This window comes from Streptomyces sp. NPDC020299 (genome assembly GCF_044387825.1).
In the GTDB taxonomy this organism is placed as follows: Bacteria; Actinomycetota; Actinomycetes; order Streptomycetales; family Streptomycetaceae; genus Streptomyces.
The window spans coordinates 155896-210851 of record NZ_JBIRWL010000012.1 but is presented as its reverse complement, the minus strand read 5'-3'; the positions used below and the strand labels follow the sequence as shown (position 1 = coordinate 210851).

Annotated in this window: 57 protein-coding genes and 3 tRNA genes (1 of these 60 running past the window's edge); 36 read left to right on the top strand and 24 right to left on the bottom strand. The window is 70.5% G+C overall.

The features are described from left to right. The 3 genes from ACH45E_RS29185 to ACH45E_RS29175 all read left to right on the top strand — a co-directional run. Positions 1-283 carry the end of an ATP-binding protein gene (locus ACH45E_RS29185; RefSeq protein WP_361452963.1) on the top strand. 1193 nt of this gene lie to the left of the window's left edge, so the window shows 283 of its 1476 coding nt (coding positions 1194-1476); the start codon falls outside the window, past its left edge; the stop codon is at positions 281-283. A gap of 496 nt (positions 284-779) precedes the next feature. Next, positions 780-1016 carry an excisionase family DNA-binding protein gene (locus ACH45E_RS29180; protein ID WP_361453038.1) on the top strand — a complete coding sequence of 79 codons (237 nt, stop codon included), beginning with the start codon at positions 780-782 and terminating at the stop codon, positions 1014-1016. An 83-nt stretch (positions 1017-1099) separates the two neighbouring features. Beyond that, positions 1100-2380: a site-specific integrase gene (locus ACH45E_RS29175; protein ID WP_361452966.1), complete on the top strand. Its 1281-nt coding sequence runs from the start codon at positions 1100-1102 to the stop codon at positions 2378-2380. A gap of 960 nt (positions 2381-3340) precedes the next feature. Here the strand turns inward: ACH45E_RS29175 and ACH45E_RS29170 are convergent. Next, a tRNA-Cys gene (locus tag ACH45E_RS29170) sits at positions 3341-3412 on the bottom strand. Between the two features lie 20 nt (positions 3413-3432). Further along, a tRNA-OTHER gene (locus tag ACH45E_RS29165) sits at positions 3433-3530 on the bottom strand. Positions 3531-3716: 186 nt separating this feature from the next. Here ACH45E_RS29165 and ACH45E_RS29160 point away from each other — a divergent pair. The 6 genes from ACH45E_RS29160 to ACH45E_RS29135 all read left to right on the top strand — a co-directional run bounded on the left by ACH45E_RS29160 (position 3717) and on the right by ACH45E_RS29135 (position 9613). Continuing rightward, positions 3717-5150, top strand: coding sequence for an MFS transporter (locus ACH45E_RS29160; RefSeq protein ID WP_361452969.1), 1434 nt, complete (start codon positions 3717-3719; stop codon positions 5148-5150). A 51-nt stretch (positions 5151-5201) separates the two neighbouring features. Then, the gene (locus ACH45E_RS29155) at positions 5202-5402 is read left to right on the top strand and encodes a ribbon-helix-helix protein, CopG family (RefSeq protein ID WP_361452972.1); all 201 of its coding nucleotides are present in this window, start codon (positions 5202-5204) and stop codon (positions 5400-5402) included. Continuing rightward, positions 5399-5773: a type II toxin-antitoxin system death-on-curing family toxin gene (locus tag ACH45E_RS29150; protein WP_361452975.1), complete on the top strand. Its 375-nt coding sequence runs from the start codon at positions 5399-5401 to the stop codon at positions 5771-5773. Before ACH45E_RS29155 ends, ACH45E_RS29150 begins: the two co-directional genes overlap by 4 nt. A gap of 178 nt (positions 5774-5951) precedes the next feature. Next, a complete protein-coding gene (locus ACH45E_RS29145; protein WP_361452978.1) occupies positions 5952-7742 on the top strand; it encodes a DEAD/DEAH box helicase in 1791 nt (596 codons plus the stop codon). A gap of 321 nt (positions 7743-8063) precedes the next feature. Beyond that, the gene (locus tag ACH45E_RS29140; protein WP_361452981.1) at positions 8064-8705 is read left to right on the top strand and encodes a helix-turn-helix domain-containing protein; all 642 of its coding nucleotides are present in this window, start codon (positions 8064-8066) and stop codon (positions 8703-8705) included. Between the two features lie 116 nt (positions 8706-8821). Then, a complete protein-coding gene (locus tag ACH45E_RS29135) occupies positions 8822-9613 on the top strand; it encodes a S16 family serine protease (protein WP_361452984.1) in 792 nt (263 codons plus the stop codon). Here the strand turns inward: ACH45E_RS29135 and ACH45E_RS29130 are convergent. The 9 genes from ACH45E_RS29130 to ACH45E_RS29090 form a co-directional block, all read right to left on the bottom strand. Continuing rightward, positions 9610-9795, bottom strand: coding sequence for a hypothetical protein (locus ACH45E_RS29130; protein ID WP_361452987.1), 186 nt, complete (start codon positions 9793-9795; stop codon positions 9610-9612). The genes ACH45E_RS29135 and ACH45E_RS29130 overlap by 4 nt on opposite strands. A gap of 44 nt (positions 9796-9839) precedes the next feature. Further along, positions 9840-10424 carry a helix-turn-helix domain-containing protein gene (locus ACH45E_RS29125; protein ID WP_361452990.1) on the bottom strand — a complete coding sequence of 195 codons (585 nt, stop codon included), beginning with the start codon at positions 10422-10424 and terminating at the stop codon, positions 9840-9842. Between the two features lie 66 nt (positions 10425-10490). Then, positions 10491-11372, bottom strand: a complete 882-nt coding sequence (locus ACH45E_RS29120; protein WP_361453041.1) for a glycine betaine ABC transporter substrate-binding protein — start codon at positions 11370-11372, stop codon at positions 10491-10493. A gap of 74 nt (positions 11373-11446) precedes the next feature. Continuing rightward, positions 11447-12214 (bottom strand): ABC transporter permease, encoded by a 768-nt coding sequence (locus ACH45E_RS29115; protein WP_361453044.1) that lies wholly within the window; start codon positions 12212-12214, stop codon positions 11447-11449. Positions 12215-12309: 95 nt separating this feature from the next. After that, positions 12310-13479, bottom strand: coding sequence for a betaine/proline/choline family ABC transporter ATP-binding protein (locus ACH45E_RS29110; protein ID WP_361452993.1), 1170 nt, complete (start codon positions 13477-13479; stop codon positions 12310-12312). Then, positions 13472-13642: a hypothetical protein gene (locus tag ACH45E_RS29105; RefSeq protein ID WP_361452996.1), complete on the bottom strand. Its 171-nt coding sequence runs from the start codon at positions 13640-13642 to the stop codon at positions 13472-13474. The genes ACH45E_RS29110 and ACH45E_RS29105 overlap by 8 nt, the downstream gene beginning before the upstream one ends. Next, positions 13635-13763 carry a hypothetical protein gene (locus ACH45E_RS29100; RefSeq protein WP_361452999.1) on the bottom strand — a complete coding sequence of 43 codons (129 nt, stop codon included), beginning with the start codon at positions 13761-13763 and terminating at the stop codon, positions 13635-13637. The genes ACH45E_RS29105 and ACH45E_RS29100 overlap by 8 nt, the downstream gene beginning before the upstream one ends. A 65-nt stretch (positions 13764-13828) precedes the next feature. Further along, complete coding sequence (locus ACH45E_RS29095; protein WP_361453002.1) at positions 13829-14476, bottom strand: ABC transporter permease; 648 nt, start codon at positions 14474-14476, stop codon at positions 13829-13831. A gap of 39 nt (positions 14477-14515) precedes the next feature. Further along, entirely contained in the window at positions 14516-15001 is a 486-nt protein-coding gene (locus ACH45E_RS29090; RefSeq protein WP_361453005.1) for an Lrp/AsnC family transcriptional regulator, read from the bottom strand. A 139-nt stretch (positions 15002-15140) separates the two neighbouring features. Here ACH45E_RS29090 and hppD point away from each other — a divergent pair, with 139 nt between their 5' ends. Further along, positions 15141-16289, top strand: a complete 1149-nt coding sequence (hppD, locus tag ACH45E_RS29085) for a 4-hydroxyphenylpyruvate dioxygenase (RefSeq protein ID WP_361453008.1) — start codon at positions 15141-15143, stop codon at positions 16287-16289. Positions 16290-16397: 108 nt separating this feature from the next. On the opposite strand, the gene ACH45E_RS29080 is transcribed toward hppD, so the two are convergent. Further along, positions 16398-17849 (bottom strand): tetratricopeptide repeat protein, encoded by a 1452-nt coding sequence (locus tag ACH45E_RS29080; protein WP_361453011.1) that lies wholly within the window; start codon positions 17847-17849, stop codon positions 16398-16400. Positions 17850-17941: 92 nt separating this feature from the next. Between ACH45E_RS29080 and ACH45E_RS29075 the strand changes: the two genes are divergently transcribed. Then, on the top strand, positions 17942-19348 hold the full coding sequence (locus tag ACH45E_RS29075) for an FAD-linked oxidase C-terminal domain-containing protein (RefSeq protein ID WP_361453047.1): 1407 nt from the start codon (positions 17942-17944) through the stop codon (positions 19346-19348). A 16-nt stretch (positions 19349-19364) separates the two neighbouring features. Here ACH45E_RS29075 and ACH45E_RS29070 read toward each other — a convergent pair whose 3' ends face one another. Beyond that, positions 19365-19778 (bottom strand): SsgA family sporulation/cell division regulator, encoded by a 414-nt coding sequence (locus ACH45E_RS29070; RefSeq protein ID WP_361453014.1) that lies wholly within the window; start codon positions 19776-19778, stop codon positions 19365-19367. A 281-nt stretch (positions 19779-20059) separates the two neighbouring features. Between ACH45E_RS29070 and ACH45E_RS29065 the strand changes: the two genes are divergently transcribed. Then, positions 20060-21628, top strand: coding sequence for an RDD family protein (locus ACH45E_RS29065; RefSeq protein WP_361453017.1), 1569 nt, complete (start codon positions 20060-20062; stop codon positions 21626-21628). Positions 21629-21890: 262 nt separating this feature from the next. Continuing rightward, complete coding sequence (locus ACH45E_RS29060) at positions 21891-22571, top strand: RDD family protein (RefSeq protein ID WP_361450284.1); 681 nt, start codon at positions 21891-21893, stop codon at positions 22569-22571. A 14-nt stretch (positions 22572-22585) separates the two neighbouring features. Here the strand turns inward: ACH45E_RS29060 and ACH45E_RS29055 are convergent, their stop codons facing one another. Further along, positions 22586-22912 (bottom strand): hypothetical protein, encoded by a 327-nt coding sequence (locus ACH45E_RS29055; protein WP_361450287.1) that lies wholly within the window; start codon positions 22910-22912, stop codon positions 22586-22588. 404 nt (positions 22913-23316) lie between these two features. On the opposite strand from ACH45E_RS29055, the gene ACH45E_RS29050 reads away from it, so the two are divergent. Together ACH45E_RS29050 and ACH45E_RS29045 are read left to right on the top strand one after the other, a co-directional pair. Continuing rightward, the gene (locus ACH45E_RS29050; protein ID WP_361450290.1) at positions 23317-25668 is read left to right on the top strand and encodes an immune inhibitor A domain-containing protein; all 2352 of its coding nucleotides are present in this window, start codon (positions 23317-23319) and stop codon (positions 25666-25668) included. Positions 25669-25789: 121 nt separating this feature from the next. Next, entirely contained in the window at positions 25790-26131 is a 342-nt protein-coding gene (locus ACH45E_RS29045) for a hypothetical protein (protein WP_361450293.1), read from the top strand. 36 nt (positions 26132-26167) lie between these two features. On the opposite strand, the gene ACH45E_RS29040 is transcribed toward ACH45E_RS29045, so the two are convergent. Continuing rightward, complete coding sequence (locus ACH45E_RS29040) at positions 26168-26758, bottom strand: nicotinamidase (protein WP_361450296.1); 591 nt, start codon at positions 26756-26758, stop codon at positions 26168-26170. Positions 26759-27260: 502 nt separating this feature from the next. After that, on the bottom strand, positions 27261-28607 hold the full coding sequence (locus tag ACH45E_RS29035; protein WP_361450299.1) for a nicotinate phosphoribosyltransferase: 1347 nt from the start codon (positions 28605-28607) through the stop codon (positions 27261-27263). Between the two features lie 139 nt (positions 28608-28746). Between ACH45E_RS29035 and clpS the strand changes: the two genes are divergently transcribed. The 9 genes from clpS (at position 28747) to ACH45E_RS28990 (ending at position 36680) form a co-directional block, all read left to right on the top strand. Next, entirely contained in the window at positions 28747-29064 is a 318-nt protein-coding gene (gene clpS, locus ACH45E_RS29030; RefSeq protein WP_361450748.1) for an ATP-dependent Clp protease adapter ClpS, read from the top strand. A 50-nt stretch (positions 29065-29114) separates the two neighbouring features. Continuing rightward, complete coding sequence (locus ACH45E_RS29025) at positions 29115-29720, top strand: DUF2017 domain-containing protein (protein ID WP_361450302.1); 606 nt, start codon at positions 29115-29117, stop codon at positions 29718-29720. Between the two features lie 339 nt (positions 29721-30059). After that, positions 30060-31487: an amino acid permease gene (locus tag ACH45E_RS29020; RefSeq protein ID WP_361450305.1), complete on the top strand. Its 1428-nt coding sequence runs from the start codon at positions 30060-30062 to the stop codon at positions 31485-31487. Positions 31488-31631: 144 nt separating this feature from the next. Continuing rightward, positions 31632-32054 (top strand): M67 family metallopeptidase, encoded by a 423-nt coding sequence (locus ACH45E_RS29015; protein ID WP_361450308.1) that lies wholly within the window; start codon positions 31632-31634, stop codon positions 32052-32054. Between the two features lie 122 nt (positions 32055-32176). Then, positions 32177-32272 carry a putative leader peptide gene (locus ACH45E_RS29010; RefSeq protein WP_361450311.1) on the top strand — a complete coding sequence of 32 codons (96 nt, stop codon included), beginning with the start codon at positions 32177-32179 and terminating at the stop codon, positions 32270-32272. Positions 32273-32380: 108 nt separating this feature from the next. Then, complete coding sequence (locus ACH45E_RS29005; RefSeq protein ID WP_361450314.1) at positions 32381-32659, top strand: MoaD/ThiS family protein; 279 nt, start codon at positions 32381-32383, stop codon at positions 32657-32659. A gap of 17 nt (positions 32660-32676) precedes the next feature. After that, positions 32677-33627, top strand: a complete 951-nt coding sequence (locus tag ACH45E_RS29000; RefSeq protein WP_361450317.1) for a cysteine synthase — start codon at positions 32677-32679, stop codon at positions 33625-33627. A 288-nt stretch (positions 33628-33915) separates the two neighbouring features. Next, entirely contained in the window at positions 33916-35997 is a 2082-nt protein-coding gene (locus tag ACH45E_RS28995; protein ID WP_361450320.1) for a putative Ig domain-containing protein, read from the top strand. A gap of 116 nt (positions 35998-36113) precedes the next feature. Continuing rightward, complete coding sequence (locus tag ACH45E_RS28990; protein WP_361450323.1) at positions 36114-36680, top strand: hypothetical protein; 567 nt, start codon at positions 36114-36116, stop codon at positions 36678-36680. 54 nt (positions 36681-36734) lie between these two features. On the opposite strand, the gene ACH45E_RS28985 is transcribed toward ACH45E_RS28990, so the two are convergent. After that, positions 36735-37193: a type II toxin-antitoxin system PemK/MazF family toxin gene (locus ACH45E_RS28985; protein WP_361450326.1), complete on the bottom strand. Its 459-nt coding sequence runs from the start codon at positions 37191-37193 to the stop codon at positions 36735-36737. A 270-nt stretch (positions 37194-37463) separates the two neighbouring features. Here ACH45E_RS28985 and ACH45E_RS28980 point away from each other — a divergent pair, with 270 nt between their 5' ends. After that, positions 37464-38216, top strand: a complete 753-nt coding sequence (locus ACH45E_RS28980) for an MBL fold metallo-hydrolase (protein WP_361450329.1) — start codon at positions 37464-37466, stop codon at positions 38214-38216. Positions 38217-38285: 69 nt separating this feature from the next. On the opposite strand, the gene ACH45E_RS28975 is transcribed toward ACH45E_RS28980, so the two are convergent. Next, positions 38286-39539, bottom strand: a complete 1254-nt coding sequence (locus ACH45E_RS28975; protein ID WP_361450332.1) for a PTS transporter subunit EIIC — start codon at positions 39537-39539, stop codon at positions 38286-38288. 280 nt (positions 39540-39819) lie between these two features. On the opposite strand from ACH45E_RS28975, the gene ACH45E_RS28970 reads away from it, so the two are divergent. The 4 genes from ACH45E_RS28970 (at position 39820) to rdgB (ending at position 42041) form a co-directional block, all read left to right on the top strand. Continuing rightward, positions 39820-40053: a PTS glucose/sucrose transporter subunit IIB gene (locus ACH45E_RS28970; protein ID WP_361450335.1), complete on the top strand. Its 234-nt coding sequence runs from the start codon at positions 39820-39822 to the stop codon at positions 40051-40053. 76 nt (positions 40054-40129) lie between these two features. Next, the gene (gene rph / locus ACH45E_RS28965; protein WP_361450338.1) at positions 40130-40867 is read left to right on the top strand and encodes a ribonuclease PH; all 738 of its coding nucleotides are present in this window, start codon (positions 40130-40132) and stop codon (positions 40865-40867) included. A 165-nt stretch (positions 40868-41032) separates the two neighbouring features. Next, positions 41033-41428, top strand: coding sequence for a hypothetical protein (locus ACH45E_RS28960; RefSeq protein WP_361450341.1), 396 nt, complete (start codon positions 41033-41035; stop codon positions 41426-41428). A 10-nt stretch (positions 41429-41438) separates the two neighbouring features. Then, complete coding sequence (gene rdgB / locus ACH45E_RS28955; RefSeq protein ID WP_361450344.1) at positions 41439-42041, top strand: RdgB/HAM1 family non-canonical purine NTP pyrophosphatase; 603 nt, start codon at positions 41439-41441, stop codon at positions 42039-42041. Between the two features lie 47 nt (positions 42042-42088). Here rdgB and ACH45E_RS28950 read toward each other — a convergent pair. The 4 genes from ACH45E_RS28950 to bcp form a co-directional block, all read right to left on the bottom strand. Further along, positions 42089-42171: transfer RNA gene (locus ACH45E_RS28950), tRNA-Leu, on the bottom strand. A gap of 35 nt (positions 42172-42206) precedes the next feature. Further along, on the bottom strand, positions 42207-42866 hold the full coding sequence (locus tag ACH45E_RS28945; RefSeq protein WP_361450347.1) for an HNH endonuclease: 660 nt from the start codon (positions 42864-42866) through the stop codon (positions 42207-42209). Continuing rightward, on the bottom strand, positions 42866-43525 hold the full coding sequence (locus ACH45E_RS28940) for an HNH endonuclease signature motif containing protein (protein WP_361450350.1): 660 nt from the start codon (positions 43523-43525) through the stop codon (positions 42866-42868). Before ACH45E_RS28940 ends, ACH45E_RS28945 begins: the two co-directional genes overlap by 1 nt. Positions 43526-43668: 143 nt before the next feature. After that, positions 43669-44136 carry a thioredoxin-dependent thiol peroxidase gene (gene bcp / locus ACH45E_RS28935; RefSeq protein ID WP_361450353.1) on the bottom strand — a complete coding sequence of 156 codons (468 nt, stop codon included), beginning with the start codon at positions 44134-44136 and terminating at the stop codon, positions 43669-43671. A gap of 98 nt (positions 44137-44234) precedes the next feature. On the opposite strand from bcp, the gene ACH45E_RS28930 reads away from it, so the two are divergent. Together ACH45E_RS28930 and ACH45E_RS28925 are read left to right on the top strand one after the other, a co-directional pair. Then, complete coding sequence (locus ACH45E_RS28930) at positions 44235-44564, top strand: DUF3618 domain-containing protein (RefSeq protein ID WP_361450356.1); 330 nt, start codon at positions 44235-44237, stop codon at positions 44562-44564. 44 nt (positions 44565-44608) lie between these two features. Continuing rightward, the gene (locus ACH45E_RS28925; protein ID WP_361450359.1) at positions 44609-44965 is read left to right on the top strand and encodes a co-chaperone GroES; all 357 of its coding nucleotides are present in this window, start codon (positions 44609-44611) and stop codon (positions 44963-44965) included. A 69-nt stretch (positions 44966-45034) separates the two neighbouring features. On the opposite strand, the gene ACH45E_RS28920 is transcribed toward ACH45E_RS28925, so the two are convergent. Beyond that, positions 45035-47377, bottom strand: a complete 2343-nt coding sequence (locus tag ACH45E_RS28920; protein WP_361450751.1) for a transglycosylase domain-containing protein — start codon at positions 47375-47377, stop codon at positions 45035-45037. A gap of 1094 nt (positions 47378-48471) precedes the next feature. On the opposite strand from ACH45E_RS28920, the gene ACH45E_RS28915 reads away from it, so the two are divergent. The 4 genes from ACH45E_RS28915 to ACH45E_RS28900 all read left to right on the top strand — a co-directional run bounded on the left by ACH45E_RS28915 (position 48472) and on the right by ACH45E_RS28900 (position 51903). After that, complete coding sequence (locus tag ACH45E_RS28915) at positions 48472-49278, top strand: ABC-2 family transporter protein (RefSeq protein ID WP_361450362.1); 807 nt, start codon at positions 48472-48474, stop codon at positions 49276-49278. Positions 49279-49363: 85 nt separating this feature from the next. Continuing rightward, entirely contained in the window at positions 49364-50128 is a 765-nt protein-coding gene (locus ACH45E_RS28910) for an ABC transporter permease (protein ID WP_361450754.1), read from the top strand. Between the two features lie 6 nt (positions 50129-50134). Beyond that, positions 50135-51184, top strand: coding sequence for an ATP-binding cassette domain-containing protein (locus tag ACH45E_RS28905; protein ID WP_361450365.1), 1050 nt, complete (start codon positions 50135-50137; stop codon positions 51182-51184). A 32-nt stretch (positions 51185-51216) separates the two neighbouring features. Then, positions 51217-51903 carry a DUF1707 domain-containing protein gene (locus tag ACH45E_RS28900; RefSeq protein WP_361450368.1) on the top strand — a complete coding sequence of 229 codons (687 nt, stop codon included), beginning with the start codon at positions 51217-51219 and terminating at the stop codon, positions 51901-51903. A gap of 20 nt (positions 51904-51923) precedes the next feature. Here the strand turns inward: ACH45E_RS28900 and ACH45E_RS28895 are convergent, their stop codons facing one another. After that, entirely contained in the window at positions 51924-53258 is a 1335-nt protein-coding gene (locus tag ACH45E_RS28895; RefSeq protein ID WP_361450371.1) for an SGNH/GDSL hydrolase family protein, read from the bottom strand. Positions 53259-53421: 163 nt separating this feature from the next. Between ACH45E_RS28895 and ACH45E_RS28890 the strand changes: the two genes are divergently transcribed. Next, entirely contained in the window at positions 53422-54828 is a 1407-nt protein-coding gene (locus ACH45E_RS28890; RefSeq protein ID WP_399041741.1) for a DUF445 domain-containing protein, read from the top strand. Positions 54829-54956: the final 128 nt, after the last annotated feature.

Sequence of the window (54956 nt, the reverse complement as noted above, 5' to 3'; positions counted from 1 at the left end):
TCTTCGGCACGCCGAAGACATGGAACCGGGCGCAGAGCAGCGGATGACCTCCACGGAGTGGCTGCACTGCCTCACCCGTCTCTACACGGGCGAGGACTTCTGCCCCCTGCCCAAGGGGTGGCCGACCACCGGCAAAGTCCTCTCCGACCGTCTTAAGCGTCTCCAGCCGACCCTTGCGGCACGTGGCGTCCTCATCGACTCGGGCCGGACCAACGCGGGCCGCTACATCGAGATGAGCCGTCCGCAGACCTCGCCTCCGCACGAGCAGAAGCAGGCGTTCTGACCGGCGCCGGGGACAAGCAAGAAGAGCACCACCGGCCCGGCGTGCTCTTCTTGCTGTTCGGCGCCACGCGCCGCCTGAGGGTCGCGCCGCGCAGCGGCTCCTTCTTCACGTCCTGAGCCGCACCGGACCACAACAGGAACCCCCCTTTTTTCCCTAAGTGGGAAACGCTGCGTCACCTGCGTCACCGGCCCCCGGGAAACGGCGGGTGACCTGCGCCTGCAGCGGTGACGCAGAACGGCGAAGTCTGCGTCACCCCGCGTCACCTGCGTCACCGATGACGGCCGGCCTGCGTCACCGATGACGCACCCTCACCCCGCTGCGTCACCCAAAACCCGTAGGTCAGACGTCTGAATGACGCAGATGACGCGGGTGACGCAGAAATCCCCACCTCGGACACACGGGCCCCAGCCCGGCCCGCCCCGCCTCACCCCAGGGAGACCTCTGCATGAGCACCCCGACCGACCGCCGGCGCGCACTGAAAGACGAACGGCTGCCCCTGAGTGAACCTCGGGAGGAACACGGCACCCCCGCGACCACCGCGCATGACCCGACGCTGGTCCTTCTCACCGTTGAAGAGGCTGCCCGCCGCCTCCGCATCGGCCGCACCACATGCTTCGCGCTCATCCGTGCCGGAGAGCTGGAGTCCATCGACGTCGGCCGTCTCCGCCGCGTCCCCGCTGACGCGCCCGCCGAATACGTCGCCCGCCGGCGTGCGGCCAAACGAGCCGCTTGACGACGCCCGGGGCGGTGGCACTCCCGGACAGGACAGCCCACCGCCCCGGCTCCATCCCGACACCACGAAACAGGAGCCTGCCTGTGGCAGAGGACAAGAAGAAGCGCACCCGACAGCCCAACGGCCGTAGTTCGATCTACTTCGGCAAGGACGGCAAATGGCACGGTCGCGTCACCGTCGGCGTCCGCGACGACGGCACGCCGGACCGCCGCCATGTCGAGCGTAAGACCAAGACCGAAGTAGCGGACGCCGTTCGAGAGCTGGAGAAACAGCGCGACACCAAGACCGTGAAGAAGCCCGGCAAGGCGTGGACGGTCAAGGCGTGGCTGACGCACTGGGTTGAGAACGTCGCACCCCTCGCCGTCAACGACAACACGATGGTCGGGTACGGCGTTGCGGTGCGGAAGCACCTCATCCCCGGCTTGGGCGCTCACCGGCTCGACAGGCTCAAGCCCGAGCACATCGAGACGTTCTACGCCAAGATGCAGGCCAACGGCAGTAAGCCCGCCACCGCTCATCAGGTGCACCGAACCTTGCGTACCGCCCTCAATGAGGCCGTACGGCGGGGCCATCTCGGCAAGAATCCCGTCCTGTTGGCCAAGGCCCCGAAGACGGGGGATTACGAGGTGGAGCCCTACAGCGTCCAAGAGGTACAGCGACTACTGAAGGCCGCTGACCGACACCGTAACTCCGCACGATGGGCCGTCGCGCTCGCCCTCGGACTGCGTCAAGGGGAGGTGCTGGGGCTGACGTGGGACGACGTGGACCTTGCGGGCGGATTCCTCGTTGTCCGCCGTAGTCGCCACCGCCCGCAGTACGCCCACGGGTGCACGGAGCCCTGCGGACGCAAGGCCGCCGGGTACTGTCCTCAGAGGCGACGAACCAACCCCGAGTTGTCCACCACCAAGTCGCGCGCCGGCCGTCGCGCGGTCGGTCTCCCCGATCAGCTCGTTGACCTACTCCGTGCACACCTCAAGGCGCAGGGAGCGGAGCGAACGAGGGCCGGGAAGCGCTGGGAGGACAACGGCTTGGTCTTCCCGGATGAGTACGGCCGTAGCCCGTCCCACCGCCGAGACTGGACCGAGTGGAAGGCTCTCCTGACAGAGGCGAAAGTGCGGGACGGGCGTTTGCACGACGCGCGTCACACGGCGGCCACGGTGCTACTCATCCTCGGTGTTCCCGAGCGGGCCGTCATGGGCCTCATGGGGTGGTCGACCACAGCCATGGCCGCCCGCTATCAGCACATGGTGGATGCCGTGCGGACAGACATCGCAAAGCAAGTGGACGGCCTGATCTGGAACCCTGAGACGGGCCCGCCGGATGATGACGATGGCCTTGCTGGAGTGCCTGTGCGAGTCGGCTAGTTGAAAGTGGCGTGCAGGGCAGCGCCGAGGGGGCTGCCCTGCACGCCTATCTGTGGTAGTGAACTGACTGCATGGTTCACCAAGGACGCCGTCGATACGCCCCACGCTTGAGCACTTCGGGATGCTCGTCGGGGAGTTCATGCGTCAGCCCGCGCCGTAGCCTGTCGACCTGGTTCTTCTCCCATCGGTCGAGTGCGGTCAATTCTGGTTTCAGCGCCGCAAGTTCTTTGCAGCTATCCGCTCGGCGGTGGCACGAGCAGTACCCATCTCGGGCCTCATCTGAATGGTGTAGCCGATGGATTGCCCACAGCGCCCGGAAGGCGTAGTCCCTGGACCGATATGCCTGGTCGCGCTGCCGTGCTGCCTCGGCAACCTGTGAGTTGGTCCACCACTGCTCTACTGAGGGCAGAGGAGCGTTTTCGACACCTTCCGTCAAGGTCGCTCGTAGATCGTTAACCAGGGTCTGTAGCTGCGCAATCTCCACGTTGCGCTCTTCAAGACGATTGCGAAGCCGTTCCGTCTCATGGCTCCGATTTTCCTTTTCGAGGGCGAGTTCAGAGCGCCATAGGCCGACGTGGTCCGTGTCACGGAGACGCGCCTTAGTAGTCGTATCGCCCTGGTGGCGTGTGCAGCTCTTGCAGATGACGTGGTCTGTCTTGGATGTGAAGACGAACTCTTGCTCGGCTCTACAGCAGAGACACTCAGCAAAGAGAGGCCGGTGGAGCGGGTGGTTGTGCACGGGTCCTCCGTCACGGAGACGTTAGATCCTTTCGAGTCTGCCACCTGCCACTGACAACGCCGTGCGCTCACGAGACCCACGTCGCTGACGGCCGCTGTGGCTCTCTGTGTACCAGAGCGTGATCCCAGGGCGAGGAGTGAGACGGGAACTGAGACGGACGACGGAAGGGCGGTACCCCATATGGGGTACCGCCCTTCCGTTCTGCCTGGTCAGGCATCCAGAGGCCGTGGCGGGATTCGAACCCACGTAACTCGCTTTGCAGGCGAGCCCCTGAACCACTCGGGCACACGGCCGTGACTGACTTTCATCCCCACGGCCGTGGCGGGATTCGAACCCACGTAACTCCCCGCGAGCGGAGCTCGCTGATGGATGCAGCGCAGGCGAGCCCCTGAACCACTCGGGCACACGGCCGTGTTCGTGAAATGAATGTACGGTCGCCCGGAGAGGGGCTCAAGGGAATCGCCGGGGCCGCAACAGGACTGCCACACGCCGTTCATGAAAGGGGGCGGGGCCGGCCGGGGTGTACGACCAAGGTCGCAGGCCGCAGGCGACTTCGGACAGGGGTCAAAGCGAGCTGCGCACCTTACTCTGGCGACCATGGCTGCCCTTGAACGACGCGACGCCGGAGTCGCTGACGCCCCTGCCGACAGCCCGGAGGACACGGTCCTCGGGCGGGCCTACCGTGCGCTGAGCATCGGCATCGTGTCGGTCGTGCTGCTGATCGCCTTCGAGGCGACCGCGGTGGGTACGGCGATGCCGGTCGCCGCGCGGGAGCTGGGCGGGGTGTCGTTGTACGCGTTCGCGTTCTCGGGGTACTTCACGACGAGCCTGTTCGGGATGGTGCTCTCCGGGCAGTGGTCCGACCGGCGGGGGCCGGTGGGGGCGCTGACCGCCGGGATCGGGGCCTTCGCGGCCGGGCTGGTGGTGGCCGGGACCGCCGGGGCGATGTGGGTGTTCATCGTGGGGCGGGCCGTGCAGGGGCTCGGCGGCGGGCTCGTGATCGTGGCCCTGTACGTCGTCGTCGGCCGGGCCTACCCCGAGCGGCTGCGGGCGGCGATCATGGCGGCGTTCGCGGCGAGCTGGGTCGTGCCGTCGGTCGTGGGTCCCCTGGCGGCGGGTGCGGTGACCGAGCACCTGGGCTGGCGGTGGGTGTTCCTCGGTATCCCCGTGCTGGTCGTCTTCCCGCTGGGGCTCGCGCTGCCACAGATACGGCGGCGGGCCGAAGGACCCGTCGAGGCGGGAGCGGTCGCCGCTCTCGACCGGCGCCGCATCCGGCTCGCGCTCGGGATCTCCCTCGGCGCGGGGCTGCTGCAGTACGCCGCGCAGGACCTGCGGTGGATCTCCGTGCTGCCCGGTGCCGTCGGCGCCGCGCTGCTCGTACCCGCCGTGCTCGGGCTGCTGCCGCGCGGCACCTACCGGGCGGCGCGCGGGCTGCCGTCGGTCGTGCTGTTGCGCGGAGTCGCCGCCGGCTCCTTCATCGCCGCCGACTCCTTCGTGCCGCTGATGCTGGTCACCCAGCGGGGGCTGTCTCCGACACTGGCCGGCCTCTCGCTCGCGGCGGGCGGGGGGACCTGGGCGCTCGCCTCCTGGGTGCAGTCGCGGGCGCGGGTGGAGCCGTACCGGGAGCGGCTGATGACCGTCGGGATGGTGCTGGTGGCGGCCGCCATCGCCACCGCGCCGAGCGTGCTGATCCACTCCGTGCCCGCCTGGACGGTGGCCGTCGCCTGGGCCTTCGGCTGTTTCGGCATGGGGCTGGTCATCTCGTCCACCAGCGTGCTCCTGCTCCACCTCTCCGCCCCCGAGGAGGCCGGCGCCAACTCGGCCGCCCTGCAGATCTCCGACGCCCTCGCCAACGTGGTCCTGCTCGCGGCGGCGGGCGCCGCCTTCGCGACCCTGGGCGGCGGCAGCACGGCGATCACGGCGGACGGCGCCACCGGTGCGCCTCCGGCCGCGTTCGCCGTGGTGTTCCTGCCGATGGCCGGGGTGGCGTTGATCGGGGCCTGGGTGACGACGCGCCTGCGGGAACGCTGAGCCGCCGGAATCCGGTCGCCGAGCCGTGGCACCGCCTCTATTCTCCCCCGCATGCACCAATTGACCGTCTCCCTGGACCCCGCCACCCATCAGGCCCTCGACGACCTCGCGGACGCGCAGGACCGCCCCTCGGATGAGGTGGTGCGGGAGGCCGTACGGCGGTACCTCCGCGAGGAGGTCCTGGCAGTGCGGGCCGTTGCCGAGCGGCTGGCCGGGGCGCACGCCGACCTGTTGCGGAGGCTGGGCGAGTGACCCGTCACCTGACCGTCGCCGATGTCACCGCCCTCGCCGAGATCGCCTTCGGCGGCCGGGCGCCCGAGGCGCGAGAGCCGGGGCTGCTCGCATCGGCTGTGCACCGGCCGCGCGCCCGCATGTTCGGTACGGCGGCCTACGACGACCTGTACGAACAGGCGGCGGCACTGCTCCACGCCCTCGCCACGAACCATCCCCTCGTGGACGGCAACAAGCGCACCGCCTGGCTCGCCGCCGCCACCTTCCTCGCCCTGGGCGGCGTCGATCTCACCGCCGTGGACCAGGACACGGCGTACGACCTGGTCATTGACGTGGCCTCGGGAAAGGAGAGCGACGTCGGCGTGATCGCCGCACGACTCCGCGTGCTGTGACGTGGGTCCCACCCGCCCCGACCCGCCCTCGTCCGCGCAAGGACACCGCCGGCCCGCCGGTAGGGTGGCCCGGTTGTCATACCCAGCCGAGCCGCCCAACCCCCGCACGGAGACCGTGACTACCGCCCGCCCGTCACCCGCCGCCACCCTCAACGGAGGGCCCTCCGGGCCCACGCCTATGTCTGCTTCCTCCACGCACAACCACCACCTCTCGCCCGCCTTCCCAGGCCGCGCCCCCTGGGGCACCGCCAGCAAGCTGCGTGCCTGGCAGCAGGGGGCGATGGACAGGTACATCCAGGAGCAGCCGCGTGACTTCCTCGCCGTCGCCACGCCCGGCGCCGGCAAGACGACCTTCGCGCTGACGCTCGCCTCCTGGCTGCTGCACCATCACGTCGTGCAGCAGGTGACCGTGGTCGCGCCGACCGAGCACCTGAAGAAGCAGTGGGCGGAGGCCGCCGCGCGGGTGGGCATCAAGCTCGACCCCGAGTACAGCGCGGGCCCCTTGGGGAAGGACTACCAGGGCGTCGCGGTGACGTACGCCGGTGTCGGCGTGCGGCCGATGCTGCACCGCAACCGGGTCGAGCAGCGCAAGACCCTCGTCATCCTCGACGAGATCCACCACGCCGGCGACTCCAAGTCCTGGGGCGAGGCGTGCCTGGAGGCGTTCGAGCCGGCCACCCGGCGGCTCGCGCTCACCGGTACGCCGTTCCGGTCCGACACCAACCCCATCCCCTTCGTGACGTACGAGGAGGGGCAGGACGGGATCCGGCGGTCCGCCGCCGACTACACCTACGGGTACGGCAACGCGCTCGCCGACCACGTCGTGCGGCCCGTCATCTTCCTCTCCTACAGCGGCAACATGCGCTGGCGAACGAAGGCCGGTGACGAGGTCGCCGCCCGGCTCGGCGAGCCGATGACCAAGGACGCCGTCAGCCAGGCCTGGCGCACCGCGCTCGACCCGCGCGGCGAGTGGATGCCGGCCGTGCTGCGCGCCGCCGACCAGCGGCTGACCGAGGTCAGGAAGGCCATCCCGGACGCGGGCGCGCTCGTCATCGCCTCCGACCAGGACTCGGCGCGCGCGTACGCCAAGCTGATCCGGGAGATCACCGGCAACAAGGCCACGCTCGTGCTGTCCGACGACGCCGGCGCCTCGAAGCGGATCGACGACTTCAGCGGGAACGAGGACCGCTGGATGGTGGCCGTCCGCATGGTGTCCGAGGGCGTCGACGTGCCCAGGCTCGCGGTCGGCGTGTACGCCACCACCATCTCCACCCCGCTCTTCTTCGCCCAGGCCGTCGGGCGTTTCGTACGCTCCCGCCGCCGCGGCGAGACCGCCTCGGTCTTCCTGCCGACCGTCCCCGACCTGCTCACCTTCGCCAACGAGATGGAGGTCGAGCGCGACCACGCCCTCGACAAGCCGAAGAAGGAGGGCGAGGAAGACCCGTACGCCGAGTCCGAGAAGGAGATGGACGAGGCGAACAAGGAGCAGGACGAGGACACCGGCGAGCAGGAGCAGTTCTCCTTCGAGGCGCTGGAGTCCGAGGCCGTCTTCGACCGGGTGCTGTACGACGGCGCCGAGTTCGGCATGCAGGCCCACCCGGGGAGCGAGGAGGAGCAGGACTACCTCGGCATCCCCGGGCTCCTCGAACCCGACCAGGTGCAGATGCTGCTCCAGAAGAGGCAGGCCCGGCAGATCGCGCACAGCCGCAAGAAGCCGGACACCGAGGCCGACCTGCTGGAGCTGCCGGCCGAGCGGCGGCCGGTGGTCTCGCACAAGGAGATGATGGAGCTGCGCAAGCAGCTCAACACCATGGTCAGCGCGTACGTGCACCAGAGCGGCAAGCCGCACGGGGTCATCCACACCGAGCTGCGGCGCGTGTGCGGCGGCCCGCCGAGCGCCGAGGCGACGGCCGGGCAACTGCGGCAGCGGATCGCCAAGGTGCAGGAGTGGGCGACGCGGATGAAGTGACGCCGCCGACGCCGCCCCGGTTCTCGGGGGCGTGCGGCGCCCGGGGGCGCGCCGTACGTATCCGGACGAAGGTCGCAGGTCATGCCGGACGGTGCCCGGATTCTGGACGGAGACTTCCGCTCAGCGAACCGGCTTCGCTACTGTCCCGCTACGCACACGCCCCGTGGCAGCGCCGCCGCGGAGCGCAGCCGTGAAGCGACTGGGCCCGGAGCCGCCGGGCCGTCCTGCCGATCGGCGGCCTCTGTAGCGCGTCGCTGACGGGACTCGGTGACGCATCCACCGCGCAGGGGTTGCCGACCTCACCACTAAGGAGTGGGCGTCGTGACCGCGGAGACCTCTCAGACGCTCGACCGGGGACTGCGTGTCCTCAAGCTGCTGGCCGACACGGACCATGGGCTGACCGTCACCGAGCTATCCACCAAACTGGGCGTCAACCGGACCGTCGTGTACCGGTTGCTCGCCACGCTGGAGCAGCACGCCCTCGTACGCCGTGACCTCGGCGGACGGGCCCGGGTCGGGCTCGGAGTGCTGCGGCTGGGGCGGCAGGTGCATCCGCTGGTACGGGAGGCCGCGCTGCCCGCGCTCCGGTCGCTGGCGGAGGACATAGGGGCGACCGCGCATCTGACGCTGGTGGACGGCAGCGAGGCCCTGGCCGTCGCGGTGGTCGAGCCGACGTGGACGGACTATCACGTGGCGTACCGGGCGGGGTTCCGGCACCCGCTGGACCGGGGAGCCGCGGGCAGGGCGATCCTGTGCGCACGGCAGTCGCCGTCCGCGGAGCCGGGGTACGTCCTGACCCACGGGGAGCTCGAGGCCGGGGCCAGCGGGGCCGCGGCGCCCCTGCTCGGGGTCACGGGAGTCGAGGGCAGTGTGGGCGTGGTGATGCTCGCGGACGCCGTGCCGGAGCGGGTGGGGCCGCGGGTGGTCGACGCGGCGCGAGAGGTCGCGGAGGCCTTGCGCTGAGCGCACACCCGCCCGGGAGCGCGAGGGGACGTGTGCGCGGAGTGAACCGGGCTGACCGGGGCTGACGCCGGCCGACCGGGCCGTGGCGGGAAGTGGTCGTCCCGTAGATTGATCCTGTGCTCTCTCGTCTCACGCGCCTCCAGGCCGTCGCCGTCTGCGCCACGCCCGTCGTGGCCCTGATCGCCACCGCGGTCTTCGCGCCGCTGCCGTTCTCGGTGGCGGCTCCGGGGATGACGGCGAACGTGCTGGGCAAGAACAAGGGCACCGCCGTGATCACCGTCTCCGGCGCGCCGACCCGCGCGACGAGCGGGCAGCTGCGGATGACGACGATCGTGGCGACCTCGCCGGACACGCGCGTGTCGCTGACCGACGTGCTCGACAGCTGGTTCCGTACGGACCGCGCGGTCATGCCGCGCGACGCGGTCTACCCGAGCGGCGACACCGTCAAGGAGATCGAGAAGCACAACATCGAGCAGATGCAGCAGTCCCAGGACGCGGCGACCGAGGCGGCGCTGAAGTACCTGAACGTGAACAGCAAGGACGTCAAGGTCACCCTCAAGCTCGCCGATGTCGGCGGGCCCAGCGCGGGGCTGCTGTTCTCCCTCGGGATCGTCGACAAACTGCACGGTGACGGCGGCGGCGGCGACCTGACGGGTGGCCGCACCATCGCCGGTACGGGCACGATCGACGCCGACGGCACGGTGGGTGCGGTCGGCGGCGTGGGCCTCAAGACGCAGGCCGCCCGGCGCGACGGGGCGACCGTCTTCCTGGTCCCCAAGGCCGAGTGCGCCGACGCCAAGGGGGAGCTGCCGAAGGGGCTCAGGCTGGTTCCGGTGACCACGCTGAAGGGCGCGGTGAACTCCCTGGTGGCCCTGGAGAAGGGGAAGGGCTCCGTACCGAGTTGTTAGGCCATCGCCGGGGCCGGTTCGCGCGTGGCGGCGAGACGCAGGCCGACCTCCACGAGGGTCCAGCCGAGCCGGGTGCGCAGTTCGCTCGGGCGCCGCTCGGCCTGGGCGGCGAGGCGGTAGGCGTCGGCCTGGGCGCGGCGTTCGGCCATGTGCTGCTGGACGAGCTCGATGTGCGTGTGCATGGGGAAGCCTCCGGGGCGTCTCAGTCGGGCTCGGTCGGTTTCGCTCAGTCGGTTTCGATGGGAAAGAGGTGCGTGTGGACGCGCACCTGCTCGGCGCCGGGGGTGTCCGCGTCGGGCACGCGGTTGCGGTAGCCGTCGATCAAGTCGTGCATTTTGTGGACGAGTTCGGCGGCGAGCTCGGGCGTCAGCCGTAGCGTCATGTCGCTCATGTCGGTGGCGCGCTGCCAGTCCTTGGGCCAGTGGTCACGGGTGCCGAGCCAGGCGGACAGCTCCCGGGCGTGGGTGTGCGCGACCTCGTGCAGGAACATCTCGATCGCCCCCCGCACCTCGGGGCCGGCGCCCTCGAACTCGGTACCGTCGAAGTCCACCCCCTCCTCCACCGCCCGCCACCAGCGCTCCCGCCCTTTGCCCTGCTCCGGGGCGTCCTCGACGAAGCCGTGTGCGGCGAGTTGACGGAGGTGGTAGCTGGTCGCGCCGCTCGACTCACCGAGTCGCGAGGCCAGTTGGGATGCGGTCGCCGGGCCGCGCTGCCGCAGTGCACTCAGCAGCTGCATCCGCAGCGGGTGGGCGAGACCGCGCAGTGCGTGGGCATCGAGGCGCCGGTACTTCCGCTCTTCGTGCTCCGTCATGCGTACAAAGATAGCGTTGCAAAGAGTCCTTTGCAACGAGTCTTTTGCATCCCCTTCTTCGGACGCCTACTTCACGAACCCCTCCGCCCGCATCCACTCCAGCGCCACCTGATGCGGGTCCTCCCCGCCCACGTCCACCTTCGCGTTCAGCTCCCGCGCCACCGAGTTGTCCAGCCTCCTCGTGACCGGGTCCAGTACGCCCGCGATCGCCGGCCACCGCTTCAGGGTCCGGGAGTTGATCTCCGGGGCCGCGTTGTAGTCGGGGAAGAACTTCCGGTCGTCCTCCATCACCACCAGGTCCATCGACTCGATGCGGCCGTCGGTGGTGAAGACCTCCCCGTAGGTGCAACTCCCCTTCGCCACCTGGGTGTAGATGATCCCGGTGTCCATCTGCGTGATGTCCTTGGCCGGTACGCGCATCCCGTACGCCCGCTGCATGCCCCGCAGTCCGTCCGTCCGGTTGGCGAACTCGCCCTCCACGCACAGCGTCACCGCCCCGGGGTGCGACCTGGACAGCGCGGCCACGTCGGACAGCGTCCGGGTGCCGTACTTCCTGAAGGCGGCCCGGTTCATGGCCAGTGCGTAGGTGTTGTTCAGCCGGGACGGCGGCAGCCAGGTCAGTCCGTTGCGCAGGTCGGCGTCGTGCACCGCCTGCCACTGCTCGTGCGGGTCGGGGATGGGCTCGCTGTGGCCCTGGTACGTGATCCAGGCGGTGCCCGTGTAGTCGTACATGGCGTCCGCGTCCCCGCCCCTGACCGCCTCCCGGCTGCCGATGGAACCCTGGATGCCGGTCCGGTCCAGGACGTCCGCGCCGGCCGCCCGGAAGGCGATCCCGGCCATCGCGCCGAGGATGAGGCCCTCCGTGTCCGCCTTGGACGTCACGGTGAGACGGGCGCCCCCCAGCGGCTCACCCCGTCCGAGCGAGCCGGGCCGGACATCGTCGGCCATGGGGGAGCCGCTGCTCAGACCGCAGCCGGTGGCCAGGAGCAGCGCCCCGGCGGCCAGCGGAGCGGCGAGCCGTCTCACCTCCCCGTCCCCGGACACCCCGTCTCCAGCCCCCGCGGCCGCAGCAGCACCTCGGCCAGCGAGGCCAGCCAGTCCACCAGCAGGGCCAGTACGACCGTGAGCACCGCGCCCAGCACCAGCACCGGCATGCGCTGGTTGGTGATGCCGGCGGTGATCAGTACGCCGAGACCGCCGCCTCCCCCGAAGGTGGCCAGGGTCGCCGTGCCGACGTTGAGGACCAGGGCCGTACGGACGCCCGCGAGGATCAGCGGGACCGCCAGCGGCAGTTCCACCCGGGCCAGTACGCCGAGCGGGGACATCCCGACGCCGTGGGCCGCCTCCAGCAGGGTCGGGTCGTTCGCCCTCAGGCCCGCGACGGTGTTGGCCAGCACCGGCAGGACGGCGTAGGCGATCATGCCGATCAGGGCCGCCCTCCGGCCGATGCCGAGCCAGATCACCAGCAGGGCCAGGAGGCCGATCGCGGGTGTCGCCTGGCCCGCGTTGGCGAGGGCCGTCACCGCCGGGCCGGCCCGCCGGAAGGCCTCACGGGTCAGCAGCACGCCCAGCGGGACGGCGATGACCAGGACGAAGAAGGTCGAGATCGCGGTCAGTTCGATGTGCTGCCACAGGGCCTTGGAGACCTGACCGTTCGACAGGGCGTTCGCCGAGACCGCGTCCAGGTGTGCCTGCCGGAACCACAGCCAGGTCGCCAGCAGCACCGCGACGAGGAACGCGGGCAGCAGCGTCAGCTTCTGCCAGGTGAACCGCCGCCCGGCGGGCCGCATCGGCGGCACGGCTCCCTGCGGCGCCCGCGGCTCCCCGACGCAGCCCGGTCCGTCCGGTCCGTCCGGTTCCGCCGGTCGCTGCAGCTCGGTCGTGATCACCTCGTCCGCTCCAGGGCGTTCAGGCGGTCGGCGTCCAGCAGTTCACGCACGCGGCCCATCAGCGTCTCCATGTCCACCACGCCCTCGTACACGCCGTGCCGCCCCGTCACCGGAACCCGGCCCGCGTCGCTCCTCAGCACCGCCTCCAGCGCGTCCCGCAGCGTCGCCTCCCGGGTCACCGTGTGCCGCACCGGTCTGCCCGCACGGGTCAGCGAACCCCGGGCCCGCATCAGGTCACCGGGCCTGAGCCACTTGTGGGGGCGGCGGAGCCGGTCGAGCAGGAGGACCTCGGTGGTGCCGCCGCCGCGCAGCCTGCCGAGGATCTCCTCGACCGGGGTGTCCACGGTCGCCGTCGGGCAGTTCCCGGCCCTCAGGTCCCGTACGCGGGTGAGGTTCAGTCGCTTCAGGGCGGCGCCGGCGCCCACGAAGCCGGAGACGAAGTCGTCCGCCGGGTCGGTGAGGATCGCCTCCGGGATGTCGAACTGGGCGATGCGGGAGCGTTCGCGCAGCACCGCGATCCGGTCGCCCAGCTTGATCGCCTCGTCGAAGTCGTGGGTGACGAAGACGATCGTCTTGCGCAGTTCCCGCTGGAGCCGGAGCAGCTCGTCCTGGAGGTGGTCGCGGGTGACCGGGTCGACCGCGCCGAACGGCTCGTCCATCAGCAGCACCGGCGGATCGGCCGCCAGCGCCCGCGCCACGCCGACGCGCTGCTGCTGGCCCCCCGAGAGCCGGCGCGGGTAGCGGTCCTGGAACTCGCCGGGCTCCAGCCCGACCAGGTGGAGCATCTCCGCCACCCGTTCCCGGATCCGGGGCTTCGGCCAGCCGGCCATCCTCGGCACCAGCGCGATGTTCTGGGCGACGGTCAGGTGGGGGAAGAGCCCGGACGACTGGATGGCGTACCCGATCCTCCGGCGCAGCCGGACCGGGTCCATGCCGGTGACATCCTCGCCGTCGATGCGGATACGGCCACCGGTCGGCTCGATCAGGCGATTGATCATCTTCAGCGTCGTGGACTTCCCGCACCCGGACGGCCCGACCAGCACCACCGTCTCGCCCGCCTCGACGACCATGCTGACGTGGTCGACGGACGGGTGCGGGCTGCCGGGATAGTGCTTGGTCAGGTTCTCCAACTCGATGGCCGCCCCGGTCGTGGACGTCTCAGCCACGGGCCCCTCCGGGGGTTAGCCGTTCGGTCGGGGCGTAGGCGGGGCCGGTGGCGATGGCCGCGATGCCCATCGGCGTATGGATGGCGGCCTGGATGCCGGCCGGGGTCGGCGGCCGAGGGCTCCCCGGCTCGATGGCCGCCCCGGTCGTGGACTCCTCAGCCACGGATCCCTCCGGGGGTTAGCCGTTCGGTCGGGGCGTAGGCGGGGCCGGAGCCGAGGGCGGCGAAGGGCGGCCAGGCGTACTCCGGCTCGATGGCCGCCCCGGCGGCGGACGTCTCAGCCACGGGCCCCTCCGGGGGTGAGCCCGATCAGTGTCTGAGGGGCGGTCCGGATGCCGGTCGTGGACGGCTCAGCCACGGATTCCCCTGGGAATGGTCAGCCGTCCGAGCAGGACGTACGCGGCGTCGAACAGCAGGGCCAGGACGATGATCCCCAGGGTGCCCGCGAGTACCTGGTTCAGGGCGTTGGCGCTGCCCAGGGAGGCGATCCCGCGGAAGATCTCGTTGCCGAGGCCGGGTCCGGAGGCGTAGGCGGCGATGGCGGCGATGCCCATCAGCATCTGGGTGGCGACCCGGACGCCGGTCAGGATCGGCGGCCAGGCGAGCGGCAGCTCCACCCGCAGCAGCCGGGCCCGGCGGGACATCCCGATGCCCCGGGCCGCGTCCACCAGGTCGGGGTCGACCCCGCGCAGCCCCACGATCGCGTTCCTGACCACCGGCAGCAGCCCGTACAGCGTCAGGGCGATCACCGTGGGCGCCACACCGAGCCCGACGACCGGGATCAGCAGGCCGATCATGGCGAGCGACGGGACGGTCAGCAGGGCCGAGCCGGCGGTGGTCGCCAGGTTGCCCGCCCAGTCACTGCGGTAGGCGGCGACGCCGATCAGCACGCCCAGCGCGGTGGCCAGTGCCATGCACTGGAAGACCGCGGAGGCGTGCTGCCAGGCATCCGCGAGCAACTGCTGGTGGCGGTCGCCCAGATACTCCCAGAAGCTCACGCGGCCTCACTCCCTCTTCAAGGCTCGTTCGCAGGTCGGCTAGGACGTCCTCTCCTCCGGGTGTTCCGCCGCCTGTTCCACCAGCGGGATGATCCGCAGCGGGACGGGGTTCTCCATCACGATCGCCGTGGCGGCCCGGACGATGCCATCAAAGCCGACAACCCGGTCGATCACCCGCTGGAGATCGGCGTTCGAGCGGGCTACCAGACGGCACAGCATGTCCCCGCTGCCGGTCGTGGTGTGCAGCTCCAGCACCTCCGGCACGGTCGCCAAGTGGGCCCGGACATCGGGTCCTTGCCCCTGCCGGATCTCCAGCGTGGCGAACGCCGTGACCGGGTAGCCAAGGGCCGCCGGGTCCACCTGCGGACCGAATCCGCGGATGACTCCGTTCGACTGAAGCCGGTCCAGCCGTGCCTGCACCGTGCCCCGCGCCACCCCCAGCCGCCGGGACATCTCGAGGACCCCGATCCGCGGCTCCCGGGCCAGCAGCACGATGATGCGCCCGTCCAGCTGATCGATCGCCATGCCCGCCTCCGGGTGGTCCCCCTGGTCGCCCTGGTCATCCTGTACAGAAGGCCCGCCGAAACGGCCGTATCGCTGAGCAGAATGCCCAGTCAATACGCAAACTATTGCGCACCTTGCAGACCAGAGCCACCCTTCGGACATGACGCAGACCACACACCACACTCCCGACACGACCGCCCGGCAGGCCGACCCCTTCCCGGTCAAGGGAATGGACGCGGTCGTCTTCGCCGTGGGCAACGCCAAGCAGGCCGCGCACTACTACTCCACCGCCTTCGGCATGAAGCTGGTCGCCTACTCCGGACCGGAGAACGGCAGCCGCGAGACCGCGAGCTACGTCCTGGAAAACGGCTCCGCCCGCTTCGTGTTCACCTCGGTGATCAAGCCCGCCACCACCTGGGGCCACTTCCTCGCCCAGCACGTGGCCGAGCACGGCGACGGCGTCATCGACCTGGCCATCGAGGTCCCGGACGCCCGTGCCGCGTACACCTACGCCATCGAGCACGGCGCCCGCTCGGTGACCGAGCCGTACGAGCTGAAGGACGAGCACGGCACGGTCGTCCTCGCCGCCATCGCCACCTACGGCAAGACCCGCCACACCCTCGTCGACCGCTCCGGCTACGACGGCCCCTACCTGCCCGGCTACGCGACCGCGAAGCCGATGGTCGAGCCGCCCGCCCAGCGCACCTTCCAGGCCGTCGACCACTGCGTCGGCAACGTCGAACTCGGCCGGATGAACGAGTGGGTGGAGTTCTACAACCAGGTCATGGGCTTCACGAACATGAAGGAGTTCGTGGGCGACGACATCGCCACCGAGTACAGCGCCCTGATGTCGAAGGTCGTCGCCGACGGCACGCTCAAGGTGAAGTTCCCGATCAACGAGCCCGCGATCGCCAAGAAGAAGTCCCAGATCGACGAGTACCTGGAGTTCTACGGCGGCGCCGGCGTCCAGCACATCGCGCTGAACACGGGCGACATCGTCCAGACGGTACGCACCATGCGCGCGGCCGGGGTCGAGTTCCTGGACACGCCCGACTCCTACTACGACACCCTCGGCGAGTGGGTCGGCGACACCCGCGTGCCGATCGAGACCCTGCGCGAGCTGAAGATCCTCGCCGACCGCGACGAGGACGGCTACCTGCTGCAGATCTTCACCAAGCCGGTCCAGGACCGCCCGACCGTCTTCTTCGAGATCATCGAACGGCACGGCTCCATGGGCTTCGGCAAGGGCAACTTCAAGGCCCTGTTCGAGGCGATCGAGCGGGAGCAGGAGCGGCGCGGGAACCTGTGAATCCGCCGCCCTGCGGGTGCCGCTCCGGCACCCGCAGGGCATGAAAGGGCGGCCCCGTGAGCACGGTCCACCGCAAGCCCGCAAGCCCGCAAGCCCGCAAGCAGCAGCTCAGCTCTCCGGCGGACCCTCCTCGGGCGGCTCACCCACCCGGGCCAGCGCCGCCCGCGCGACCGGCACCCGCAGCGGCGAGAAGTACGGGTTGATCCGCAGCGCCTCCTGAAGATGCCGCCGCGCGGGCCCGGTGAGTTCCAGCTCCCCCTCGATCATGCCCAGGTGGAACGAGTACAGCGCGCTGCGCACCCCGCCCCCCTTGTCCTTGTCCGTCGCGATCCGCGCGAACTCCAGCGCCTCCTCGTCTTCACCCACCCGGTGCAGCGCCCAGCCCAGCGCGTCGGCCACCTCGATGCCCGGCTGCATCTCCCACTCGTCCCGCAGCAGCTCGACAGCCTCCTCCCGGTCCCCGTGGTCCGCCTCGAACCGCCCGAGGAGCAGCTCCTCGTCCACCCCGTCGGCCTCGTCCCGCGCCGCCCGGTCCCGCAGCAGGTCGTACTGCGCCCGCGCCTCTTCCTCCCTGCCCAGCGACTGGTACAACTCGCCCAGCTCCAGGGTGCATTCGGGGCTGGGCTGCGCGGCGAGCGCCGTCCGGTAGGCGGTCAGCGCCTCGGCGGTCCGCCCCAGCGCGACCAGGACCCGGGCCCGGCCGGCCGCCGCGGCCCGCTGTCCGGGGGCGACGCGCAGGGCCGCCTCGAAGTGCCGCAGCGCGTCCTCGCGGTCGCCGCGCTCCCAGGCCAGCTGCCCGGCGCGGGCGAGGTAGTCGGCCTGCTCGGCGGAGGTCCGGGCGGTCGCCGCCGCGTCGGCCAGCTGGGCCGCCGCGTCCTCGCGCCAGCCCCGGTCGCGGTAGACGGCCGAGGTCCGCGCCATCACCGCCGGGCGGGCGGCGCCCTTGGTGTGCAGGGCCAGCAGCTTGTCCAGCGTGCTCCGGCTCGCCTTGTAGTCGCCGAGCCCGGTGTAGGCGTCGATCAGCACCGCGTACGTCGTCCAGCGCTTCGGCGCCAGCTTCCGTGCCTGCTCGCCCCAGTCCCGGGCCACCTCGAAGTCCCGGCGCGTGTTCGCCAGCGCCGCGAGCCCCTCCAGTGCCTCGACGTTCTTGCCGCCCTTGACCTCCAGGGACTCCCGCAGCGCACGCTCGGCCCGCGGATAGTTCGCGGCGTCGGCGGTCTGCCGGCCCCGCTCCAGATAGGCGGTGCCCAGGACCGCCCACGCCCGCGCGTCCCGGGGATGGGTCCGCAGACGGTTCTCGCGGTCCCCGATCAGCCGGGTCAGGTCGGGCAGCGCGGCAGGCACCCCGGCGGTCACCGCGGCCGGTGCCTGCGCCCTCGGCCCCGCCGCGGGCAGGCCGGCCCTGGGCGGGGTCTCCTTCGGCAGCAGCATCAGCGCACCGCCGACCGCCGCGGTGCCCGTCACCGAGGCCACCAGCACCCGCCGCAGCAGACGGCGACCGCGCCGCCGGGGCCGCTCGGCCACCAGGGACGTTCCCGGACCGGACTGTCGCTTCTCCATGGCGCACACTGTGCGTCAATATGACGACCACATCCGGGTGGCCCAAGGGAGCCATGGACGGGGTTCACACCGATGGCCCCGGGTGCGACGCTGTGATCATGAGCCGTATCGAAGCCCCGCGTGACGAAGCCCAGGGCAACCTCACCGACCGGCTGCTCGCGGGCCTGCCGGCCGAGGCGATCCTCACCGACCCCGATGTCACCGCCTCCTACGCCAACGACATGGCGAGCTTCTGCCCGGCCGGCACTCCGGCCGTGGTGGTGCTGCCACGCACGGTCGAGGAGGTCCAGCACGTCATGCGCACCGCCACCGAGCTGCGCGTGCCGGTCGTCCCGCAGGGCGCCCGCAGCGGCCTGTCCGGAGCGGCCAACGCCTCCGACGGCTGCATCGTGCTGTCCCTGACCCGGATGGACCGCATCCTCGAGATCAACCCGGTCGACCGCGTCGCCGTCGTCGAACCGGGCGTGATCAACGCCGCCCTCTCCCGTGCCGTCGAGGAGCACGGCCTGTACTACCCGCCGGACCCCTCCAGCTGGGAGATGTGCACCATCGGCGGCAACATCGGCACCGGCTCCGGCGGGCTGTGCTGTGTGAAGTACGGGGTGACGGCCGAGTACGTCCTCGGCCTGGACGTCGTCCTCGCCGACGGACGCCTGATGTCCACCGGCCGCCGCACCGCCAAGGGCGTGGCGGGCTACGACCTGACCCGCCTGTTCGTCGGCTCGGAGGGCTCGCTCGGCATCGTCGTGCGGGCCGTGCTCGCGCTCAGGCCCAAGCCGCCGCGGCAGCTGGTGCTGGCCGCCGAGTTCTCCTCCGCCGCCGACGCCTGCGACGCCGTGTGCCGGATCATGGCGGGCGGCCATGTGCCGTCCCTCCTCGAACTGATGGACCGTACGACCGTCAAGGCGGTCAACGCCCTCGGCCACATGGGCCTGCCGGAGAGCACCGAGGCCCTCCTCCTCGCCGCCTTCGACACCCCGGACCCCGCCGCCGACCTCGCCGCCCTCGGCGCGCTGTGCGAGGCCGCGGGCGCCACCGAGGTGGTCCCGGCCGAGGACGCCGCCGAGTCCGAACTCCTCCTGCAGGCCCGTCGGACGGCCCTCGTCGCCCTGGAGGCCGTCAAGGGCACGACGATGATCGACGACGTGTGCGTGCCCCGGTCACGGCTTGCGGAGATGCTCGAAGGGGTCGAGCGGATCGCGGAGAAGTACCGGCTGACCATCGGCGTGTGCGCCCACGCCGGTGACGGCAACACCCACCCGACCGTGTGCTTCGACGCCCAGGACGCCGACGAGTCCCGGCGGGCCCGCGAGTCCTTCGACGAGATCATGGCCCTCGGCCTGGAACTCGGCGGCACCATCACCGGCGAGCACGGCGTCGGCGTCCTGAAGAAGGAGTGGCTCGCCCGCGAGGTCGGCCCGGTGGGCCTGGAGATGCAACGCGCGGTCAAGCAGGTGTTCGACCCGCTGGGAATCCTGAACCCCGGCAAACTTTTCTGACGGTGCCTCGCCCGGCTCACTGGGCGAGGAGATGGTCGAGCGCGTCGTCGATCCCGAGGCGCTCGGCCTCACTCCCCGGGGCCACGGCGCGCAGCGTGCGCTCCAGCCAGGCGGACAGCTGGGCGGACGGTGCCTGGAGCAGGGCGTCACCGTCGGGTGAACTCAGCGCCATCAGGACGACGCCGCGCCCCTCCACCCGCGTCGGCCACACCCGGACGTCGCCCTGCCCGCTCGGCCGGAACACCCCCTGCACCAGCAGTTCGCGGGAGAACGTCCAGGTCACGGGCTGTTCGGAGGTGATGTGGAAGGTGATGTGGACGGCGTACGGGTCGTCCGAGCGGTACCCGAGCCGGGCCGGGACCGGGATGCTCCGGTCGGGGGACAGGATGAGCAGCAGTTCAAGTTCGCGTTCCACCACGGTGTGCTGCATGACGTGCCGTTCCTCTCTCGCCGGGGCCACGGGGAGGCGGCCCGTACGAGGTGAGAGGCGGCCGGGGCCCGGGCATTACGCGGGTTCGGGGGATGTTCAGGGATGTTCGGGGGACTTTTTTTCGAACCCGCGTCAACCCTGCGTACCGCGACTTGTGAAGCCCTAGCACGGGGTCGCCCGGAAAGGGGTGGGTCCTGCGTGACTGGCTCTCCCGATGGCGTGGGTCTGATAGATGTGGAGCCCCCTATACGACCCCCGAGCAGATACGGGACGACGCGGACATGAGCGCCCCAACCCCGGCCCCCGGCGACGACAGGCCCCGCGAGGGCTACTACCCGGACCCGTCCATCCCCGGATACGTCCGGTACTGGAACGGCGCCGCCTGGGTGCCGGGCACCAGCCGGCCGGCCCCGGAGGACGGCGAGACGCTCGCTCCGCCGCCAGGTAACTGGCCGGACCGGTCACAGGGCCCGGCGTCGGCCCCGCCGTCGGTCGAGGAGACCGGCCCGCACTTCTTCGACGAGGACCCGCCGGCGGGCGGCCCGGCGGAACCGGCGTCGGCGTGGGGTGCCGACCGGGCGCAGCAGTCCGGCTTCGGCGGCGACCAGGACCGCCGGGTCTCCTGGGGCGCCGATCCGCGCATGCCCGACTCCCTGGCCCAGCCGGACGGCAGGGCGGCCCGCACCGACGGCACGGCGACGATCCCGCCCGCCGATCCGGACCCCGGCGACATCGACTCGGGCGGCACATTCGTCTTCAGGCGCCCGGCAGCCGGCTCCGCCGGTCCGGCGGACGACGGGACGATGACGTTCCGGCCCGTCTCCCCGAACGGCCCGGCCCCCGGCCAGGCGTCGGGCGGCCAGGCGTCGGGCGGTCAGGGCGCGGGGGGCTCGCGGTCCGGGTCGTTCGGTGTGCAGGGCCCCGTCGGGGCCGGTGGGCAGCAAGCAGGTGGCGCGGCTGCCTCCGGAGCCCCCTCCGGGCCCGGCTTCGGCGCCGGGAAGGCCGCCGCGGCCCGCGCGGCGGCGCAGGCGCAGGGCCCGGGCCAGGGCCAGGCCTGGGTCCCCGGCCAGGCCTCGGCCCCGCCCCAGGGAAGCGCCCCGGGCCACGGCCAGGCCCAGGTCCCCGGGCAGGCGCAGGGCGACACGGGCCGCGCTCAGGCGGGGCCGGTATCCGCCTCGGTACCTCCCCAGGCGAGCGCCCCGCTGTCCGGAGGCGGCGCCCCGATGGCCGGCGGGGTGGGCGGCGGGCAGTCGTCCTGGGCTCAGCAGGTGCACCGGCTCGCGGGCGCCGGGGACGACGAGCAGCCCGTGACACCGTGGAAGCCGCCGGTCGAGGACCCGTTCCAGGCGGTCGCCCGCCGGCAGGCGGCGGCGCGGCCCGCGGGCCTCGGCAAGCGGCTGGCCGCCCGCCTGGTCGACACGCTGGTCCTCGGCGCGGTCACCGCCGCGGCCGCCGTACCGCTGGGCGTCAAGGTGGTCGACCACGTCCAGGAGAAGATCGACGCGGCCAAGCTGTCCGGCCGTACCGTCACGGTCTGGCTGCTGGACGGCACGACCGGCGCCTACCTGGGCATCGTCCTGGCCGTCCTGCTCCTCGCCGGCGTGCTGTACGAGGTGCTGCCCACCGCCAAGTGGGGCCGCACACTGGGCAAGAAGCTGTGCGGCATCCAGGTCCGGGACATCGAGGGGCACGAGCCCCCGTCCTTCGGGCTCGCCCTGCGCCGCTGGCTGGTCTACAGCGTCCCCGGCCTGCTCGGCATCGGCGTCGTCGGCGTCCTGTGGTGCCTGTTCGACCGGCCCTGGCACCAGTGCTGGCACGACAAGGCGTCCCACACCTTCGTGGCGGGCTAGGGCACCCCTAGGGGCTGTCTGACAATTCCCGCCTGCCCCGCGACGCCTGGCACGCACGCTCGCCGCGTTGCCGAACCACCCACGTGGCTCCGCCACGAGGGCGCTCCGGCGCCTTGCGATCGCACGCACCAGACGCCGCGGGGCCCGCCCTTCGGGCGGACGACGGGAATTGTCAGACAGCCCCTAGGGCCCATCCCGTCTGCGTACTCCGGACGGCCGTCCGCCGGGTGCGGAGCCGGGGTGTTCGCGGTCCACTCGGGCCATGAGCAGCGAACCGCCCCCCGGCTCCGGACCGCAGCCCCCGGAGGACGACCCGTTCAGGAAACAGCCCCCGCCGGACCAGGGGCAGGGCTCGCCGTACGGCGGTGGGCAGCCGCCCCCCGGCGAGGGGCAGCAGCCGCCCTACGGTGGTCAGCAGCCCCCGTACGGCAGCCAGCCTCCGCCCTACGGCGGCCCGCCCGGTGCCGGCGGTTACCCCAGTGACCCGCTCGCCGGTATGCCCCCGCTCGCGGACAGCGGCAGGCGCACCCTGGCCCGCATCATCGACATGATCCTGGTGGGCATCGTGGTCTGGCTGCTCACCTGGGCGTTCGGGGTGCGCGAGTACCAGATGAACGGCGACCGGGTCGAGGTCGGCAAGGGGTTCACGCAGTCGCTCATCGCAGCCGTGCTCTACGTCGCCTACGACACCGTCCTGATCGCCAGGTCGGGCCAGACCCTCGGCAAGAAGTGGCTGCGCATGCGGGTGGCCGACCTCCACGACGGCAGCACGCCCTCCCGGCAGACCTCACTGTTGCGCGCCCTGGTGCTGTGGCTGCCGTTCGCGTTCTGCTGCGCCTGCATCTGGACGGCGATCTGCGGCGGCTGGAGCTTCTTCGACAAGCCCTACAAGCAGGGGCTGCACGACAAGGCCGCCAAGACGGTGGTGGTCAGCACCGGTTGACGGCCCGGCGGCTGTCAGGGTGCCGTGGGCTCGCGTACCGGCTCGACCGCGGCGGCCACCGGCTCCCGCTCCCGCCGCACGGGCACCCGCTCGCGGGCCACCGGCGCCGGGGCCGGTTCCTCGACCGGGGCGGCTGCCGGGGCGGCGACCGGCGCGGCGGCCGCGCGCTGCTTCGGCAGCGGGACCGTCATGGCGACCAGGAGCCCGAGGGCGAGTGCCGCGAGGGCGATGACCGCGATCCCGAGACCCGAACTCGTCTGTGACAGCAGCAGCATGGCGAGCGTCGAGAAGATCACGGTGCAGGAACCGTAGGCGAGCTGTGCGGCGGTCGGACGAGGCATGGCAATCGTGTCCTCGGAAGATTTGGGGGTGAGACGGGACGCCGGCCTGTGTTCCCGCCGACTTCCGGGCGTTCCACCATTCGACTCTATTCGGCTGGATGCCCGAGTGGAACGGCTGGTAAGCGTGACCTAACCCACGGTACCGGTGCACAGGGGGCGCACGGAGTCATGAGGTCCAGCAAGTGGACGGCTCACGCGCCCGTCGAGCGGGACGCGAGGTGTTCGTAAAGCGAACCCCCGCTCCGCATAGTGCACTTGACCTGCTCAAGTCAAGGTCTGTCTTTTCTCTTAAACCTCTAGTCAAATGTCGTCACTTGACTACACGCGTTGATCAGGCGCGCACGGGCTTCCTTCCATGACCGGGACCCTCCTTCCGTGCGCGCGGACGCGGGGGAGGAACTCAAGTGACCAGCAGACCCTGGACGTTCAGAGCGGCCGCGATCGGCGTCGCGCTCGCGGCGGCCTCCGCCACGTTCTCCACCTTCGCCGTTGCGGAGGCGAGCACCACCGCCAAGTCCGCTGCCGCCAACCGGCACGACCCGGCGCCGGTGAAGCAGCAGGAGCACGACCTCGACGGCCCGCTGAGCAAGACCCAGGAGGCCCAGCACCAAGAGGCCCTCAACCAGGTCATATCCGGCAAGGCCAAGGCCACGGAGCGCAACGGCTCGAAGGTCGTCCAGCTCAAGAGCAAGAAGGGCGACCCCAAGTACGTCGAGCTGAGCCGGGAGAAGACCGACAAGATCTTCACCATCCTGGTCGAGTTCGGCGACAAGACCGACCCGAAGTACGGCGGCACCGCGGGCCCCCTGCACAACCAGATAGCCGCGCCGGACCGTACGAAGGACAACTCGACGGCCTGGCAGAAGGACTACAACCAGAAGCACTTCCAGGACCTGTACTTCGGCACCGGCAAGAAGACCGAGTCGGTGAAGAAGTACTACGAGAAGCAGTCCTCGGGCCGCTACTCGGTGGACGGCGAGGTCGCCGACTGGGTCAAGGTCCCGTACAACGAGGCCCGTTACGGCAACAACGCCTGCGGCTCCACCAACTGCCCGAGCGTGTGGAACGTCGTCAGCGACGGCGTGACCGCCTGGGTCGCGCAGCAGAAGGCGGCCGGCAAGTCCGACGCGGCCATCAAGGCGGACCTGGCGCAGTTCGACCAGTGGGACCGCTACGACTACGACGGCGACGGCAACTTCAACGAGCCCGACGGCTACATCGACCACTTCCAGATCGTGCACGCCGGTGAGGACGAGTCCGCGGGCGGCGGCGTCCAGGGCACCGACGCGATCTGGGCGCACCGCTGGTACGCCTTCGGCACCGACGCCGGCGCCACCGGCCCGACGGGCAACAAGCTCGGCGGCACGCAGATCGGCGACAGCGGCATCTGGGTCGGCGACTACACCATCCAGCCGGAGAACGGCGGCCTGGGCGTCTACGCCCACGAGTACGGCCACGACCTCGGCCTGCCGGACGAGTACGACACCAACGGCGGCGAGAACTCCACCGGCTTCTGGACGCTGATGTCCTCCGGCTCCTGGCTGGGCACCGGCAAGGAGGCCATCGGCGACCTCCCCGGCGACATGAACGCCTGGGACAAGCTCCAGCTGGGCTGGCTCAACTACGACACCGCCAACGCCGGCGTGAAGTCCCGGCACCGGCTGGGCGTCGCCGAGTACAACACCAAGCGCGCGCAGGCACTGGTGGTCAACCTGCCCGACAAGGCGGTCAAGACCGAGGTCGTCACCCCCGCGCAGGGCTCGACCCAGTGGTGGAGCGGCAGCGGCAACGACCTGAAGAACACGCTGACCCGTTCCGTGGACCTCACCGGCAAGTCCTCGGCCACGCTGAGCCTCGACGGCTTCTACGACATCGAGGCCAACTACGACTTCCTCTACACCGAGGTGTCGACCGACGGCGGCGCCAACTGGACCGCGCTGGACGGCACGGTGGACGGCCAGGCCCTCCCGCGTGACGCCAGCAACACCCCGGCCCTGACCGGCACGGTCGACGGCTACAAGAAGCTGTCGTACTCCCTGGACGCCTACGCGGGCAAGAAGTTCCAGCTCCGCTTCCGCTACCAGACGGACGGCGGCGTGGCGCTGAAGGGCTTCGCGGCGGACGAGATCACGCTGACCGCCGACGGTTCGGCCGTGTTCTCCGACAACGCCGAGAGCGCGGACGCCGCTTGGACCGCGAACGGCTTCTCCCGCATCGGCGCGTCCTTCACCAAGGACTACAAGCAGTACTACATCGCCGAGAACCGCCAGTACGTGTCGTACGACAAGACCCTCAAGGTCGGCCCGTACAACTTCGGCTTCTCATCGACCCGTCCGGACTGGGTGGAGCACTACCCGTACCAGAACGGCCTGTTGATCTGGAAGTGGGACACCTCCCAGGCGGACAACAACACCAAGGACCACGCCGGCACCGGCCTGATCCTGCCGATCGACTCGCACCCCACCCCGCTGAAGTGGACCGACGGCACGCTGATGCGCAACCGCGTCCAGGCCTACGACTCGCCCTTCAGCCTGGATGGCACCGACGGCATCACGCTGCACAAGGCGGACGTCGCGACGGTGATCAAGGGGCAGAAGGGGGTGCCGGTCTTCAACGACCACACCAGCACCTACTACGACGCCTCGAACCCGGCGGCCGGGGTCAAGATCACTGACACCAACACCAAGATCGAGATCCGCAAGCAGAGCAAGGACGGCTCGGAGATCAGGCTGCAGGTCGGACCCGCGGTGAAGTAGTCCACGTTTCCGCAGGTCAGAAGCGTATCGGCGGTAGCCCCTTGGCGGGCTGCCGCCGATCGTGTTTAGGTGCGTCCTGTGGCTCTCTTATTGACACCGACCGACACGGGGGTATGACCGCATGGCCGCAGGAGGTTTCTGCAAGCTGCCGAACGGCACGGTGGTGGTGGCGCTGAACCTGCCCCGTCCCCCGGCCGGCGGCCCCGGCAGCGTCCGGGTGCTCGTGCACGCCCGGAACCGCGCCCGCGCCCTGACCAGGCTGCGCAATCTCGGCATGCGCGCGGTCTATCTGCGGGGGAACGCGGCCCCGCCGACCCCGGACGAGATCACCGCCGTACTGCACCACCCCGACGGCCTGATATGGCGGACGGCCCCCGACAACGGTGTCACCTCGCCCGAGCTGGTCACGGAGCTCTGGCGCCCGATCCGGTCCCTGCTGAGACAGCCGACGGCCCCGGTGTGAGGGAGAGCGGGGTCTGATCCGCCGGACGGGGCCGGGTCAGGCGGAGACGACCGGCTTGCCGGTCAGCTCCACCCCCGCCTCGCGCATCTCCTCCAGCGCCCGCTCGGTGGTCTCGGCGGACACCCCGGCGGTCAGGTCGAGCAGCACATGCGTGCGGAAGCCCGCGCGGGCGGCGTCCAGCGCGGTGGCGCGTACGCAGTGGTCGGTGGCGATGCCGACCACGTCCACCTCGTCGATCTGCCGGGCCCGTAGCCAGTCCGCCAGGCCGACGCCGTTCTCGTCCGCCCCCTCGAAGCCGCTGTACGCCCCCGTGTACGCCCCCTTGTCGAACACGGCGTCGATCGCGCCCGAGGCCACGGCGGGGGCGAAGTTCGGGTGGAAGCCCACGCCCTCGGTGCCGGCGACGCAGTGCGCGGGCCAGGAGTGGACGAAGTCGGGGTTGTCGGCGAAGTGGCCGCCGGGCGCGATGTGGTGGTCGCGGCTGGCCACCACGTGCCGGTATCCGGCGGGGGCCTGCCCGATCAGCTCGGTGATGGCGGCGGCCACGTCGGCACCACCGGCCACCGCGAGGCTGCCCCCCTCGCAGAAGTCGTTCTGCACGTCTACGACGATCAAGGCGCGGCGCATGGTCGGTGTCCTTCGGCTATGGGATCTCGAGTGATGAGGGGGCGCGGGCCCGGGAGGGAACCTCCGAGCCTAGAGACTTCACACCGGGCGCGGGAGGGGGCACGCACCGCGCGCGGGCGCGGCGCGCTCCGGGAATGCGCCCCAGGGCCCGCCAGGCCGGTTCCCGCCCGTCTCACGGCCCCCGGCCCCCTCCCCCCGTATCCGACCGCGCTCCCGGTGACGACAGGAGCTAGCTACCCGAGCCCGCGTGGACGTACTCCGTCGGGATGACCGGTTCGCCGCGGCGGACCGCGGGGGCCGTCCGCGGCGATTCACTGCGCCCGGTCCCTCCCCTTGTCCGACCGCGCTCGCGGTGACGACAGGGCCTAGCTGCCCGAGTCCGCGTGGGCGTACTCGGTCGGGATGACCGGTTCGCCGCGGATGCGCCCTGGGGGGCCGCCCCGACGGTTCACGGCGCTCGGTTCTTTCCCGTGTCCGACCGCGCTCCCGGTGACGACAGGAGCTAGCTGCCCGAGCCCGCCTGGACGTACTCCGTCGGGATGACCGGTTCGCCGCGGGAGAGCTGGGTCGCGGACAGGGGCAGAAGGGCGCGGGCGGCGGCGTGGCGGTCGCGGGCGGCGTCCAGGGGCTCGCGGGCGACGATCTCGCCGCCCTTGACCAGCTCGACGAGGAGCTGCCGGTCGGCGAGCTGCTTGGGGACCGGGCCCGTGCCGACGACCTCGGCCTCCGCCACGCCGTACGCGTCCAGCCGCCGCGCCGCCCATTTACGGCCGCCGATCGAGGTCTTGCCGCCCCTGGCCTTCTTCGCCACCGGCACCAGCGGCGCCTTCGGCTCGTCCGACTCGGCGCGCGCGACCAGCTTGTAGACCATGGCGGACGTCGGGTGCCCGGAGCCGGTCACCAGCTGGGTGCCGACGCCGTACGCGTCCACCGGCGCCGCCGCCAGCGAGGCGATGGCGTACTCGTCCAGATCCGAGGTCACGATGATCTTCGTGTCCCGCGCACCCAGCTCGTCCAGCTGCTGCCGCACCCGGTGGGCGACCAGCAGCAGGTCGCCGGAGTCGATACGCACGGCGCCCAGCTCGGGCCCGGCGACCTCGACGGCCGTCCGGACCGCCTCCGCGACGTCGTAGGTGTCCACCAGCAGGGTGGTGCCCCGGCCCAGCGAGTCCACCTGGGCCTGGAAGGCGTCCCGCTCGCAGTCGTGCAGCAGGGTGAAGGCGTGGGCGGAGGTGCCGACGGTCGGGATGTTGTAGCGGAAGCCGGCGGCGAGGTCGGAGGTGGAGGCGAAGCCGCCGATGTAGGCGGCGCGGGACGCGGCGACGGCGGACAGCTCGTGGGTGCGGCGGGCGCCCATCTCGATCAGCGGCCGGCCGCCGGCGGCGGAGTCCATCCGGGAGGCCGCGGCCGCGATCGCCGAGTCGTGGTTGAGGATCGACAGGACCACCGTCTCCAGCAGCACGCACTCGGCGAAGGAGCCCTCGACCCGCATCAGGGGCGAACCCGGGAAGTACATCTCGCCCTCCGGGTAGCCCCAGATGTCACCCGAGAAGCGGTAGCCGGCCAGCCACTTGAGTGTGGTCTCGTCGACGATCCTCCGCTCGCGCAGGAAGCCGAGGACGCCGTTGTCGAAGCGGAAGTTCTCCACCGCGTCCAGCACCCGGCCGACGCCCGCGAGGACGCCGTAGCGGCGCCCGTCCGGCAACCGCCGGGTGAAGACCTCGAAGACGCTGCGCCGTTCGGCCGTACCCGCCTTCAGGGCGGCCTGCAGCATCGTCAACTCGTACTGGTCGGTGAAGAGCGCCGTCGAGGGGACGTCCACCGGCAGTCCAAGGTCCGCTACAGCCACGAAAGCTCTCCTCATCACGACTCTTCGGATGCCCCCAGCCCCGGCCGGGGGTCCGGGGGTTGTCCCCCGGTGTGTGCGGCATGGGAGTCGATCGTACTCCTATCTCGTCAGTGTGACGATTTCTGGCGTGCGTGGCAGCATGGGCGATGTGACGTCACCCGCTCCCGTAGAGATCGAACGAACCGAATCGGCGGAGGAGGTCTTCGCCGTCCCCGAGCCCGACGTCCCGTGGGTCACGATCGTCCACAACGACCCGGTCAACCTCATGAGCTATGTGACGTACGTCTTCCAGACGTACTTCGGGTACACCAAGGACAAGGCCACCAAGCTCATGCTCGACGTCCACCACAAGGGCCGGGCGGTCGTCTCCAGCGGCAGCCGCGAGGAGATGGAACGCGACGTGCAGGCGATGCACGGCTACGGTCTGTGGGCCACTCTTCAGCAGGACCGGAAGTAACCGGAAGTACCGGAAGTAACCAGAAGCAGACCGGAGTAAACGACCCACCGATGCCCGGAACCTTCGAACCGCTCCCCGGCGGCGGCGCGGCCGTCGCGCTCGACTACGTCGAGATCTCCATCATCCGGTCGCTGGCCGTCCAGCTCCTGGAACTCATCGGCCCCGGCCCCGCCGAGGACGCCCCCGCCGACCCGCTCGCCGAGCTGTTCGCCGAGGGCCCGAGCGAGCCGCCGGCCGACCCGGTGCTGCGACGCCTCTTCCCGGACGCCTACGTCGACCCGGAGCAGACCCCCGCCTCGCCGCAGGACGCCGAGGAGCGGCACGCCCACTCCGCCGAGTTCCGCCGCTTCACCGAGAACGACCTGCGGGCGGGCAAGCGGGACAACGCGCTGTCGGTGATCCGCACGTTGGACGCGCTGGGGTCCGCCGGCGAGGACGAGGCGATTCTCAGCCTGAGCACCGAGGAGTCCCGGCAGTGGCTGGGCGCCCTCAACGATCTCCGTCTGGCGATAGGCGCCCGGCTGGAGATTTCCGACGAGGACGACACCGACCTGCTCTACCGGCTCTCGGACGAGGACCCGCGCAAGCCGATGGTGATGGCGTACCTCTGGCTGGGCGGGCTTCAGGAGACGCTTGTCTCGACCCTGATGCCCTAATTATTCCGATTTTCTGTTCGCTCAGCGGACGCTCAAATCCGGATAACGATCGCGTTACCACTGCGGCCTGTTTTGCCGCACCTGGGGGCCATTTGCCCCCTTTTTCCTGTGCGGTGCGCCACATTCCGCAAGGGTGATCAATATTGCGGCCGTGATAAATCTTCACGACCGCCCGGCCAACACCACCCATGTTCGGCCGGGTGCGCCACCGAGCCGGCAACCGCCGGCCAGGCACGGGCGGGCTCGCGAAACCCGCTCACTCCAGTCATCCGGGGGGATCGAAACCCGGTCCGAGGCCGACCAGCGGCCCGGGTCGGCATGGAGAAAGGCGCACCACACATGACCTCTTCGCAGGTCACCGAGGCCACCGAGGCCCCGGAAGAGGGCTACGAGCGCGGGCTCGGCAGCCGGCAGGTCCAGATGATCGCGATCGGCGGCGCCATCGGCGTCGGCCTGTTCCTGGGCGCCGGGGCGAACATCGCCAAGGCCGGCCCCAGCCTGATCCTCATGTACGCCCTCGCAGGCGTGATCATCTTCTTCATCATGCGGGCGCTCGGCGAGCTCCTGCTCTACCGACCGGTCTCGGGCTCCTTCGCGGAGTACTCCCGCGAGTTCCTCGGCCCGTTCTTCGGCTACTTCACCGGCTGGACGTACTGGCTGATGTGGGTCGTCACCGGCATGGCCGAGCTGACGGCCGCCGCGATCTACGTCAACTACTGGTTCCCCGCCATCCCCCAGTGGGTGACGGCACTGGTGTTCCTCGTCGTGCTGTTCGTGGCCAACCTGATCTCGGTCAAGCTCTTCGGCGAGATCGAGTTCTGGTTCTCGATGGTCAAGGTCACCGCGCTGGTCGGCATGATCGTGATCGGCCTCGGAGTGCTCACCTTCGGCTTCAGCGCCGCCGGGGACACCGCCTCCGTCGCCAACCTCTGGCAGTTCGACGGCTTCTTCCCCAAGGGTGTCGGCTCCTCCCTGATGACCCTCCAGGGCGTCATGTTCGCCTACCTCGCCGTCGAGCTGGTCGGCGTCACGGCCGGGGAGTCCGAGGACCCGGAGAAGACCCTCCCGAAGGCGATCAACACGCTGCCCTGGCGCATCGCGCTGTTCTACGTCGGCGCCCTCACCGTCATCCTGTGCGTGGTGAAGTGGACCCAGTTCGCGGCGGGCGTCAGCCCCTTCGTGAAGGCGTTCGCGATGATCGGCATCCCGGCCGGCGCCGGCATCGTCAACTTCGTGGTGCTCACCGCCGCCCTGTCGTCCTGCAACTCCGGCATGTACTCCACGGGCCGCATGCTGCGCACCCTCGCGGACAACGGCGAGGCCCCCCGCGCCTTCAGCAGGCTCTCCGCCTCCAAGACCCCCGCGCTCGGCATCACCGTCTCGGTCGCCTTCATGGGCATCGGCGTGATCCTCAACTACATCGTCCCGGAGAAGGCCTTCGGCTACGTCACCTCGGTGGCGACCGCGGCCGGCATCTGGACCTGGCTGATGATCCTGGTCAGCCACGTCCTCTACCGCCGCGCGGTGGACGCGGGCCGGCTGCCCGCCTCCTCCTTCCCGGCGCCGGGCGGCGCGGTGTGCTCGTACATCGCCATCGTCTTCCTGCTCTTCGTCACCGGTCTGATCGCCTACGACGCCGACTCGCGCGTCTGCCTGTACGTGATGGCCGGCTGGGCCGCCGCCCTCGGCGTCGGCTGGCTGGCGCTGAAGGCCCGCAACCCGGAGGTCGCCGACCGCCGTGAGCCGGAGCTCGAGAAGGTCGGCTGACCCGCACTTCTGATCCTCACCGCGGACGTCCGGCCGCAGCGGGTTCTCGTGGCACCCGCTCCGGCTGCCGCTCAGGGCGTCCGGCATACGGGCCGCCCGTACCACACCTCGGTACGGGCGGCCCTACTGCTTATATTGGCGGACATGCTGACCATCACCCAGGCCCTCGTCGACCAGATCGTCGCGCACGCGCGCAAGGACCACCCCGACGAGGCGTGCGGCGTCGTGGCGGGCCCGGCCGGTTCGGACCGCCCCGAGCGCTTCATCCCCATGCTGAACGCGGCCATGTCGCCCACGTTCTACGAGTTCGACTCCGGCGACCTCCTCAAGCTCTACCGCGAGATGGACGACCGCGACGAGGAGCCGGTGGTGATCTACCACTCCCACACGGCGACCGAGGCCTACCCGTCCCGCACCGACATCAGCTACGCCAACGAGCCCGGCGCCCACTACGTCCTGGTGTCCACCGCCGACACCGACGGCCTCGGCGACTTCCAGTTCCGCTCGTACCGCATCGTGGAGGGCGAGGTCACGGAGGAGGAAGTCAAGATCGTGGAGAGCTACTGAGGCCGCACGATCTCGCCACGTCCGCGCCGCGATCCCGCCGCTATCTCGCAGTTCGATCAGTATTCATCCAGCATGCGAGACCACACTCCGGTACCCGGACCGGGAATCGATACGATGACCCCATGGTTCTGAACGACGTGAGCGAGAAGGCGCCGAGTTTGCTGCTCGTGGCGCGGCTGCACGTCGACCTGTGCAGGCTGAACAGCGCCATCTGTTGACGCTGCCCTGCCGCCGTACGGCCTGAGCCGCGGCACCCCGAGCACGACCCGCACTCCGCGCCGCCGCGCGCCCACAGACCAGACACTTTCCGACAGGAGCCCGCAACCATGGCCATCGAGGTCCGCATCCCCACCATCCTCCGCACCTACACCGACGGTCAGAAGGCGGTGGAGGGCAGTGGTGAGACCCTCGCCGACCTGTTCGCCGACCTCGAGACCCGGCACTCGGGCATCCAGGCCCGCATCGTGGACAACGGCCAGCTGCGCCGCTTCGTCAACGTCTACCTGAACGACGAGGACGTCCGCTTCCTCGACAACATCAACACCAAGCTGTCCGACGGCGACAACGTGACGATCCTGCCCGCCGTCGCCGGCGGCATGGCCTGATCGGCCGCTGATCAGCGATGCGCTACGACTCCCCGCTGGCCGCGGTGGGCAACACCCCTCTGGTGCGCCTGCCGCGGCTGTCGCCGTCCCCCGAGGTCCGTATCTGGGCCAAGCTCGAGGACCGCAACCCCACCGGCTCGGTCAAGGACCGTCCCGCGCTGCACATGATCGAGCAGGCGGAGAAGGACGGCCGGCTCACCCCCGGCTGCACGATCCTGGAGCCGACCTCCGGCAACACCGGCATCTCCCTCGCCATGGCCGCCAAGCTCAAGGGCTACCGGATGGTGTGCGTGATGCCGGAGAACACCTCGCAGGAGCGCCGGGACCTGCTCGGCATGTGGGGCGCGGAGATCATCTCCTCCCCGGCGGCCGGCGGCTCCAACACGGCCGTGCGCGTCGCCAAGGAGCTGTCCGCCGAGCACCCGGACTGGGTGATGCTCTACCAGTACGGCAACCCGGACAACGCGGGCGCCCACTACGCCACGACCGGCCCGGAGATCCTCGCCGACCTGCCCTCGATCACCCACTTCGTCGCGGGCCTGGGCACCACCGGCACCCTGATGGGCGTCGGCCGCTTCCTGCGCGAGCACAAGCCGGACGTGCGGATCGTCGCCGCCGAACCGCGCTACGACGACCTGGTGTACGGCCTGCGCAACCTCGACGAGGGCTTCGTACCGGAGCTGTACGACGCCTCCGTCCTCACCACCCGCTTCTCCGTCGGCTCGGCCGACGCGGTCACCCGCACCCGTGAACTCCTCCAGCAGGAGGGCATCTTCGCGGGCGTCTCCACCGGCGCCGCCCTGCACGCGGCGATCGGCGTCGGCAACAAGGCGATCAAGGCGGGGGAGTCCGCCGACATCGTCTTCATCGTGGCCGACGGAGGCTGGAAGTACCTCTCGACCGGCGTCTACACGGCGGCCACCACCGAGGCGGCCATCGAGACGCTCCAGGGCCAGCTCTGGGCATAGGGCTCATCATCGAAGCGCCATCCCCCTCCTATGAGGGGGCTAAGCGCTGTCCACAGGACGGCAAAGAACCCCGTCCGGGTCTGCCGCCGCCCGGCCGTGGGGGCTACGTTCTGCCCGCACCCTGTCATGTCTTGCTCAGCTCGGCACGCGGGGTGTTCCCCTTTCCGGAAGCCCTTCCGGAAACATCTCCTCAGTAATGTCATGCTCATGACTGCGCGGTTTCGCCGCCGCTACGCGCGTCACGGGCCTGCCCATCCAGCTCGACCCCACCGATGGAGGCAGAACCCCATGCGTGAGTCACGCCCGAGCAGGCGGAGACGGAGCCTGCGCAGACTCCTCGCCGTCGCCATGCCCGCCCTCGCCCTCACCGTCGCCGGACTCGTCGCGGCACCCACCGCCGGGGCCCAGGCCACCCCCGCCGCCGCCGCCGCGACCCACACCTCCCGCACCACCCAGAACGCCAAGGCCCTCACCGCCCCCGAGCGCCAGACCTTCCACTCCACCGGCAAGGCCGGCCAGAAGGTCCCCACCACGCACCTGTGCGCCACCGCGAAGCCCGGCCACGCCACCTGCTTCGCCCAGCGCCGCACCGACATCAGGCAACGGCTCGCCGCCGCGGTCGCCGCCGCGCCCTCCGGCCTCAGCCCGGCCAACCTGCACAGCGCGTACGCCCTGCCCTCGACCGGCGGCTCCGGCCTGACCGTCGCCGTCGTCGACGCCTACAACGACCCCAACGCCGCCTCCGACCTGGCCACTTACCGCTCGACATACGGCCTGTCGGCCTGCACGGTCGCCAACGGCTGCTTCAAGCAGGTCAGCCAGACCGGCTCCACCACCTCCCTGCCGACCAACGACAGCGGCTGGGCGGGCGAGGAGGCGCTCGACATCGACATGGTCAGCGCGGTCTGCCCCAACTGCAACATCATCCTCGTCGAGGCCAACTCCGCCACCGACTCCGACCTCGGCGCCGCCGAGAACGAGGCCGTCGCGCTCGGCGCCAAGTTCGTCTCCAACAGCTGGGGCGGCTCCGAGTCCTCCTCGCAGACCAGCGAGGACACCTCCTACTTCAAGCACCCCGGCGTCGCCATCACCGTCTCCTCCGGCGACGAGGCCTACGGCGCCGAATACCCGGCGACCTCCCAGTACGTCACCGCCGTCGGCGGCACCGCGCTGTCCACGTCCTCCAACTCCCGAGGCTGGACCGAGTCCGTGTGGAAGACGTCCAGCACCGAGGGCACCGGCTCCGGCTGCTCCTCGTACGACGCCAAGCCGAGCTGGCAGACCGACACCGGCTGCTCCAAGCGCATGGAGGCCGACGTCTCCGCCGTCGCCGACCCCGCCACCGGCGTCGCGGTCTACGACACCTACGGCGGCTCCGGCTGGGCCGTCTACGGCGGCACCAGCGCCTCCGCGCCCATCATCGCGGGCGTGTACGCCCTCGCCGGCACCCCGGGCTCCAGTGACTACCCGGCGAAGTACCCCTACAGCCACACCGGCAACCTGTACGACGTCACCAGCGGCAACAACGGCAGCTGCTCCACCTCGTACTTCTGCACCGCGGGCACCGGATACGACGGCCCGACCGGCTGGGGCACCCCCGACGGCACCGCCGCCTTCACCTCCGGCACCAGCACCGGCAACACCGTGACCGTCACCAACCCCGGCAGCCAGTCGACCACCACCGGCGGCACGGCCAGCCTCCAGATCAGCGCCAGCGACAGCGCGGGCGCCACCCTCACCTACAGCGCCAGCGGCCTGCCCACCGGCCTGTCGATCAACAGCTCCACCGGCCTGATCTCCGGCACCGCGTCCACCGCGGGCACCTACACCGTCACCGTCACCGCGAAGGACTCCACCGGCGCCTCCGGCTCCGCCTCCTTCACCTGGACGGTGAGCTCCAGCGGGGGCGGCGGCACCTGCACCTCGGCGCAGCTGCTCGGCAACCCCGGCTTCGAGTCCGGCAGCACCACCTGGACCGCCTCCAGCGGCGTCATCACCAACGAAAGCGGCCAGAGCGCCCACGGCGGCTCGTACTACGCCTGGCTCGACGGCTACGGCTCCACCCACACCGACACGCTGTCCCAGTCGGTGACCATCCCCTCCGGCTGCAAGGCCACCTTCACCTTCTACCTGCACGTCGACACGGCGGAGACCAGCACCAGCACCGCCTACGACAAGCTGACGGTGACCGCCGGTTCGACCACCCTGGCCACCTACTCCAACCTCAACAAGGCCTCCGGCTACACCCAGAAGTCCTTCGACCTGTCCTCGTACGCCGGTTCCACGGTCACGCTGAAGTTCAGCGGGGCCGAGGACTCCTCGCTCCAGACCAGCTTCGTCCTGGACGACACCGCCGTGACGACCAGCTGACCCAGCGCCGCGGAAAACGGGGCCCCGGCCGACGGCCGGGGCCCCGTGCGGATCCGGATCCGCGTCCGGTACGTCACACCCGTACCAACCGGTCACCGCGGAAAGGGCGACACCCCATGCGCCGTCACCCGATGCCCCGTACGACGCTCCACCGCACCTTCGCCGTCGCCGCCACCGCGGCGGCGCTGCTCCTCGCCGGCTGCGGCTCGCAGGACGGGGGAGGGGAGGCCGGCAGCGGATCGGTGTCCCCCACACCCTCCTCACCTTCGCAGTCTCAGTCCCCGTCCCCGACCCCGACCCCGAGCGACTCGGCGTCCCAGAGCACGTCACCCTCGGCCTCGCCCCCCTCGTCCCCGACAGGGTCCGGGTCCTGCACCCCCCGCACCCAGCTCGACGCCACCGACAACGGCCGTACCGTCTGCCTCGCCGAGGGCCAGACGCTCCGGCTCACCCTCGACGGCACCAAGGACCGCCCCTGGAAACCGGTCACCGCCGAGGGCGGCGCGCTGAAGGCCGCCAACCCGGGGTTCGTGATCCAGCCGGGCGACGCGACCGCCGCGTTCGAGGCGGTCGCGCCCGGGACGGCCCACCTGACCTCGTCCCGGCCGCTGTGCGCGAGCCGCCCCGGGCAGGTGTCCTGCAAGGGCATCCAGGGCTGGAAGGTGACCGTGGAGGTCCGCTGAGGCCGAGCCGGCACGCGGCCTCCGAGCCGTCAACGGCGGAGTACTCAGCCGTACTCAGCCCGCCAAGTGCCGTACCTGGTCCCACAGCACCGGGTCCACCACGCCCACCCGGCGCCGGAAGTCCCACACCGCCACGTGCCTGAGCTCGTCCGTCTCCAGGAAGCTCGGCCGCCCGTGCGCGTCCCCGACGGAACCCGGCGGGAGCGGGATCACCCCGGCGCGTTCGTCGTGGTACTTGCTGGTGATCTTCGCGACGGTCGCCCGGTTGCCGCGCACCGCCAGCACCAGACAGGGCCGGTCCTTGCCGCCCGGCCCGTCCTCGTAGGGGACGTTGGCCCACCAGATGTCCCCCGGGTACGGACGGGCCGCCTGGCCGTGGAAGCCCTCGGGGCGGCCCGGCGGGCGGGTCCTGCGCCGCGGCGGCCGGCGGCCCCGCCCCCAGCCGTCGACTAGCGTGGCCACCAGCGCGAGCAGTACCACTGCCGCGAGCGCGAGCCACCAGGACGTGTCCATACGGATGACGTTACCGGCGCGCGATTCCCATTGCGCGCCCTCTCGTAAGCCTTTTGCGCCCCGGGTCCAGCCGAACCGGTGACAGCACAGGTGAGTTCGCCCACAACGGCCCCTGGCGGAGGAGCGACCGGTGCTTTTGCGCCTTACGCTCGACGCACCGCACGACCCTCGTCAGCCCCCAATTTCGCCCCTTATCCCGGTTATCCCGGTTAACCCGGTATCTCGGCATCCCGGTATCCCGGTTATACCGCCAACGGAGGTTTCTGCTTCATGAAGCTCACCGTCGTCGGCTGCTCGGGGTCGTTCCCGTCCGCGGAATCGGCCTGCTCGAGCTACCTCGTCGAGGCCGACGGCTTCCGGCTGCTTCTCGACATGGGCAACGGCGCCCTCGGCGAGCTGCAGCGCCACTGCGGTCTCTACGACCTCGACGCGATCTTCCTCAGTCATCTGCACGCCGACCACTGCATCGACATGCTCGGGTACTTCGTGGCGCGCTACTACCGCCACGACGGCGGCCGCTGCGACCCGATCCCGGTCTACGGCCCCGAGGGCACCGAGCACCGCCTGACCACGGCCTACGCGGACACCCCCACCGCCTCCTCCATGAGCGAGGTCTTCGACTTCCACACGGTGAAGCCGTCCACGTTCGAGATCGGCCCGTTCACCGTGCACACCGAGAAGGTCCGCCACCCCGTGGAGGCCTACGCCATCCGCATCGAGCACGGCGGGAAGTCGCTGACCTACTCCGGGGACACCGGCGTCACCGAGGCGCTCGACACGCTGGCCCGGGACGCCGACCTGTTCCTGTGCGAGGCCGCGTTCACGCACGGCAAGGAGAACATCCCCGACCTCCACCTCAACGGCCGCGAGGCCGGCGAGACGGCCGCCCGCGCCGGCGCCCGCCGCCTGGTCCTCACCCACATCCCCCCGTGGACCGACCCCCAGGCCAACCTGACCGACGCCCGCGAGGTCTTCGACGGGCCGGTGGAGCTGGCGGTGCCGAGGAAGTCGTACGAGATCTGACTCCCGCACGCGTGAAGGCCCCGGAACCCGAGCCGCGGTTCCGGGGCCTTCGTCACGCCGGGGCGGGACTCACGCCTTGGTGAGGTCCTCGACCTCCTCCTCGGGCTCCCGGCCCGGGGTGGGGAGGTTCCACTTGGTGATGGCGAAGCGGAAGACCGAGTAGTAGATCGCCGCGAACACCAGGCCGATGGGGATGATCAACCAGGGCTTGGTGGCGAGGTTCCAGTTGAGCGCGTAGTCGATGAAGCCCGCGGAGAAGGTGAAGCCCGCGTGCACACCGAGCGCCCAGGTGATCGCCATGGACAGGGCGGTGAGCACCGCGTGGATCGCGTACAGCACCGGGGCGATGAACATGAAGGAGAACTCGATCGGCTCGGTCACACCGGTCACGAAGGAGGTCAGCGCGAGCGAGATCATCATGCCGAGGACGGCCTTGCGGCGCTCGGGGCGGGCGCAGTGCGCGATGGCGATCGCGGCGGCCGGGAGGCCGAACATCATGATGGGGAAGAAGCCCGACATGAACTGTCCGGCGGTCGGGTCACCGGCGAAGAAGCGGGTGAGGTCGCCGTGCACGACCGTACCGGCGGAGTTCTTGAAGTCGCCGATCTGGAACCAGGCGACCGAGTTCACGAACTGGTGCATGCCGATCGGGATCAGCGCGCGGTTGATCAGACCGAACAGACCGGAACCCGCGGCACCGAGACCGGTGATCTGCTCGCCGACACTCGAGATGCCCTCGCCGATCGGCTTCCAGACCAGCCCGAAGAAGACGCCCATGGCGGTGCCGACGAAGGCCATGATGATCGGCACCAGACGGCGGCCGTTGAAGAAGCCGAGCCAGTCCACCAGCTTCTTGCGGTGGTAGCGCTGCCACAGCACGGCGGACAGCAGGCCCATCAGGATGCCGCCGAGGACCCCGGGGTTGTTGTAGGTCGCGGCTATGTCCGCGCCCTTCTGGATCTTCGCCTCGGTGACCGGGAACGCCTTCAGGACGTTGCTGTAGACCAGGAAGCCGACCAGGGCCGCCAGCGCGGTGGAGCCGTCCGCCTTCTTGGCGAAGCCGATCGCCACACCGATGCAGAACAGCAGCGGCAGGTTGTCGAAGATCGCGCCACCGGCGGTGGCGAACACCGCCGTGACCTTGTCGGGCAGATTGAGCTTGTCGTGCACGTCCTGCTGGCCCAGCCGAAGCAGGATGCCCGCCGCCGGGAGCACGGCGATCGGGAGCTGCAGACTGCGGCCGACCTTCTGCAGGCCCTGGAACAGGCCGGATCCCCGCTTCTTCGCGGGAGCCGCCGTCGTGGGCGCGGTGGCGGTGCTCATACGTCCTCCATCGGGGTGGTCTACACCACTGAGTGGTGTAGACCATGTTGTAGCAGATGAAGCCCGCGTAAGGAACCCGTGATTCCTCATTGCCGTGGGGCCGCGTGTCATACCGCGCTTGGCGGCCATCGGCCCCCTGGTGTAGACCAGTCGGCATACGGTTCGGTTCAGCTGCAGTGATCGCCATCATTCGGGACAGTGGTCACGAAAGCGAGCCAAATCGGACCATTGTGATAACCGCTACAAAAGACTTCGGCTCATGGAATTCAGGGAGACGGACATGGCCACCAAGGCTGAGAAGATCGTCGCCGGGCTCGGCGGCATCGAGAACATCGAGGAGATCGAGGGCTGCATCACCCGGCTGCGCACCGAGGTCACCGACCCCTCGCTGGTCGACGAGTCCGCCCTGAAGGCCGCCGGCGCCCACGGCGTCGTCAAGATGGGCACCGCCATCCAGGTCGTCATCGGCACCGACGCCGACCCGATCGCGGCGGAGATCGAAGACATGATGTAGCCCCCGGGCTCACCCGGACGGGGCACCTTCCACCGCGGGAGGAGCCCCGCCCCCATCTGCGACTAGGCTCATCGCCATGTCTCGAATCGACGGCCGCACGCCCGAACAGCTCCGCCCGGTCACCATCGAACGCGGCTGGAGCAAGCACGCCGAGGGCTCCGTCCTCGTCTCCTTCGGCGACACCAAGGTCTTCTGCACTGCCTCCGTCACCGAAGGCGTCCCCCGCTGGCGCAAGGGCAGCGGCGAGGGCTGGGTCACCGCGGAGTACTCCATGCTGCCCCGCGCCACCAACACCCGCGGCGACCGCGAGTCCGTCAAGGGCCGCATCGGCGGCCGGACCCACGAGATCAGCCGCCTCATCGGCCGCTCCCTGCGCGCCGTCATCGACTACAAGGCGCTCGGCGAGAACACCATCGTCCTCGACTGCGACGTCCTCCAGGCCGACGGCGGCACCCGCACCGCCGCCATCACCGGCGCGTACGTCGCCCTCGCCGACGCCGTCGCCTGGGCCCAGGGCAGGAAGCTCATCAAGGCCGGCCGCCAGCCGCTGACCGGCACGGTCTCCGCCGTCTCCGTCGGCATCGTCGGCGGCACCCCGCTCCTCGACCTCTGCTACGAGGAGGACGTCAGGGCCGAGACCGACATGAACGTCGTCTGCACCGGCGACGGCCGCTTCGTCGAGGTCCAGGGCACCGCCGAGGCCGAACCCTTCGCCCGCGACGAGCTCAACGCCCTGCTCGACCTCGCCGTCACCGGCTGCACCGAGCTGGCCGGCCTCCAGCGCAAGGCGCTCGAGACGGTCCTCGCGAAGTAGCCGGCCTCAGGCGGTCGTCGGGCAGTACTCAAGGCGTTCCCTAGCCGGCGTCGGGAGCATCGGGCGGGGCGGTCGGCACATGCAACCCGGCCCCCCGCCCCCGCGTCCCAACGGATACCAACGGGGGCCTCCCGCGGGGGCCCGACCAGGGGAGGGAACCCAGCCATGGCCGCGTGCCGAAACCGCCGTACCACGCTCACCCTCGCCGCCGCCGGCACCGCACTCACCTTCGGCCTGGCCGCCGGCTGCTCCGCCGTCGACAAGGCCCTGGACTGCATGCAGACCGCCCACGCCGTCGCCGACGACGTCACCGACTTACAGTTCGCCGCCGCGCACGCCGCCGTCAATCCGGACCGGGCCGACGCCTCCCTCGACGACATCGACAAGGACCTCAAGAAGATCGGCAACAGGACGGACAACGCGGACCTCAACAAAACGGTCGACGACCTGGACAAGGCCGTCGACAACGTCCGCACAGCCATCAAGAACGGCGACAAGACCCCCGACCTGACCCCGGTCAAGGACGCGACCGTCGAACTGACCAAGGTCTGCACCCCCTGATACTGGGGTCATGACCCGCTTGATCCTCGCCACCCGCAACGCCGGAAAGATCACCGAACTCAGGGCGATCCTCGCCGACGCAGGCCTGCCCCACGAACTCGTCGGCGCGGACGCCTACCCCGACATCCCCGACGTCAAGGAAACCGGCGTCACCTTCGCCGAGAACGCGCTGTTGAAGGCCCACGCCCTGGCCCAGGCCACCGGCCTGCCCGCCGTGGCCGACGACTCCGGCCTCTGCGTCGACGTCCTGAACGGCGCCCCCGGCATCTTCTCCGCCCGCTGGTCCGGCCACCACGGCGACGACCAGGCCAACCTGGCGCTGTTGCTGGCCCAGCTCGGAGACATCGCCGACGAACACCGAGCCGCCCACTTCACCTGCGCGGCGGCACTGGCGCTGCCGGACGGAACGGAGCGGGTCGTCGAGGGCCAACTCCGCGGCACCCTGCGCCACACCCCGACCGGCACGAACGGATTCGGCTACGACCCGATCCTCCAGCCGGAGGGCCACACACGAACCTGCGCGGAACTCTCCCCCGACGAGAAGAACGCGATCAGCCACCGGGGGAAGGCGTTCCGGGCGCTGGTGCCTGTGGTTCGGGAGCTGTTGGGCTGACAAGACGAAGGTCCACCCATTCCGGGTGGACCTTCGAATCAAAGGCGTGCGGCCGGTGGGAGTCGAACCCACATGGGCAAACGCCCCGAGGCACCTAAAACCTCTGCTTATACCGTTCAGCAACGGCCGCCTGCCCGCCCATGCTACCGGGGACGCGGCGCCCGTCTACTCACGGCGCCGGTTTCCTCCCCTGCACCATGTGCTGGTGATCGCATGGCAATTGGGACACAGCAGCCGCAGGTTCTCATGCCGGTCGTCCCTCCAGTCCCCATTGATGTGGTCGACCTCAAGGGTCATGGGCTTGCCGAGCCATTCCGGCTCGGTACCGCAGCGGGCGCATCGCTCGGCAACGCCGACATCGCGGAGAGCCCGTCGTAGACGCTTGGTTGCGATTCGGTGGGTGCTCTCATGTCGAACCAGAACGTCTTCTGACCGCTTGGCGTTCGTCCCGCGCTTGCCACGTTGATGCGCCTGTCCCAGGAAGTGGGAGGTGTCAAGGCTGTCCTCTGCCACCCACTGATGGAACAGCGCGCGATACTTGCCGTTGCAGGGCTTGCCCAGTGCACCGAGAGCGCCTGCGATGGAGGTTGCCTCCGCGATTGCACGCCGCAACTCCTCGGCAGTTGGCTTGCCCGGAGGCTCACCGGCTCGCCGCCGACGCGGGAAGTGTGAAATGTCGACGCCGAACTGCTCGAAGCGCTTGTACAAGTGCCGAGGAAGGTTGCGGTAAGGACGTACACCGAAGAATGCGATGACCTCATCCATGTCGGAGCATCGCTGGGCGGCTTCCGTCAACCGCTCCCGGGTGTATTGCACGCCGCTCATCAAATGCCACCCCTGACGCGCCCTTTGCCGCGCCCTCGGTAGCTGTCCGTGGTGGAGTGGCAGTTGGGGCAGAGCAGCCGCAGATTCTCAACGCGGTTGTTCCTCCAGTCGCCGTTGATATGGTCCACCTCTAGCGGCAGGGGCTCCCCGAGCCAGACTGCCTCGACTCCGCAGAGCGCGCAGCGCTCCTCGACGCCCACCTCGCTCATTGCACGCTTCAGGCGGCGGCTCGGAAGCCGCCGAGCTTGTGGCGATGTGTCCTCGACGAGGATCTCGCCGGGAGTCCGGCGTCGCCGGTTGTCCGTCATCCGCTTCGTTCGGACAACCGATGCGAAGTGTGACGTGTCGATCCCGTACGCCTTGATCCTCCGGCTGATGTGCGAGTGATGCCCGCCCACCACTTCCAGACCCAGACGGCGCAGCACCTCGCACATGTTCGTAGACGCCACCACCGCCCCTTCCAGCACCTCCCGCGTCCACCTCACCCCCTCTCGCTCGAAGTGCGAAATATCCACCCCCAATTTCTTCATCCGCTCATACACGTAGCGGCGCGTCGAACTCTTCGGATCCACCCCCAACCGCTCCAACGCCTCCGACAACGTCCGCGCCCCCCGAGCCGCCTCCTCCAGCCGCTCCCTGGTGTACGCACTGGCCCCCATCGAGCCCCCTCCGTTCCGGCCGCATGTTCGCGGCCCGTACGGAGTAACGAACCGTTTATCGGACGGTCACGCTCGGCATGCGAAAGGCGGCCCGCGCCGGTTCTCCCGGTGCGAGCCGCCCGCCAAGCAGGGGAGGGGGCTCCTCAGATACCCAGGTCCTTGATGATCTTGGCCACGTGGCCCGTCGCGCGGACGTTGTACAGGGCTCGCTCCACCTTGCCGTCCTCGTCCACGACGATCGTGGAGCGGATGACGCCGAGGTAGGTCTTGCCGTAGTTCTTCTTCTCGCCGTAGGCGCCGTAGGACTCGGTGACCTTCTTGTCGGGGTCGGCGAGGAGGGTGACCTTCAGGGACTCCTTCTCGCGGAACTTCGCGAGCTTCTCGGGGGCGTCGGGGGAGATGCCGATGACGTCGTAGCCCGCGCCGGCCAGGAGGTCGAGGTTGTCGGTGAAGTCGCAGGCCTGCTTCGTGCAGCCTGGAGTGAGGGCCGCGGGGTAGAAGTAGACGATGACCTTGCGGCCCTTGCGGTCGGCCAGGGACACCTCGGTGCCGTCGGCGTCGGGCAGGGTGAAGGCGGGGGCCACGTCCCCGGGCTGGAGTCGCTCGCTCATTGGGCCAGCGTAACCGGGGGTCCTGACAGCACGGTCGGCCCATGAGCTGACAGACTGTCCAGCACAAAGCGCACTCAGCAGACTTCGGAGGCCGTACGGTGGCGGAGACGTCGGACACCAGAACCCCGGCGCAGATCGAGGCGGACATCAAGCGCCGCCGCGAGGTGCTGGCCGAGACGCTGGACGAGATCGGGGTGCGGGTGCATCCGAAGACCATCGTCGGAGACGCCAAGGCCAAAGTGGTCTCGAACATCGACCACACCCTCGGGCGCGCCTACATCCAGGTCAACCGGGTCGTGACCGAGGCCCGGGCCCAGTTCGTGGACGAGGACGGAGCGCCCCGGCTGGAGCGCGTCGTGCCCGTCGCGCTCGTGGCCGTCGGGCTCGTCGGGCTGCTCGCCCTGGGGACTCGCCGTCGTAAGGGCTGACCCGGCGGCGTCCGGGCGCGGCAAAGGCAGGTAGGTTCGAGAACGTGAGCGCCAACAGAAACGACCACAGCAGCCATCACGACAAGCTGCCCATCCGGATGCTGCACGACCGCGTTCTGGTCCGGCAGGAGACCGTTGAGGGCGAGCGGCGTTCGGGCGGCGGCATCCTGATCCCCGCGACCGCGGCGGTCGGGCGTCGGCTGGCCTGGGCGGAGGTCGTCGCGGTCGGGCAGAACGTACGGACCGTGGAGCCGGGCGACCGCGTCCTGTACGACCCGGAGGACCGGGCCGAGGTCGAGGTGCGGGGCGTCGCGTACGTGCTCATGCGCGAGCGTGATCTGCACGCGGTGGCCGCGGACCGGTTCGAGGGGTCCGAGGACTCCACGGGTCTGTACCTGTAGCAAGCCGTCCGGCAGGAGTCGAAAAGGGCTGGTGACCGTGGTCACCAGCCCTTTCGCGTTCCGGTCGGGTCACTCCCGCCGGGTCAACCCCTGGGGGCCGACCGTGGTCCCGGCGTCGTTGCCGCCGTCGTTCTGTCCGCCGGCGTCACCCGCCGTCGCGCCCCCGTCGCCGTTGCCCGCGGTGGTGTTGCCGGCGGTGTCTCCCGCCGTGTTCCCGGCGGTGTCGCCGGCCGTGTTCCCGGCGGTGGTGCCGGTGGTGGTGTTGCCGTCGGTCGGGCTGCTGGGCGTGCTGGTGCCGGGGGTGCCGCCGTCGTTCTGCCCGGCGGTCTGGCCCTGGGTCTGCCCCTGGTCGGTCTGGCCGCCGGGGGTCGTGGTGCCGCCCGCGGTCGGGCTGCCGGTGGCCGGCTGGCTGGGCCCCTTGGAGGCGGGCGCCTGGACGTCCGCGCCCTGCTGGAGCTCCAGGTCGAAGTCGCTGGCCGTCTTACCCTTCAGCGCGTTCTTGGTGTACTGCGCCCAGATCTCGGTGGGCGCCCCGCCGCCGTTGATGCGGGGCAGGCCCAGCGCGCCGTACAGCGGCTTGTGGTGGGCCGTGACCGGGTCCTGGCCCATGACGGACACGACCGTGGCGAGGTCGGGCGTGTAGCCCGCGAACCAGGCCGCCGTGTCCTCCTCCGCGGTGCCCGTCTTGCCAGCGGCGGGACGGCCGGCCTGCTGGGCGGCGGTCGCGGTGCCGGTCTGGACGACGCTCTGGAGGACGGACGTCGTGGTGTCGGCGGCCTCGCGGCTGACGGCCTGCTTGGTCGTCTGCTTCGGCAGCTGCACCTCGCTCTTGTTGTCCTTGGTGATCTTCTCGATCATCGTGTACGCGCCGTGCTTGCCGTGGTTGGCGAGCGTGGCGTACGACTCCGCCATGTCCAGGACGCTCGCGGTGGCCGTGCCGAGCGCGATGGACGGGTACGGCTGGAGGTCCTTGGTGCCGGCGGGGACGCCGAGGTCGACCGCGGTCTGCTTGACCTTGGACGGGCCGACGTCGACGGCCATCTGGGCGTAGACCGAGTTCACCGAGAGGTCGGTGGCGTTGCGGACGGTGATCTCGCCGTACGACTTCTCGTCCTCGTTGTGCGGGGCGTAGGCGCCGCCGCTCCAGCCCTGCACGGGCCGCTGGTTGGTGCCGTCGTAGTACGTGTTCGGCGTGATGGTCTGGCCGGACTGTGTGGCCGAGCCGTTCTGGACCGCCGAGGTGAACACGAACGGCTTGAAGGTGGAGCCGACCTGGTAGTCACCCCGGGTCGCGCCGTTGGTGAACTGCTTGACGTAGTCGATGCCGCCGTACATCGCGACGACCTTGCCGGTCTTGGGGTCGACGGAGGCACCGCCCGCGCGGACGTAGTTGTCGGCCTTGTTGTTCTTCTTGTCCAGCTTGGCGATCAGCTTGTCGTTGACGGCCTTCACGAAGGCGTTCTGTTTGCTCCTCTGCAGGGTGGTCGTGATGCGGTAGCCGCCGGCCTCGAGCTGGTCCTTGGTGAGGATCTTGTTGTTGATGAGGTAGTCCTCGACCGCGTTCTTGATGTAGCCGCGCTGCCCGGACAGACCTGTGGAGGTCGTCTGCTCCTTCGGCATCGGGAACTTCATGCCGGCCCGCTTCGACTGGCTCAGCCAGCCCTTCTTGACCATGCCGTCCAGTACGTAGTTCCAGCGGGCGAGGGCCGCGGACTTGTTCTCCGGGTGGGCGACGACGTCGTACTCGCTGGGCGCGTTGACCAGCGCGGCCAGGTAGGCGGCGCGGGCCGGGTCGAGATCGGTGGCGTCCTTGCCGTAGTAGGCCTGGGCGGCGGCCTGGATGCCGTAGGCGTTGCGGCCGAAGTAGCTGGTGTTGAGGTAGCCCTGGAGGATCTCGTCCTTGGAGCTGTTGCGGTCCAGCTTGATCGAGATGAAGAACTCCTTGGCCTTGCGCGTGACCGTCTGCTCCTGCGCGAGGTAGTAGTTCTTCACGTACTGCTGGGTGATCGTCGAGCCGGACTGCTTGCCCTTGCCGGTCGCGGTGTTCCAGGCGGCGCGGATCATCGCCTTCGGGTCGACGGCCGACTCGGTGTAGAAGTCGCGGTCCTCGGCGGCCAGGACGGCGTGCTGGGCGTCCTTGGAGATCTGGGCGAGGGTGACGTTCTCCCGGTTGATCTCGCCGTCGCGGGCCAGCTGGGAGCCGTCCGAGTAGAGGAAGACGTTGCTCTGCTTCATGGCGAGCGCGTTGGCCGGTGGGATCTTCACCAGCGAGTAGCCGAGGAAGAAGAGGCCGAAGAGCAGCAGTACGCCGACGACGAAGGTGCCGAGCACCATCCGCCAGGTCGGGATCAGCCGGCGCCAGCCGGTGCGCTTGGGGCGCTTGGGCTTCTTGCCCTTGCCCTTGCCGGTGATGGTGCCGGTGCCGGGCCCGTCGCTTCCGCCGTCGGCCGCGTTGGCCGTGGGGGTGGCCGCGGTGGGGGCCGGGGCTGTCTGCCGGGGGAGCCGGGTGGTCGCGGGGGCCTCGGAGTCGTGCGCCGCCCGGGCCGCGGGGGTCGCCTGGGTCCTGCTGCCGGTCTTGGGCTGCTGGGGGACCTTGGGCGCGGGGGGCTTCGGGCTCGCCACGGCCGCCGGGGCCGCGGGGGCTGCCGGGGTCGCGTGGGTTGCCTTGATGCGGCGGAGGACCTGCGTCTTCTCGGCTGCCTCAGCTCCCTCGGCCGCTGAACCCGCCGTCGAACCCGTCGCCGCAGCGGGGGTCGCCGGGTTCTTCGGGGCCGCCGGGGTCGCGGGAGTCGCCGGGGTCGCCTGGGTCGCCTTGATGCGCCGGAGGGTCTGGGTCTTCTCCGCAGCCGCCTCGGGCTCCCCGGGCGCCTTGGCCGCCGCGTTCCCCTTGGCCGCCGCGCTCCCCTTGGCTGAGGGCACTGACGGGGCCGACGGCGTGGCGGGGGTCGCCGGAGTGGTCGTGCTCTTCGGGGCCGAGGGCGTCGCCTGGGTCGCCTTGATGCGCCGGAGGGTCTGGGTCTTCTCCGCCGCCCCGGGCTCCGCGGCTGCCTTCGCCGCCGGGCGCTCCCCGGTTGCGGGGGACGTCGGCGCCGCCGGGGCATCCGTACCGCTCTTGCCCGTCCGGCCTTCCCGAGCGGCCGAGGCGTTCTCGCCCTGGTCGCCGCTCCGGTCGGTGTTGTCGGCTTTGTCGCCCGTGTCGCCCTTGTTCGCCGTCTCCTCCCGGCCCTCCGGCTCTCCGGGCCCTTCAGCCGCCAGTGGCTCTCTCGGCGCCCCGCCCTTGTTCGGCTGCTGCGGCTGCGGCTCGTCGCTCATGTCGTGCACGGACTCCTGTGTAACGTCGTGTCGCCGTACGCACTCGTACGTCTTCTGCACCCCCGAGTGAAGACTCTCGCACCAAGCGTTCCGTTCCCGGATTCCGGCGCGCGTCCGGCGGGAAAATGCGTGGCCGGCCGGACCGGCCGCGCAGTAGGCTCCTGCGCTTCGGTGTCAAAGGCTCCGGGAGGTAGATGGACGTGGGCGCTGGACGGTTGTACGCGGCCGTCGCGGCGGGGGGTTTCAGACGGTACGCGACGTATCGCGCGGCCACTGCGGCAGGGGTCTTCACCAACACGGCGTTCGGCCTGATCCTCGTATACACCTACCTGGCGCTTTGGGACCAGCGGCCCCACCTCGGGGGCTACGACCAGGCGCAGGCTGTGACCTATGTGTGGCTCGGGCAGGCGCTGTTCGCCACGCTGGCGATCTCGGGCGGCGGCGTCGAGGACGAGCTCATGGAACGTATCCGTACGGGTGACGTGGCAATCGACCTGTACCGGCCCGCCGACCTGCAACTGTGGTGGCTGGCCGCCGATCTGGGCCGGGCGCTGTTCCAGCTGCTGGGGCGGGGCGTGATCCCGTTCGTGTTCGGGGCGCTGTGCTACCCGGTGGCCCTGCCGGCCGACGTGACGACCTGGGCCGCTTTCCTGTGCACCCTGCTGCTCGCGGCGCTGGTCGGTTTCGGGATCCGGTACCTGGTGGCGCTGAGCGCGTTCTGGCTGCTGGACGGGACCGGTGTGACGCAGATGGCGTGGATCGTCGGCGTGTTCTGCTCGGGGATGACGCTTCCGCTGAACGTCTTCCCGGGCGCGCTCGGCGAGATCGTACGGGCCCTGCCGTGGTCGTCGCTCCTCCAGGCACCCGCGGACGTCCTGCTCGGCCACGCCGATCCGTGGCGCACGCTCGCGTTCCAGGGGGCGTGGGCGGTGGCCCTGCTGGCGACGGGGCGGCTGGTGCAGTCGGTGGCGACGCGGCGGGTGGTGGTCCAGGGTGGCTGAGGCAGCGGCTGAGGAAGTGGCTGAGACGGTGACTGAGACCGGCCGGCTCGCCGAGGGCGTGCGCGCCTACCGGCTGATCGCCGGGATGTGGATCCGCTCCACGATGGCCTACCGGGCCTCCTTCGTCATGACCACGATCGGGAGCTTCGCGGCGACCGGTCTGGACTTCGTGGCGATCCTGCTGATGTTCTCCCGGGTCCATGCGCTCGGCGGCTACTCGCTGGCCGAGGTGGCCTTCCTCTACGGCGTGTCCAGCGTCGCGTTCGGTCTGGCCGACCTGGCGATCGGCTCGATGGACCGGCTGGGCCGCCGGGTCCGCGACGGCACCCTGGACACGCTGCTGGTGCGCCCCGCGCCGGTGCTGGCGCAGGTGGCCGCCGACCGCTTCGGGCTGCGCCGCCTGGGCCGGATCACGCAGGGCACGCTGGTCCTCGGCTACGCCCTGAGCCGGGTCGGCATCGACTGGAGCGTGCCGAAGCTGCTGCTGATGCCGCTCATGGTGCTCAGCGGCGCCGGGATCTTCTGCGCGGTGTTCGTGGCCGGGGCGGCCTTCCAGTTCGTGGCGCAGGACGCCTCCGAGGTGCAGAACGCGTTCACCTACGGCGGCACCACCCTGCTGCAGTATCCGCCCACCGTGTTCGCGAAGGAGCTGGTGCGCGGGGTGACCTTCGTACTGCCGCTGGCCTTCGTCAACTGGCTGCCCGCGAGCTATGTGCTGGGGCGGCCGTATCCGCTCGATCTGCCGGAGTGGACGGCGTTCACCCCGCCGCTGGTGGCGGCGGGCTGCTGTGCGCTGGCGGGGCTGGCGTGGCGGACGGGGCTTCGTTCGTATCGGAGTACAGGGAGTTAGCTCGCAATGGATCCCGAAGTGGACCCCGAAATGGACAGTGACTTCATCGCACTCGACCGCGTCGAGAAGGTCTTCGACGTCCGCAAGAAGACCGGCTTCCTGAAACGGGAGCGCAGGCAGGTGAGGGCGGTCGACTCGATCTCCTTCCGGGTGGCGCGCGGCGAGATGGTGGGCTACATCGGCCCGAACGGTGCCGGGAAGTCGACGACGATCAAGATGCTGACGGGCATCCTGACCCCGAGCGGCGGCCGGCTGCGGGTCGCGGGCATCGATCCCTCCCGCGAGCGTTCCCGCCTGGCGCACCGCATCGGGGTGGTGTTCGGGCAGCGTACGACGCTGTGGTGGGACCTGCCGCTGATCGACTCCTACCGGCTGGTGCACCGCATGTACCGCGTCCCGGACCGGCGTTACCGGGCGAACCTGGAGCGCTGCGTGGAACTCCTGGAGCTGGCCGACCTGTTGGACGTGCCGGTCCGTCAGCTCTCCCTCGGTCAGCGGATGCGCGGCGACATCGCGGCGGCGCTGCTGCACGATCCGGAGGTGCTCTACCTCGACGAGCCGACGATCGGTCTGGACGTCATCTCCAAGGCCAAGGTGCGTGGGTTCCTGCGGGAGTTGAACGCCGAGCGCGGCACGACGGTCCTGCTGACCACGCACGACCTCCAGGACATCGAGCAGCTGTGCTCGCGGGTGATGGTCATCGACCACGGCCGTCTGATGTACGACGGTCCGCTCGCGGGCCTGCACGAGGTGGGGGAGAGCGAGCGGACCCTGGTGGTGGACCTGGAGCGGGAGTTGCCGCCGATCGAGGTGCCTCAGGCGCGGGTGGTCAGGGTCGAGGGGCCCCGGCAGTGGCTGGCGTTCCCGGCCGCGCAGTCGGCGGCGCCGCTGGTGGCGCGGGTCGCGGCGGAGTATCCGCTGGTGGACCTGTCGGTGCGGGAGCCGGACATCGAGGCGGTGATCGCGACGATGTACGCCGAGAAGTCGGAGAAGTCGGAGAAGTCGGAGCGGGGTGCGGGTGCGCGGCGTGGTGGCCGGGAGGAGCCGGTGTCGTAGCCCTGCGCGCGGCGAACTCGTAGGCTGCTGCCATGACCGACGATGCCCCGGAACTGCGTGCCTCCGACGCCGATCGTGAACGAGTCACCGAGGTCCTGCGGGACGCCCTGGCCGAAGGGCGGCTCGACATGGAGGAGTTCGAGGAGCGCTTGGAGGCGACGTACAAGGCGCGCACCCATGGGGAGTTGACGCCGATCACCCGCGACCTGCTGGCGTCCGGTGCCGGTACGGGCACGCCCGCCGTGTCGACGCGCAAGGAGGCGGCCCGGCACGGGGGTTGGGCGGGACGGATCGTGGGCGGCGAGGGCTCGTCCTCGGGTGCCGTCGCCGTCATGTCCGGCTTCCAGCGCAAGGGGCGCTGGACGGTGCCGAAGCGGTTCAGCTGCTTCGCCTTCTGGGGCGGCGGGCAGATCGACCTGCGGGAGGCGGACTTCGTGGACCGCGAGGTGGAGATCAACTGCGTCGCGATCATGGGCGGGACGCAGATCATCGTGCCGCCCGGCGTCGAGGTCGTCGTGCGCGGCCTCGGGATCATGGGCGCCTTCGACCACCGCGAGGACGGCGTCCCCGCGGAGCCGGGAGCGCCGCGGGTGATCGTGTCGGGCTTCGCCTTCTGGGGCGGCGTCGGCATCAAGCGCGAGCAGACCCGGGCCGAGCGGGCCCGCCTCAAGGAGGAGCGGAGCCGGGAGCGGCTGGAGCGGGGCCCCGGGGAGCACTGAGCCCGGCCGCTCCACCGTGCCTACAGCTCCGCCTGCCCGGCCCCCTTCAGGTAGCGCAGGTCGAACGTCTCGGCCATCTTCCTGAAGCCCAGGTCGCTGGGGTGCAGGTGGTCGCCCGAGTCGTACTCGGCGCGCAGCCGGCGCGGGTCGTAGGGGTCCCGCAGGGCCTGGTCGAAGTCGACCACGGCGTCGTAGACCCGGCCCGCGCGAATCTCGGCGTTGATCTGCTGGCGCACGGCCTCACGGGCCGGCGTGTAGCCGCGGTGGCCCTGGAAGGGCATCAGGGTGGCGCCGACGACCCTCAGGCCACGGGCGTGGGCCTGGCGGACCAGGGTGCGCAGACCGGCGGTGACCTTCGCGGGGTCGGCGAGCCTGGGGTTGCGCAGGATGTCGTTGACGCCGAGGTCTATGACGACGACCTTGACGTTCGTACGGGAGAGCACGTCACGGCCGAAGCGGCCGAGCCCGCTCTGGTTGTCGGCGGGCCGCCCGAGGCCGTCGGCGAGGACCTGGTTGCCGCTGATGCCCTGGTTGACGACGCTGTAGCGGGGCAGGTCGGCGCCGCTCTCGACGGCCGTGCGCAGCCGCTCGGCGAGCACGTCGGTCCAGCGGCGGTTGGCGCCCACGGTGGAGGTGATGCCGTCGGTTATGGAGTCGCCGAGCGCGACGACGGTGCCGTCGGATTCGTTGCTCAGCACGTCAAGGGCCGTCAGGTAGCGCCAGTACGGCGTCTGTTCGGTGTAGCCGGCGGCGGTGGTGTCCTCGGTGTGGTCGCCCGCAGCGATGTACGACACCTGCTGTGCGTGCGGGTGGTAGGTCACCGGGCCCGAGGGGGTGGGGGAGTAGGTGGTGACCAGGACGTCCGTGCCGAGCGGGATGGTGACGCGGACCGCGTCGCTCACGGTCTGGCCGCCGGCCGGGATGACGACGGTGGTGCTGCCGCCGAAGGTGAGCCGCCGCATCGTTTCTGCGGCTGCCGCGGCCGTGTTGTCGCCGGCGGCGACCGCGATCGTGGCGTGCGTGACGGTCAGCGGGGACTGGCCGTAGAGATTGGACAGCGTGACGCGGGCACTCGTACCCCCGGTGCCGGCGTGCACGACGTTGCGCACCGAGCGGCCTGCCATGCCGTTCGTCTCCGTGCCCGGTTCGGCTCCCGCCGGGGAGGTGGACCAGGCGCCGACCCAGCTGCCGGTGGAGGCGGGGGCGACGGCGGTGCCGTGGTGGGGGCGGCCGTCGGCAACGGTTCCGCTGGAGGTGCTGTCGTCGGCCGCGAACCCGACGTAGATGGCGGCGGAAAGGGCCACGACCAGCGCGACGAGCGCACTGAGCAGGGCATAACCATGACGCTTGGTCATGCTTGTGTTGTTCTCCTCGGGCGATGGGAGCCCGAGGCTCCGATCTGATGAGTCCATGATGCGTCATGAACCCGCCCACATTGACGCCGGGAACTCCTTTTCTGTTCCAGGAGTAGGTCAGGAAGGGACAATTGTGTGCGGGATCACCGGACGGGTGGAGCAGATGGAACGTACGGGAACGAGAACGGAAGCGGTCTCACGGACACCGGGAGCCGACTCGGGCACGCCGGGAACGGCCCCGGGCACGCCGGGAGCACCGGGAACGGCCCCGGGGGCCCCGGGCGGCACGCCGCCGTCCTACCGCACCATGACCGCCTTCACCCCCGCCGACGAGGAGCGGCAGCGCGGAGTACGGCGCATGAAACTCACGGCGACCGCGATGCTGCTGTTCGTGGCCGTGGTGTACGTCCTCGCCAAGCTGGCCTCCCACGAGGGCGCGGGCGCCTGGGCGGACTATGTCGCCGCGGCCGCCGAGGCGGGCATGGTCGGCGCCATGGCCGACTGGTTCGCCGTCACCGCCCTCTTCCGCCATCCGCTCGGCCTGCCCATCCCGCACACCGCGATCATCCCCACCAAGAAGGACGCCCTGGGCGTCTCCCTGGGCGAGTTCGTCGGCGAGAACTTCCTCTCCCAGGACGTCGTACGGCAGCGCCTGCGCACCGTCGGCATCGGCAGCCGGCTGGGCGCCTGGCTGGCGGAACCGGAACACGCGGACCGGGTGACCGCCGAACTCGCCACCGCCCTGCGCGGCGCGCTGACCGTACTGCGCGACCAGGACGTCCAGGCGGTGGTCGGCGAGGCCATCACCCGCCGCGCCGACGCCCAGGAGATCGCGCCCGGCATCGGCAAGATGCTGGAGAAGGTCGTCGCGGACGGCGGCCACAAACGGGTCGTCGACCTGGTGGTCGCCCGCGCCCACGACTGGCTCGTCCTGCACGGCGACAGCGTGATGGACGCCGTCCAGGGCGGCGCCCCCGGCTGGACCCCGCGCTTCGTCGACAAGAAGGTCGGCGAACGCGTCTACAAGGAGCTGCTGCGCTTCTGTACGGAGATGCGGGACATGCCGTCCCACCCCGCGCGCGGAGCCCTCGACCGCTTCCTCACCGACTTCGCCTCCGACCTCCAGTCCGACACGGACACCCGCGCGCGCGTGGAGCGCCTCAAGGGCGAGGTGCTTGGCCGCGGCGAGGTCCAGGACCTGATCGCGTCCGCCTGGACCGCCGTACGCGCCATGATCGTCTCCGCGGCCGAGGACGAGCGCAGCCAGCTGCGGCTGCGTGTCCGGGCCTCCCTGCTCTCCCTGGGCTCCCGGATGGCCGTCGAGCCCAAGGTCCAGGACAAGGTCGACAGCTGGGTCGAGGGCGCGGCGGTGCACGTCGTCACCACGTACCGCAAGGAGATCACCTCCCTGATCACCGACACCGTCGCGAGCTGGGACGCCGAGCACACCACCCGCAAGATCGAGGCCCACATCGGCCGTGACCTGCAGTTCATCCGGATCAACGGCACGGTGGTGGGCTCGCTGGTGGGGCTGCTGATCTTCACGGTGTCGCGGGTGCTGGGGGCGTAAGGGGCAGAGAGGCGCGGCGGCGAGGGGGCGAGGGGGCGAGGGGGCGCGGGAGCTTACGGGCGCGGGAGCGTACGGGCGCAGGTCACGGGAACCCGCATTCCCGACCTCGAGAGAGGAGGTCAGGAGGA

What these genes read in the sequence shown, in the direction of transcription:
- ACH45E_RS29120 (WP_361453041.1), bottom strand. Translation starts at nt 11,372, where the DNA reads ATGGCCGACGATGTCCGGCCCGGCTCGCTCGGACGGGGTGAGCCGCTG.
- ACH45E_RS29080 (WP_361453011.1), bottom strand. Translation starts at nt 17,849, where the DNA reads ATGGAGAAGCGACAGTCCGGTCCGGGAACGTCCCTGGTGGCCGAGCGG.
- ACH45E_RS29055 (WP_361450287.1), bottom strand. Translation starts at nt 22,912, where the DNA reads ATGCCTCGTCCGACCGCCGCACAGCTCGCCTACGGTTCCTGCACCGTG.
- ACH45E_RS28990 (WP_361450323.1), top strand. Translation starts at nt 36,114, where the DNA reads ATGCGCCGTCACCCGATGCCCCGTACGACGCTCCACCGCACCTTCGCC.
- ACH45E_RS29045 (WP_361450293.1), top strand. Translation starts at nt 25,790, where the DNA reads ATGGCCGCAGGAGGTTTCTGCAAGCTGCCGAACGGCACGGTGGTGGTG.
- ACH45E_RS29070 (WP_361453014.1), bottom strand. Translation starts at nt 19,778, where the DNA reads ATGCAGCACACCGTGGTGGAACGCGAACTTGAACTGCTGCTCATCCTG.
- ACH45E_RS29090 (WP_361453005.1), bottom strand. Translation starts at nt 15,001, where the DNA reads ATGGCGATCGATCAGCTGGACGGGCGCATCATCGTGCTGCTGGCCCGG.
- ACH45E_RS28900 (WP_361450368.1), top strand. Translation starts at nt 51,217, where the DNA reads ATGACCGACGATGCCCCGGAACTGCGTGCCTCCGACGCCGATCGTGAA.
- ACH45E_RS28970 (WP_361450335.1), top strand. Translation starts at nt 39,820, where the DNA reads ATGGCCACCAAGGCTGAGAAGATCGTCGCCGGGCTCGGCGGCATCGAG.
- rdgB (WP_361450344.1), top strand. Translation starts at nt 41,439, where the DNA reads ATGACCCGCTTGATCCTCGCCACCCGCAACGCCGGAAAGATCACCGAA.
- ACH45E_RS29040 (WP_361450296.1), bottom strand. Translation starts at nt 26,758, where the DNA reads ATGCGCCGCGCCTTGATCGTCGTAGACGTGCAGAACGACTTCTGCGAG.
- ACH45E_RS29015 (WP_361450308.1), top strand. Translation starts at nt 31,632, where the DNA reads ATGCTGACCATCACCCAGGCCCTCGTCGACCAGATCGTCGCGCACGCG.
- ACH45E_RS29000 (WP_361450317.1), top strand. Translation starts at nt 32,677, where the DNA reads ATGCGCTACGACTCCCCGCTGGCCGCGGTGGGCAACACCCCTCTGGTG.
- bcp (WP_361450353.1), bottom strand. Translation starts at nt 44,136, where the DNA reads ATGAGCGAGCGACTCCAGCCCGGGGACGTGGCCCCCGCCTTCACCCTG.
- ACH45E_RS28960 (WP_361450341.1), top strand. Translation starts at nt 41,033, where the DNA reads ATGGCCGCGTGCCGAAACCGCCGTACCACGCTCACCCTCGCCGCCGCC.
- ACH45E_RS28995 (WP_361450320.1), top strand. Translation starts at nt 33,916, where the DNA reads ATGCGTGAGTCACGCCCGAGCAGGCGGAGACGGAGCCTGCGCAGACTC.
- ACH45E_RS29065 (WP_361453017.1), top strand. Translation starts at nt 20,060, where the DNA reads ATGAGCGCCCCAACCCCGGCCCCCGGCGACGACAGGCCCCGCGAGGGC.
- ACH45E_RS29115 (WP_361453044.1), bottom strand. Translation starts at nt 12,214, where the DNA reads ATGCGGCCCGCCGGGCGGCGGTTCACCTGGCAGAAGCTGACGCTGCTG.
- hppD (WP_361453008.1), top strand. Translation starts at nt 15,141, where the DNA reads ATGACGCAGACCACACACCACACTCCCGACACGACCGCCCGGCAGGCC.
- ACH45E_RS28915 (WP_361450362.1), top strand. Translation starts at nt 48,472, where the DNA reads ATGGACGTGGGCGCTGGACGGTTGTACGCGGCCGTCGCGGCGGGGGGT.
- ACH45E_RS29155 (WP_361452972.1), top strand. Translation starts at nt 5,202, where the DNA reads ATGCACCAATTGACCGTCTCCCTGGACCCCGCCACCCATCAGGCCCTC.
- ACH45E_RS28940 (WP_361450350.1), bottom strand. Translation starts at nt 43,525, where the DNA reads ATGGGGGCCAGTGCGTACACCAGGGAGCGGCTGGAGGAGGCGGCTCGG.
- clpS (WP_361450748.1), top strand. Translation starts at nt 28,747, where the DNA reads ATGGGCGATGTGACGTCACCCGCTCCCGTAGAGATCGAACGAACCGAA.
- ACH45E_RS29130 (WP_361452987.1), bottom strand. Translation starts at nt 9,795, where the DNA reads ATGCACACGCACATCGAGCTCGTCCAGCAGCACATGGCCGAACGCCGC.
- ACH45E_RS28975 (WP_361450332.1), bottom strand. Translation starts at nt 39,539, where the DNA reads ATGAGCACCGCCACCGCGCCCACGACGGCGGCTCCCGCGAAGAAGCGG.
- ACH45E_RS28985 (WP_361450326.1), bottom strand. Translation starts at nt 37,193, where the DNA reads ATGGACACGTCCTGGTGGCTCGCGCTCGCGGCAGTGGTACTGCTCGCG.
- ACH45E_RS29060 (WP_361450284.1), top strand. Translation starts at nt 21,891, where the DNA reads ATGAGCAGCGAACCGCCCCCCGGCTCCGGACCGCAGCCCCCGGAGGAC.
- ACH45E_RS28945 (WP_361450347.1), bottom strand. Translation starts at nt 42,866, where the DNA reads ATGAGCGGCGTGCAATACACCCGGGAGCGGTTGACGGAAGCCGCCCAG.
- ACH45E_RS29010 (WP_361450311.1), top strand. Translation starts at nt 32,177, where the DNA reads ATGGTTCTGAACGACGTGAGCGAGAAGGCGCCGAGTTTGCTGCTCGTG.
- ACH45E_RS29145 (WP_361452978.1), top strand. Translation starts at nt 5,952, where the DNA reads ATGTCTGCTTCCTCCACGCACAACCACCACCTCTCGCCCGCCTTCCCA.
- ACH45E_RS28910 (WP_361450754.1), top strand. Translation starts at nt 49,364, where the DNA reads ATGTGGATCCGCTCCACGATGGCCTACCGGGCCTCCTTCGTCATGACC.
- ACH45E_RS28890 (WP_399041741.1), top strand. Translation starts at nt 53,422, where the DNA reads ATGGAACGTACGGGAACGAGAACGGAAGCGGTCTCACGGACACCGGGA.
- ACH45E_RS28980 (WP_361450329.1), top strand. Translation starts at nt 37,464, where the DNA reads ATGAAGCTCACCGTCGTCGGCTGCTCGGGGTCGTTCCCGTCCGCGGAA.
- ACH45E_RS29025 (WP_361450302.1), top strand. Translation starts at nt 29,115, where the DNA reads ATGCCCGGAACCTTCGAACCGCTCCCCGGCGGCGGCGCGGCCGTCGCG.
- ACH45E_RS28905 (WP_361450365.1), top strand. Translation starts at nt 50,135, where the DNA reads ATGGATCCCGAAGTGGACCCCGAAATGGACAGTGACTTCATCGCACTC.
- ACH45E_RS28895 (WP_361450371.1), bottom strand. Translation starts at nt 53,258, where the DNA reads ATGACCAAGCGTCATGGTTATGCCCTGCTCAGTGCGCTCGTCGCGCTG.
- ACH45E_RS29160 (WP_361452969.1), top strand. Translation starts at nt 3,717, where the DNA reads ATGGCTGCCCTTGAACGACGCGACGCCGGAGTCGCTGACGCCCCTGCC.
- ACH45E_RS29005 (WP_361450314.1), top strand. Translation starts at nt 32,381, where the DNA reads ATGGCCATCGAGGTCCGCATCCCCACCATCCTCCGCACCTACACCGAC.
- ACH45E_RS29020 (WP_361450305.1), top strand. Translation starts at nt 30,060, where the DNA reads ATGACCTCTTCGCAGGTCACCGAGGCCACCGAGGCCCCGGAAGAGGGC.
- ACH45E_RS29125 (WP_361452990.1), bottom strand. Translation starts at nt 10,424, where the DNA reads ATGACGGAGCACGAAGAGCGGAAGTACCGGCGCCTCGATGCCCACGCA.
- rph (WP_361450338.1), top strand. Translation starts at nt 40,130, where the DNA reads ATGTCTCGAATCGACGGCCGCACGCCCGAACAGCTCCGCCCGGTCACC.